53 protein-coding genes (1 of these 53 cut by a window edge) are annotated in these 55,654 nt (G+C 66.3%); 20 read left to right on the top strand and 33 right to left on the bottom strand.

Annotation, left to right across the window (positions count from 1 at the left end; translation table 11 throughout):
- Window positions 1-1,996 carry the 3' portion of an ATP-binding cassette domain-containing protein gene (locus ACIQF4_RS17730; RefSeq protein WP_400516922.1) on the top strand. Its footprint begins 395 nt before the window's first position, so 1,996 of the gene's 2,391 nt are visible here — the last part of the coding sequence; the start codon falls outside the window, past its left edge; its stop codon occupies window positions 1,994-1,996.
- A 21-nt stretch (window positions 1,997-2,017) separates the two neighbouring features.
- The gene (locus ACIQF4_RS17725; protein ID WP_400516921.1) at window positions 2,018-2,590 is read left to right on the top strand and encodes an MOSC domain-containing protein; all 573 of its coding nucleotides are present in this window, start codon (window positions 2,018-2,020) and stop codon (window positions 2,588-2,590) included.
- Here ACIQF4_RS17725 and ACIQF4_RS17720 read toward each other — a convergent pair whose 3' ends face one another.
- Entirely contained in the window at window positions 2,591-3,769 is a 1,179-nt protein-coding gene (locus ACIQF4_RS17720) for an MFS transporter (RefSeq protein ID WP_400516920.1), read from the bottom strand.
- Window positions 3,766-4,422, bottom strand: a complete 657-nt coding sequence (locus tag ACIQF4_RS17715) for a GntR family transcriptional regulator (RefSeq protein WP_400516919.1) — start codon at window positions 4,420-4,422, stop codon at window positions 3,766-3,768. The genes ACIQF4_RS17720 and ACIQF4_RS17715 overlap by 4 nt, the downstream gene beginning before the upstream one ends.
- 63 nt (window positions 4,423-4,485) lie before the next feature.
- On the opposite strand from ACIQF4_RS17715, the gene ACIQF4_RS17710 reads away from it, so the two are divergent.
- A complete protein-coding gene (locus ACIQF4_RS17710) occupies window positions 4,486-5,199 on the top strand; it encodes an SDR family NAD(P)-dependent oxidoreductase (protein ID WP_400516918.1) in 714 nt (237 codons plus the stop codon).
- A gap of 23 nt (window positions 5,200-5,222) precedes the next feature.
- Here ACIQF4_RS17710 and ACIQF4_RS17705 read toward each other — a convergent pair whose 3' ends face one another.
- From ACIQF4_RS17705 to ACIQF4_RS17670, 8 genes are all read right to left on the bottom strand, one after another.
- On the bottom strand, window positions 5,223-6,212 hold the full coding sequence (locus ACIQF4_RS17705) for a cyclase family protein (protein WP_400516917.1): 990 nt from the start codon (window positions 6,210-6,212) through the stop codon (window positions 5,223-5,225).
- A complete protein-coding gene (locus tag ACIQF4_RS17700) occupies window positions 6,209-6,463 on the bottom strand; it encodes a hypothetical protein (protein ID WP_400516916.1) in 255 nt (84 codons plus the stop codon). Before ACIQF4_RS17700 ends, ACIQF4_RS17705 begins: the two co-directional genes overlap by 4 nt.
- Before the next feature lie 11 nt (window positions 6,464-6,474).
- Window positions 6,475-7,812 (bottom strand): TRAP transporter large permease subunit, encoded by a 1,338-nt coding sequence (locus ACIQF4_RS17695; protein ID WP_400516915.1) that lies wholly within the window; start codon window positions 7,810-7,812, stop codon window positions 6,475-6,477.
- 79 nt (window positions 7,813-7,891) lie between these two features.
- The gene (locus tag ACIQF4_RS17690) at window positions 7,892-8,671 is read right to left on the bottom strand and encodes a DUF1932 domain-containing protein (RefSeq protein ID WP_400516914.1); all 780 of its coding nucleotides are present in this window, start codon (window positions 8,669-8,671) and stop codon (window positions 7,892-7,894) included.
- Between the two features lie 22 nt (window positions 8,672-8,693).
- Entirely contained in the window at window positions 8,694-9,323 is a 630-nt protein-coding gene (locus ACIQF4_RS17685; protein WP_400516913.1) for a methyltransferase, read from the bottom strand.
- Between the two features lie 28 nt (window positions 9,324-9,351).
- Window positions 9,352-10,356 carry a tripartite tricarboxylate transporter substrate binding protein gene (locus ACIQF4_RS17680; protein ID WP_400516912.1) on the bottom strand — a complete coding sequence of 335 codons (1,005 nt, stop codon included), beginning with the start codon at window positions 10,354-10,356 and terminating at the stop codon, window positions 9,352-9,354.
- A 56-nt stretch (window positions 10,357-10,412) separates the two neighbouring features.
- Entirely contained in the window at window positions 10,413-11,915 is a 1,503-nt protein-coding gene (locus tag ACIQF4_RS17675) for a tripartite tricarboxylate transporter permease (protein ID WP_400516911.1), read from the bottom strand.
- Window positions 11,916-11,917: 2 nt separating this feature from the next.
- The gene (locus ACIQF4_RS17670; protein WP_400516910.1) at window positions 11,918-12,421 is read right to left on the bottom strand and encodes a tripartite tricarboxylate transporter TctB family protein; all 504 of its coding nucleotides are present in this window, start codon (window positions 12,419-12,421) and stop codon (window positions 11,918-11,920) included.
- A gap of 151 nt (window positions 12,422-12,572) precedes the next feature.
- On the opposite strand from ACIQF4_RS17670, the gene ACIQF4_RS17665 reads away from it, so the two are divergent.
- Window positions 12,573-13,379, top strand: coding sequence for an IclR family transcriptional regulator (locus ACIQF4_RS17665; protein ID WP_400516909.1), 807 nt, complete (start codon window positions 12,573-12,575; stop codon window positions 13,377-13,379).
- On the opposite strand, the gene ACIQF4_RS17660 is transcribed toward ACIQF4_RS17665, so the two are convergent.
- Window positions 13,376-13,678, bottom strand: coding sequence for a hypothetical protein (locus ACIQF4_RS17660; RefSeq protein ID WP_400516908.1), 303 nt, complete (start codon window positions 13,676-13,678; stop codon window positions 13,376-13,378). The two genes, ACIQF4_RS17665 and ACIQF4_RS17660, sit on opposite strands and share 4 nt — an antisense overlap.
- Before the next feature lie 154 nt (window positions 13,679-13,832).
- Here ACIQF4_RS17660 and ACIQF4_RS17655 point away from each other — a divergent pair, with 154 nt between their 5' ends.
- Complete coding sequence (locus ACIQF4_RS17655; RefSeq protein WP_400516907.1) at window positions 13,833-14,099, top strand: DUF3072 domain-containing protein; 267 nt, start codon at window positions 13,833-13,835, stop codon at window positions 14,097-14,099.
- A gap of 79 nt (window positions 14,100-14,178) precedes the next feature.
- Here the strand turns inward: ACIQF4_RS17655 and ACIQF4_RS17650 are convergent, their stop codons facing one another.
- Window positions 14,179-14,388, bottom strand: coding sequence for a hypothetical protein (locus tag ACIQF4_RS17650; protein WP_350004197.1), 210 nt, complete (start codon window positions 14,386-14,388; stop codon window positions 14,179-14,181).
- Between the two features lie 305 nt (window positions 14,389-14,693).
- On the opposite strand from ACIQF4_RS17650, the gene ACIQF4_RS17645 reads away from it, so the two are divergent.
- Together ACIQF4_RS17645 and ACIQF4_RS17640 are read left to right on the top strand one after the other, a co-directional pair.
- Window positions 14,694-16,043, top strand: coding sequence for a glycosyltransferase family 87 protein (locus tag ACIQF4_RS17645; RefSeq protein WP_400516906.1), 1,350 nt, complete (start codon window positions 14,694-14,696; stop codon window positions 16,041-16,043).
- Between the two features lie 91 nt (window positions 16,044-16,134).
- A complete protein-coding gene (locus ACIQF4_RS17640; RefSeq protein ID WP_400516905.1) occupies window positions 16,135-17,325 on the top strand; it encodes a glycosyltransferase 87 family protein in 1,191 nt (396 codons plus the stop codon).
- Between the two features lie 8 nt (window positions 17,326-17,333).
- Here ACIQF4_RS17640 and ACIQF4_RS17635 read toward each other — a convergent pair whose 3' ends face one another.
- From ACIQF4_RS17635 to ACIQF4_RS17620, 4 genes are all read right to left on the bottom strand, one after another.
- Window positions 17,334-18,668 (bottom strand): phosphoribosyltransferase family protein, encoded by a 1,335-nt coding sequence (locus ACIQF4_RS17635; protein WP_400516904.1) that lies wholly within the window; start codon window positions 18,666-18,668, stop codon window positions 17,334-17,336.
- A 74-nt stretch (window positions 18,669-18,742) separates the two neighbouring features.
- Window positions 18,743-19,075: a CU044_2847 family protein gene (locus ACIQF4_RS17630; protein ID WP_350004194.1), complete on the bottom strand. Its 333-nt coding sequence runs from the start codon at window positions 19,073-19,075 to the stop codon at window positions 18,743-18,745.
- A 121-nt stretch (window positions 19,076-19,196) separates the two neighbouring features.
- The gene (mptB, locus tag ACIQF4_RS17625; protein ID WP_400516903.1) at window positions 19,197-20,816 is read right to left on the bottom strand and encodes a polyprenol phosphomannose-dependent alpha 1,6 mannosyltransferase MptB; all 1,620 of its coding nucleotides are present in this window, start codon (window positions 20,814-20,816) and stop codon (window positions 19,197-19,199) included.
- 182 nt (window positions 20,817-20,998) lie between these two features.
- The gene (locus tag ACIQF4_RS17620; RefSeq protein WP_350004249.1) at window positions 20,999-22,150 is read right to left on the bottom strand and encodes a diguanylate cyclase; all 1,152 of its coding nucleotides are present in this window, start codon (window positions 22,148-22,150) and stop codon (window positions 20,999-21,001) included.
- A 145-nt stretch (window positions 22,151-22,295) separates the two neighbouring features.
- On the opposite strand from ACIQF4_RS17620, the gene ACIQF4_RS17615 reads away from it, so the two are divergent.
- Window positions 22,296-22,532 carry a zinc-ribbon domain-containing protein gene (locus ACIQF4_RS17615; RefSeq protein WP_350004192.1) on the top strand — a complete coding sequence of 79 codons (237 nt, stop codon included), beginning with the start codon at window positions 22,296-22,298 and terminating at the stop codon, window positions 22,530-22,532.
- A 30-nt stretch (window positions 22,533-22,562) separates the two neighbouring features.
- Here the strand turns inward: ACIQF4_RS17615 and ACIQF4_RS17610 are convergent, their stop codons facing one another.
- Complete coding sequence (locus tag ACIQF4_RS17610) at window positions 22,563-23,921, bottom strand: Nramp family divalent metal transporter (protein ID WP_350004191.1); 1,359 nt, start codon at window positions 23,919-23,921, stop codon at window positions 22,563-22,565.
- 395 nt (window positions 23,922-24,316) lie between these two features.
- Between ACIQF4_RS17610 and rsgA the strand changes: the two genes are divergently transcribed.
- Both rsgA and ACIQF4_RS17600 read left to right on the top strand, forming a co-directional pair.
- Window positions 24,317-25,513 (top strand): ribosome small subunit-dependent GTPase A, encoded by a 1,197-nt coding sequence (gene rsgA, locus ACIQF4_RS17605; RefSeq protein ID WP_400516902.1) that lies wholly within the window; start codon window positions 24,317-24,319, stop codon window positions 25,511-25,513.
- A gap of 151 nt (window positions 25,514-25,664) precedes the next feature.
- Complete coding sequence (locus ACIQF4_RS17600; RefSeq protein ID WP_400516901.1) at window positions 25,665-26,699, top strand: LacI family DNA-binding transcriptional regulator; 1,035 nt, start codon at window positions 25,665-25,667, stop codon at window positions 26,697-26,699.
- Window positions 26,700-26,736: 37 nt separating this feature from the next.
- On the opposite strand, the gene ACIQF4_RS17595 is transcribed toward ACIQF4_RS17600, so the two are convergent.
- Genes ACIQF4_RS17595 through ACIQF4_RS17575 form a run of 5 tightly spaced genes read right to left on the bottom strand, consistent with a single transcriptional unit; the run spans window position 26,737 to window position 32,477 of the window.
- Entirely contained in the window at window positions 26,737-27,798 is a 1,062-nt protein-coding gene (locus tag ACIQF4_RS17595) for a LacI family DNA-binding transcriptional regulator (RefSeq protein WP_400516900.1), read from the bottom strand.
- The gene (locus ACIQF4_RS17590; protein ID WP_400516899.1) at window positions 27,798-29,282 is read right to left on the bottom strand and encodes a glycoside hydrolase family 1 protein; all 1,485 of its coding nucleotides are present in this window, start codon (window positions 29,280-29,282) and stop codon (window positions 27,798-27,800) included. The genes ACIQF4_RS17595 and ACIQF4_RS17590 overlap by 1 nt, the downstream gene beginning before the upstream one ends.
- Entirely contained in the window at window positions 29,279-30,196 is a 918-nt protein-coding gene (locus ACIQF4_RS17585; protein WP_400516898.1) for a carbohydrate ABC transporter permease, read from the bottom strand. Before ACIQF4_RS17585 ends, ACIQF4_RS17590 begins: the two co-directional genes overlap by 4 nt.
- Complete coding sequence (locus ACIQF4_RS17580; protein WP_400516897.1) at window positions 30,193-31,182, bottom strand: carbohydrate ABC transporter permease; 990 nt, start codon at window positions 31,180-31,182, stop codon at window positions 30,193-30,195. The genes ACIQF4_RS17585 and ACIQF4_RS17580 overlap by 4 nt, the downstream gene beginning before the upstream one ends.
- Window positions 31,183-31,184: 2 nt before the next feature.
- Window positions 31,185-32,477 carry an ABC transporter substrate-binding protein gene (locus ACIQF4_RS17575; protein ID WP_400516896.1) on the bottom strand — a complete coding sequence of 431 codons (1,293 nt, stop codon included), beginning with the start codon at window positions 32,475-32,477 and terminating at the stop codon, window positions 31,185-31,187.
- 289 nt (window positions 32,478-32,766) lie between these two features.
- Here ACIQF4_RS17575 and ACIQF4_RS17570 point away from each other — a divergent pair, with 289 nt between their 5' ends.
- On the top strand, window positions 32,767-34,728 hold the full coding sequence (locus ACIQF4_RS17570) for an adenylyl cyclase (RefSeq protein ID WP_400516895.1): 1,962 nt from the start codon (window positions 32,767-32,769) through the stop codon (window positions 34,726-34,728).
- A gap of 82 nt (window positions 34,729-34,810) precedes the next feature.
- On the opposite strand, the gene ACIQF4_RS17565 is transcribed toward ACIQF4_RS17570, so the two are convergent.
- The 7 genes from ACIQF4_RS17565 to ACIQF4_RS17535 all read right to left on the bottom strand — a co-directional run bounded on the left by ACIQF4_RS17565 (window position 34,811) and on the right by ACIQF4_RS17535 (window position 42,843).
- On the bottom strand, window positions 34,811-35,860 hold the full coding sequence (locus ACIQF4_RS17565; protein WP_400516954.1) for an arabinan endo-1,5-alpha-L-arabinosidase: 1,050 nt from the start codon (window positions 35,858-35,860) through the stop codon (window positions 34,811-34,813).
- Between the two features lies 1 nt (window position 35,861).
- Window positions 35,862-37,412 (bottom strand): alpha-N-arabinofuranosidase, encoded by a 1,551-nt coding sequence (locus tag ACIQF4_RS17560; protein WP_400516894.1) that lies wholly within the window; start codon window positions 37,410-37,412, stop codon window positions 35,862-35,864.
- 70 nt (window positions 37,413-37,482) lie between these two features.
- A complete protein-coding gene (locus tag ACIQF4_RS17555) occupies window positions 37,483-38,133 on the bottom strand; it encodes a YesL family protein (RefSeq protein WP_400516893.1) in 651 nt (216 codons plus the stop codon).
- Window positions 38,130-39,491 carry a family 43 glycosylhydrolase gene (locus ACIQF4_RS17550; protein ID WP_400516892.1) on the bottom strand — a complete coding sequence of 454 codons (1,362 nt, stop codon included), beginning with the start codon at window positions 39,489-39,491 and terminating at the stop codon, window positions 38,130-38,132. Before ACIQF4_RS17550 ends, ACIQF4_RS17555 begins: the two co-directional genes overlap by 4 nt.
- Window positions 39,492-39,494: 3 nt before the next feature.
- Window positions 39,495-40,448: a carbohydrate ABC transporter permease gene (locus ACIQF4_RS17545; RefSeq protein ID WP_400516891.1), complete on the bottom strand. Its 954-nt coding sequence runs from the start codon at window positions 40,446-40,448 to the stop codon at window positions 39,495-39,497.
- A gap of 11 nt (window positions 40,449-40,459) precedes the next feature.
- The gene (locus ACIQF4_RS17540) at window positions 40,460-41,365 is read right to left on the bottom strand and encodes a carbohydrate ABC transporter permease (protein ID WP_400516890.1); all 906 of its coding nucleotides are present in this window, start codon (window positions 41,363-41,365) and stop codon (window positions 40,460-40,462) included.
- Window positions 41,366-41,508: 143 nt separating this feature from the next.
- Entirely contained in the window at window positions 41,509-42,843 is a 1,335-nt protein-coding gene (locus ACIQF4_RS17535; RefSeq protein WP_400516889.1) for an ABC transporter substrate-binding protein, read from the bottom strand.
- Window positions 42,844-43,138: 295 nt separating this feature from the next.
- Here ACIQF4_RS17535 and ACIQF4_RS17530 point away from each other — a divergent pair, with 295 nt between their 5' ends.
- On the top strand, window positions 43,139-44,632 hold the full coding sequence (locus ACIQF4_RS17530; RefSeq protein ID WP_400516888.1) for an arabinan endo-1,5-alpha-L-arabinosidase: 1,494 nt from the start codon (window positions 43,139-43,141) through the stop codon (window positions 44,630-44,632).
- A 34-nt stretch (window positions 44,633-44,666) separates the two neighbouring features.
- Here ACIQF4_RS17530 and ACIQF4_RS17525 read toward each other — a convergent pair whose 3' ends face one another.
- Together ACIQF4_RS17525 and ACIQF4_RS17520 are read right to left on the bottom strand one after the other, a co-directional pair.
- Window positions 44,667-44,804, bottom strand: coding sequence for a methionine/alanine import family NSS transporter small subunit (locus ACIQF4_RS17525; protein WP_013599219.1), 138 nt, complete (start codon window positions 44,802-44,804; stop codon window positions 44,667-44,669).
- Complete coding sequence (locus tag ACIQF4_RS17520) at window positions 44,801-46,375, bottom strand: sodium-dependent transporter (protein WP_400516886.1); 1,575 nt, start codon at window positions 46,373-46,375, stop codon at window positions 44,801-44,803. The genes ACIQF4_RS17525 and ACIQF4_RS17520 overlap by 4 nt, the downstream gene beginning before the upstream one ends.
- A 226-nt stretch (window positions 46,376-46,601) precedes the next feature.
- On the opposite strand from ACIQF4_RS17520, the gene ACIQF4_RS17515 reads away from it, so the two are divergent.
- From ACIQF4_RS17515 to ACIQF4_RS17505, 3 genes are all read left to right on the top strand, one after another.
- On the top strand, window positions 46,602-47,318 hold the full coding sequence (locus tag ACIQF4_RS17515) for an alpha/beta fold hydrolase (protein ID WP_400516884.1): 717 nt from the start codon (window positions 46,602-46,604) through the stop codon (window positions 47,316-47,318).
- A gap of 62 nt (window positions 47,319-47,380) precedes the next feature.
- Window positions 47,381-48,475: an agmatine/peptidylarginine deiminase gene (locus ACIQF4_RS17510; RefSeq protein ID WP_400516882.1), complete on the top strand. Its 1,095-nt coding sequence runs from the start codon at window positions 47,381-47,383 to the stop codon at window positions 48,473-48,475.
- Window positions 48,472-50,238 (top strand): amidase, encoded by a 1,767-nt coding sequence (locus ACIQF4_RS17505; protein WP_400516880.1) that lies wholly within the window; start codon window positions 48,472-48,474, stop codon window positions 50,236-50,238. Before ACIQF4_RS17510 ends, ACIQF4_RS17505 begins: the two co-directional genes overlap by 4 nt.
- Here ACIQF4_RS17505 and ACIQF4_RS17500 read toward each other — a convergent pair.
- Window positions 50,235-51,524 carry a glycoside hydrolase family 27 protein gene (locus ACIQF4_RS17500; protein WP_400516878.1) on the bottom strand — a complete coding sequence of 430 codons (1,290 nt, stop codon included), beginning with the start codon at window positions 51,522-51,524 and terminating at the stop codon, window positions 50,235-50,237. The genes ACIQF4_RS17505 and ACIQF4_RS17500 overlap by 4 nt on opposite strands.
- Window positions 51,525-51,679: 155 nt before the next feature.
- Here ACIQF4_RS17500 and ACIQF4_RS17495 point away from each other — a divergent pair, with 155 nt between their 5' ends.
- Window positions 51,680-52,936, top strand: coding sequence for a D-arabinono-1,4-lactone oxidase (locus ACIQF4_RS17495; protein ID WP_400516877.1), 1,257 nt, complete (start codon window positions 51,680-51,682; stop codon window positions 52,934-52,936).
- A gap of 29 nt (window positions 52,937-52,965) precedes the next feature.
- Window positions 52,966-53,301: a hypothetical protein gene (locus tag ACIQF4_RS17490; RefSeq protein ID WP_350004170.1), complete on the top strand. Its 336-nt coding sequence runs from the start codon at window positions 52,966-52,968 to the stop codon at window positions 53,299-53,301.
- A gap of 72 nt (window positions 53,302-53,373) precedes the next feature.
- Here ACIQF4_RS17490 and ACIQF4_RS17485 read toward each other — a convergent pair whose 3' ends face one another.
- Window positions 53,374-53,904 (bottom strand): MarR family winged helix-turn-helix transcriptional regulator, encoded by a 531-nt coding sequence (locus ACIQF4_RS17485; protein WP_400516875.1) that lies wholly within the window; start codon window positions 53,902-53,904, stop codon window positions 53,374-53,376.
- Window positions 53,905-54,211: 307 nt separating this feature from the next.
- Between ACIQF4_RS17485 and ACIQF4_RS17480 the strand changes: the two genes are divergently transcribed.
- From ACIQF4_RS17480 to ACIQF4_RS17470, 3 genes are all read left to right on the top strand, one after another.
- Window positions 54,212-55,066, top strand: coding sequence for a hypothetical protein (locus ACIQF4_RS17480; protein ID WP_400516873.1), 855 nt, complete (start codon window positions 54,212-54,214; stop codon window positions 55,064-55,066).
- Entirely contained in the window at window positions 55,063-55,494 is a 432-nt protein-coding gene (locus ACIQF4_RS17475) for a phage holin family protein (protein WP_350004167.1), read from the top strand. The genes ACIQF4_RS17480 and ACIQF4_RS17475 overlap by 4 nt, the downstream gene beginning before the upstream one ends.
- On the top strand, window positions 55,491-55,654 hold a 164-nt coding region (locus tag ACIQF4_RS17470), incomplete at its 3' end, for a DUF3618 domain-containing protein (protein WP_400516953.1). The genes ACIQF4_RS17475 and ACIQF4_RS17470, both read left to right, overlap by 4 nt.

The following is a 55,654-nucleotide window of genomic DNA, read 5'->3' as shown; positions in this document are numbered from 1 at the left end:
CCGGCTGGGCACCCCGTACGCCGGCCCGCCCACGGCGTTCTCCTTCAACGTCCCCACCCGGAAAGCCAGCGGCGTCATGTCCACGGACAAGGGCGGGCGGGTGGAGAAGTCGGTGGTTAACCACGCCGTGTACCTCGGCGGCATGTGCCCGCGCTGCGAGGGCATGGGCAACGTCAGCGACATAGACCGCACGGCACTGTACGACGACGCCAAGTCCCTGACCGAGGGAGCGCTGACGGTTCCGGGGTACTCCATGGACGGGTGGTACGGGCGATTGTTCGAGGGCATGGGCCTGCCGATGGACAAGCCCATCGCCAAGTTCACCGCGAAGCAGCTGGACACCATGCTGTACGCGGAGCCCACCAAGATCAAGGTGGAGGGCGTCAACCTGACCTTCGAGGGGATCATCCCCAAGATCCAGAAGTCCATGCTGTCCAAGGACCCCGAGGCCATGCAGCCGCACGTGCGCCGGTTCGTGGAGCGGGCCGTCACGTTCCAGACCTGCCCCGAGTGCAAGGGGACCCGGCTGACCCAGCAGGCCCTCTCCTCCAAAATCAACGGCAAGAACATCGCGGAGCTGTGCCAGATGCAGATCAGCGACCTCGCCGGGTGGGTCCGGAACCTCAAGGACCCTTCCGTGGCTCCCCTGCTCAAGGGCCTCCAGCACCTGCTCGACTCGTTTTCGGATATCGGCCTGGGCTACCTCAGCCTGGACCGGCCGGCCGGCACCCTGTCCGGCGGCGAGGCCCAGCGCACCAAGATGATCCGGCACCTCGGCTCCTCGCTCACGGACGTCACGTACGTCTTCGACGAGCCCTCCATCGGCCTCCATCCGCACGACATCGAACGGATGAACCAGCTCCTGCTCCAGCTGCGGGACAAAGGCAACACCGTCCTGGTGGTGGAGCACAAACCGGAGATGATCACCATCGCCGACCACGTCGTCGACCTCGGTCCGGGGGCAGGCACCAACGGCGGCGAGGTCTGCTACGAGGGCACCGTGGAGGGCCTGCGGAGCAGCGACACCACCACCGGGCACCACCTGGAGGACCGCGCGGCCCTGAAGGAGGCCGTCCGGAAAGCCTCCGGTGCACTGGAGGTCCGCGGCGCGTCCACGCACAATCTCCAGGACGTCGACGTCGATATTCCCCTGGGTGTCCTGACCGTCGTCACCGGGGTGGCCGGCTCGGGGAAGAGCTCCCTTATCCACGGGTCGGTGGCCAAGCGCGAGGGTGTGGTGGTGATCGACCAGGGCGCCATCCGGGGTTCGCGCCGCAGCAATCCGGCCACCTACACCGGGCTGCTGGAGCCCATCCGCAAGACCTTCGCCAAGGTCAACGGCGTGAAGCCGGCGCTGTTCAGCTCCAACTCGGAAGGTGCCTGCCCCACCTGCAACGGCGCGGGCGTCATTTTCACCGAGCTCGGAGTCATGGCAACGGTGGAGTCACCGTGCGAGGACTGCGAGGGCCGCCGCTTCCAGGCCGCCGTGCTGGAATACACCGTGGGCGGGCAGAACATCGCCGAGGTCCTGGCCATGTCCGTGACCGAGGCTGCCGCGTTCTTTGCCGAGGGCGAGGCCAAGACACCGGCCGCGCGGACCATCCTGGCCCGGCTCGAGGATGTTGGCCTGGGCTACCTCAGCCTCGGCCAGCCGCTCACCACGCTGTCCGGCGGCGAGCGCCAGCGGCTCAAGCTCGCCACCCAGATGGCCGAAAAGGGCGATGTGTACGTCCTGGACGAGCCCACTACCGGCCTGCACCTGGCCGACGTGGAGAACCTGCTGGGCCTGCTGGACCGGCTGGTTGAGTCCGGCAAGTCCGTGATCGTGATCGAGCACCACCAGGCCGTGATGGCGCACGCGGACTGGATCATCGACCTCGGCCCGGGGGCAGGGCACGACGGCGGCCGGATCGTTTTCGAGGGCACGCCCGTTGAGCTTGTGGCCGGCTCCCCGACGCTCACCGGCAAGCACCTGGCCGCGTACGTGGGTGCCTGAATCCGTGCGTATGGTGGGGGCATGACGGAGGAGTACAGGTACGGCGTCGAAATCCTGCACCTGCTGGTGTCCCCCTCCCACGCCTATTTCGGCCGGGCGCGGGACGGGGCAGCAGATGTGCCCACCACGGATGCCGATGTTGCCGAGGTGGTGGCGGGCAAGGGCATCGTGGGCGACCGCTTCTTCGGCAAGGCGGCGCACATGGACGCCGCGGTGACCCTGTTCGCCGTCGAATCCCTGGAAGTGATGGCCGGGGAACTGGGCGCGGAGCCGTTCGATCCGTTGGCCACCCGCCGGAACGTTATCCTCCGCGGAGCCCACCTGGCCCCGCTGCTCAGCCAGGACTTTGTGCTGGAGTCGGGCGGGGACGCGGTGGCTTTTCACGGCGGCCGGCCCGCACACCCCTGCGCCTGGATGAACGAGGTGCTGGCCCCCGGCGCACACCCGGCCATGAGGGGCCGCGGCGGTATCCGGTGCCGTGCCCTCTCAAGCGGGCTGCTGCGCCGGGGCCCTGCTGTGCTGGTCAGCCCGGTGCCGTTGGACCCCTCCAAGGCGGGCGTGCCGAGCCTGCTCCGCCCGTCGCGGCTGCCGTAATCAGTCGTCCAGCCGGACACCCCGGAGGAGCAGGAGCGTCCCGCCCACTGCAGCCGCGGACGCCAGGAAAACCCCCAGCGCGCCAACACCTGCCGCTGCCACGCCGATAACACTCGGAAGCACCACCTGGCCCACCCGGTTCCCGGCGAGCCGGAGGGCAAGGGCACGGCCGCGCTGCCCGGCAGGTGCCTGCGCCGAGAGCCAGGACATGGTGAGGGGCTGGCCAATGCCAAGGCCCAGTCCGAGCACGGCCATGACCACAAAGAGCAGCAGCACCGGCATGGGAACCGCCATGGCGGCCAAAGCGATGGTCGACAACACCAGGCTGGCCACGAGCAGCCGCTTGCGCCCCAGCTTCCGGGATACCTGCCCCAGCAGGATCCGGGACACCATGGAAAACACGGCACGGACGGCGAGCAGGGCGCCCACCGTTGCCGCCGTGAGCCCCCGTTCGGAGCCAAGCACCGGGAGGTAGACCATGGTCAGGTCCACCACGGCAAGGACGGTGGCGCTGGTGGCCAGGGCCCGCGCCACGCCGGGAGTCTTCAGCAGCGAGGCCACGTTGCCTTTGCCGCTGATCGCCGGGGCTGCCGTTCCCTTCCTGGCGCCGACCGTTGCGGAGATGCCGAAGGTGGTCACCAGGAGCACCAGCCCCATGCAGGCCGAGAGGAGGAAGATCGCCTGGGTGTCGGGGCGGATGGCCGTGCCTCCCACCAGGGAGATGGCCAGTGGCCCCACGGCCTGCCCAAGGGAGGCAGCGAAGGTGAGGTAGCCGAAGGCGGAATCCATCCGGGAGGCAGCCGCGTTGTTGGCCACCACCGCCTGTTGCCCAACCACGCAGGTCAGCTGGCCGACGCCCAGGAGGGCGGTTCCGATGATCAGTGCAGCAATTGACGAACCCCACAGCAGCAGGAACAAGGCGCTGGCCAGTACGACGGCGGCTCCGGCCGCCATGAGGCGGCGTTCACCCAGGCGGTCCACCAGGGCGCCCGTGGGGACGGCGAGCAGCAGCGGGAAGACGGCGTAGCTCGCCGCCAGCAGCCCCAGGGCAAAACCGGGAACGTCCAGTTCCAGCGCGCGGTAGGTGGCAGCGGGCCGCAGCAGGAAAGTCAGGGCCTGGATCAGTGTGGAATGGACCAGGAGGGCTGCAGTGGACCGGCGGCCCAGTTCGCCGATCATGCAGGGTTGCCGGACATGGCCCGCACCGCCGCGTCGCGGGCACCCATGACGTGGTCGAACGCGATCCTTGCGGCCCGGTCCGGGTCGCCGGCAGCCACGGCCGCCACCAGGGTCCGGTGCTGGGCAAGGGCCTGGTCCCGCCGCTCCTGGGTGCTGTTGGTGAAGTGCCGGTACCGCTCCATCTGGTTTGATATCTGGTCATGGAACCGCCGCGCCCACGCATTGCCAGCGATCGCGGCGATTTTCCCGTGCAGCGACATCCCCTGCTTCATCGCCTCATCCGCGAAGCCCACCATGGCAGCGTTGCGCTCAAGGATGCCCTCGAGTGCGTCGATGTCAGCCAGCGTGGCTTTTAGGCAGGCATTGCGCGCCATCAGCGATTCCATGGCCGCGCGGACTTCATACAGCTCGGATATTTCCGCCTCGTCCAGGGCGGGCACCAGCACGCCGCCGGTCCGTTGCTGTTCCAGGAGGCTCTCCGAGATCAGCCGCCTGATGGCTTCCCTCAGCGGCGTGCGGCTCACCTGCAGCGCAGAGGCCATGGCGGGTTCGTAGACGCGTTCCCCCGGCTTCAGCTCCAGGCTGATGATCTGCCGCTTCAGCTCGGCATAGACGAAATCCGCCCCTGTATTGCGGGTGGTTGCACCAGACATGTCGTTACCTCCTCGGCTACTCTAGCCTTTGATGCATACTTGTATACAACTCGAGGAGGACCAGTGGCGCGCATCCTTATCACCGGCTCCGCGGACGGGCTGGGACGGTACACAGCCGAAACGCTTCTGCAGGAGGGTCACCGCGTCGTCGTGCATGCCCGCAGTGCGAAACGCCTGGCTTCCGCCCAGGAACTGCTGGACCGCGGTGCGGACGGCGTTGTTGGCGACCTGGCGGACATGGACCAGGTCCGCGATATCGCCGCCCAGGTGAACCGGCTGGGCCAGATGGACGCCGTCATCCACAACGCCGGGGTGCTCCACGGCCCGGACATTTTCCAGGTCAACGTCGCCGCCCCCTACCTCCTCACCGCAATCATGCAACGGCCGCGGCGGCAAATATATGTCAGCAGCGGCATGCATCGCGGCGGCCACGCACACATCCAAAACCACGCCCAGGTGACCTATTCGGACAGCAAGCTCTACCTCACGGCCCTGGCAGCCGCCGTCGCCCGTTTATGGCCGGACGTCCCCAGCAATGCCGTGGATCCCGGCTGGGTGCCCACCAGGATGGGCGGCGCCGGCGCGCCGGACGACCTCCGGCTGGGCCACCGCACGCAGGAATGGCTGGCCGCCAGCGATGACCCGGAGGCCCTGACCAGCGGCGGCTACTGGTACCACCAGCACCGGGAAAAGCCACACCCCGCCGTCCGCGATGAGCGGTTCCAGAACGAACTCCTGAACCACCTGGCCGGCGTGACCGGCGAGAGCCTGGGCTGACCCGACAGGCCCGCCGGCAGGCCTCACACCAAGGCAATGGCGTTCGCCGGCGATCCGGTAGCGCCGGTGATGTTCAGCGGCTTGATGGTGATGAAGGCGTCCCACTGGCCTGTGCTCCGCATGTGCCGGGCCAGGGGACCCAGCCGCCACAGTTCGCCCAGGGGCATGCCAAGCTTGGCCAGGAGCTGCTGGTGCATCATGCCGTGGTCGTTCGGTGCTGACTTCCGGTAAGGGCTTGCGGGCACGGCGGGAAGGCATTCGACGGCGAAGTTGTCCGCCGCGAGGAGCGCCAGCCGATGGTCCCAGGCCCAGGCGACGAATTCCTCCGACTGCGCAACACCGGTGGCGCGCCTGCTGTCCCGCATGCGTTGCTTCTCTTCCGGCGCCAGGCCAAGGAACCATTCGCACCAGCCCGTGTGCAGCATCAGGATGTCGCCCTGCCGGAGCTTCACGGACTGGGCGGACAGCGCCTCCTCGATCAGGTCAAGGCCCAGCGGTTCACCGGCAGCATGGTCAATCGGAGCGCCCTGCCCGGCCCGGTACCCGGCCAAGTCCACCAGGACTCCCCTGCCCACGATGGGATGGTCTGCCCATTCCTGGATCCCCAGGTCCGGCGTGCCCTCGGTGATGCGGTCATCCTGCGTGCCGTTGTAGAAGCCGGCGTCGTCCGCCCGGCGGTGCCGCAGCCCGTCAATCTGGCTTGATCCCTGCAGGTAGTACCCGTCCAGGAAATCATCGCGGTGGGCCGGGTGCGAGGAGTAGATGGTGTGCCGGGGCGCGCCGCGCTTGAGGGACATGCCGGGATCAAAGGCATCGGCCGGATAGTCCAGGCCAAAGGCGGTGCCCGTGCGGATGCAGGTGCGTGCCGCCAGCACCGCCTGGGGAGTAATGAACGACGGCGTCCCGCGGGTTGGGTCCGGAAAGAGTCCCCAGGAGGTCCCCGCCAGGGCACCCTCCCGCTCCAGCAGTCGGGCGAACGTTGGGTAGTGCCCGTCTCCGGCGGAAGGACTCACCGCGCCCCTGCTTCCTGCCGCTGTTCCTGGTTCTGGTGGCGCTTGTAGCTGAGCAGGAACCCGGCGACGGCGCAGATGGACGCCGCAATGCACATCGGCGCCTTGATGGTGTCGTTAAGCAGTGCGAGCCAGTCGCCCTGGCCCGCCGCCAGGGCGATGGCCTGCCCGGCCACGAACAGAATGCCGCCAATCAGGAGCGCTGCGAGGGTGAGGACGAAGAGGACTTCGATGGCCCTTCGGATGGTGTGCATGGTGGTGGTCCTTAGATGGGCAGGATGCCGAGGATGATCAGCACGCCGATGCCAAGCAGCGGCAGGGCGTAGTGGGTGAGCAGCCGGAGGAAGGTTTTGATGGGGTCCACGTCTGCGATGCCGCACGCCACGTACAGCGGGGCACCGCCCGGCGGGACCGCCGCCTCGCAGGAGGAGAAGACCAGGACGGCCACGGCTGCCGTGGTTGCCGGCACTCCGGCCGCCACCAGGGCGGCCACGCCGACCGTTCCGACGGCGGCCATGGTGGCCGTCGCGGACAGCGGTGCAGCCACCGCGATGACAATCAGCCCGATCAGGATGGCCAGGAGCCACAGCGGCAGGTTCATCCCGTTCAGCAGTTCCGTCATCTGTTTGGGCAGCCCGGTGGCGGCCAGGGCGTTGGCGCCGGCGAAAGCGAACACCACGGTGACGCCCACGATCCCGAAGCGCGGCGCGGAGTCCTGCAGCAGCGCCCACCACGCCCGGCCATCCCTGGGCAGCTTCTTCCGGCCCAGCAGGAGGCCGGTGATGATCAGGACCACGGGGATCCACACAATGACGCTGACAGCCTTGGTGACATCGCCCCCGGTCCAGCCGGAAAGACCCTGGGCGATGGCACCGGAGGTGATGACCAGCGGAATGGCCACCACAACGAAGAGCAGCAGAGTGGCCCAGCCGCGGCCAAACGCCGCCCGGACGGGCAGCCGGTGTGCTGCATCGAGGGGGGCCATGCCGCTCTTGCGGACCAGCAGCCAGGTGACGATCAGCCGGTGCAGGAAGCACCACAGGCCGCCGAACAGCAGCGGCAGGACCAGCGCGTTGATGTCCAGGAGGGGCCCAACTGTGGCCGACCCGACTAGCACGAACATCGAGGCGCTGAACGGAAACGTGATGCCCATTCCCGCGTTCCCGGCCACCAGGGTGGCCGCCGCGGGCTTGTCCAGCCTGGCTTTCTCCATCCAGGGGATGGTGACCGAGCCAACCGTGGCGGCGATGGCGGCCTGGTTGTGCACCACGCTGCCCAGCCCCGCTGACGCCACGGTGGACACCCAGGCCGGACCGCCCCTGACTCCGCCGATCAGAGAATTCAGCAGGTCAATCAGCCGGTCCAGCACCCCGGTCCTGTCCAGCAGGTACCCCATGAAAACGAACGCCATGGTGGCGTAGACGATCTCGTCCGTGGCGGCTGAGTACAAGGCCTCCCAGCCGGTCTGGGCCGCAGCCGCCCCGGTGAACGGAAGCACCGCCAGGAAGCCGAGGATCATCGCCTCGCCCACGCTGCGTTTAAGCACCGTGGTCCACAGCAGGATCACGGCAAGGTAGGCGCCGAGTGCCCAGATGCCGATCATGCTGCTGCTCCTGACGGCGGGACGCCGGTTAGGTGGTGGATCACGTATTCCCCGTTCCTGATTCTGCCCGACTCTGCCATCAGCGCAAGGCGGGCGCCGGTTCCTGTGCCATCCGGCCCAGGGCGGCCGCGGACGCGGTGGTCATCTCTGCGGGCACCCCAAGATCACCCAGGTAGTTGGCAGTGTCCTGCATTTCCTTGGAGCGGCGCACTGCGTGCTTGGCAGTGCCGGTGAGGAACCGATCGATGACGGCCTGGCCGTCGCCGGCCAGCTGGCTGGCGATCTGGGCGCGGATCCACTCTTCGAGTCCGGCTGCGCGGCCGGCAGTGACGGCCTCGACCACCACCGAGGCCAGGCCCTTCATCAGGACGCTGCGGAGGAGCTTGTGGGCCATTGCCGCTCCGGGTTCACCCCCGGCAATTTCGACGTCGGCGCCCAGCGGGGTGAGGAGGTCCGCCACAGCCTTGGCTCCAGGCCCGCTGGTCATCAGGGGCGTTTTCTCCCCCAGCGCGGAGACCGGGCCAAGGATGGCGACATCGGCGAAGTCGGCCCTGCTTGGCAGCTGTCCGAGTTCCTGCATGACTCCGGGAGAGGACGAGGTGAAGTCCGCGTAGCAACTGCCGGCCCCCAAGACCGGAAGGCACTCCGCGGCGACGCCGCGCGCAGCGGCAGCCCCTGTCATCACCAGGACGATGTCCGCTCCGGCGCAGGCTTCTGCCGCGGTGGCGGCCCGGGTGACGCCGGCAGGAGTGGTGGGGGCCACGGGGTCGAACCCCGTGACCTTGTGGCCGGCGGCGTGGAGCGCCGCGGCGTAGGTGGCTCCGGCTTCGCCGAGGCCAATGACGGTTACCGCTGTCATGGTACTCACTGTCTTTCTTGCTTTAGGACCGGGCTGCGACGATGGCTTGCCGGCGGTTTGTTTCGTCGGCGAAGACTGCTTCGGCAGCCTCGGCGACGGCGGCTGCCTGGTCACGGGGAACCACCACCACGCCGTCCGAATCGCCGATGATCACATCGCCGGGAAGGACGGGGACACCGCCGAAGGCGAGCGGCGTCCCCACGCGGTAGGGACCGTTCTTGTAGGGGCCGGCAGGGGAAGTACCCCGGGCGAAGACGGGCATGCCGATCTCACCCAGCGCTTCGGCGTCGCGCGCTGCCCCGTCCAGCGCGAAGCCTGCAATGCCAAGATTGATGGCACGCTCGCCGATGAGCTCGCCAAGCAGCGCGCGGGAGGCATCGGCGCCCCCGGCGACGACGATGACGTCTCCGGGCCGGGCCAGCTGCAGGGCCTTGTGGATGCCCTGGTTGTCCCCCGGCCTGGTCCACACCGTAAAGGCAGGGCCGGACAGGAGGGCACCCGGCCAGATGGCCTGGATGGCAGAATCTGCAACGCCGAGCCGGTCCATGGCGTCGCCGATGTTGGCGGCGGGGAGCTTGGCAAGGCGTTCCACCACGTCCCTCCCGGGACGGGGGAAATCGGCGTCGATGGTGTCGGTTGCGGGCGTTGTCATGGGTTTCTTCCGTCCGGTGATAGCGGGGTCAGTCGGTCTTCTGGACCAGCGGGAGGACCTTCTTGAAGTCCTCTTCCTGCCCTGCCCAGTACTGCTTGTAGTCCTCGCCGGAGAGGTAGCTGGTCTGCAGGCCAAGATCCTGCATCTTCTGCACCACGGCGGGGTCCTCGATGGCCTTCTGGAGTGCAGCCTCAAGCTTCTTGGCCACCTCTTCCGGCAGCCCGGCGGGGGCCGAGTACCCGCGTGTGGTGCCCGCCTCGAGGTCATAGCCGGATTCCTTGAAGGTGGGAACGTCCGGCAGTGCCGGCGCGCGTTCCGAGGTCATGACACCCAGAACGCGGGCCTTGCCCTGCTTTGTCAGGTCAACAACGTCGCTGACATTGGCCACGAGAATGTCCACGTGCTTGCCCAGGAAGGCGGTGGTGGCCTGCGAAGCCCCCTCCGAGAAGTGCACGGGGGCGAATTCGGAGCCGGTGCTTTCCTGGATCTGGGCCATGGCGAAGTGTTCACCGGTCTGGAGCCCGGTGGTGCTGGCGGTCATGGACTTCGGGTTCGCTTTTGCGGCGTCCAGGAGGTCCTTCAGCGTCTGGTAGGGGCTGTCCGGCTGCACTGCGATGACGGTGGGGTCGATGACCTGGCGGCCCAGGGGCTGGAAGCTGTCCCGCGTGTACTTGGCACCGCGTGCGGGGTCCAGCGGCGAGACGACGACGGAGGGGGAGCCTGTTGCGCCGATGGTGTAGCCGTCGGGGGCGGAGCTGGTCAGCTGGGTGTAGCCGATCTGCCCGCCTGCGCCGGGCTTGTTGATGACCTCAACGTTGGTGCCGAGTTCCTCTTCCAGGATGGGCTGGATGAGCCGGGCAGCCGTGTCCACGGCGCCGCCGGAGGAGAACGCCACAACCAGGTCGATCGTCTTGCCCTTCTTCGGGAAGTCGCCGCCGGCGGCGTTCGTGGCTCCGGCGTTGGCGCCGCAGCCGGTGAGTGCGATCAGGGATGCCGCGGCGAGTGCGGCGGCGATGCGGGAACGGGTTTTCATGGGTGTTCTTCTCCTTTGAAGGGGGTATTCGGGTGTTGGGGTGAATAGGGTGTTGTTTACGTTTCGGGGTCTTCGTTGAGCGCTTTGGGCTTCCGGATCTTCAGCAGCGGGCTGAAGATGATCAGCAGCCCCAGGCCGATCAGGACTGCCGAGATGGGGCGGCTGGTGAAGATCCCGAAGTCGCCCTGCGAGATTTCGAGGGACTCCCGGAGCGAGCGTTCCATCAGCGGACCCAGCACCAGGGTCAGCACCATAGGTGCCAGCGGGATGTCCAGGTGCCGGAGCGCGAGGCCCAAGAGGCCGAAGCCGATCATGACAAAGACGTCAAAGACGCTGAAGTTGATGGTGTACGCGCCGATGACCATAAAGAGCAGGATCAGGGCGGTGAGGATGGTGGTGGGAACACGCAGGATGGAGGTCCACAATCCAACCAGCGGAACATTCAGGACCAGCAGGAGCAGGTTCCCGATGAAGAGGCTGGCGATGATGGCCCAGGCAATCTCGGAGTGCTCAGTGAAGAGGGTGGGCCCCGGGGTGAGGCCCTGCTGGAGGAAGGCGCCCATCAGCACGGCGATGGTGGGTGATGCCGGGATACCAAGGGTGAACAGCGGGATCAGGGCGGCGTTGGCGTGGGAGTTATTGGCCGTTTCAGGCCCGGCCACGCCTTCAATGGCGCCTTTGCCCAGTTCGGAGCGGTGGCGGGAGAACTTCTTTTCCGCGCCGTAGGCCAGCAGGGATGAGACGGAGCCGGTCATTCCCGGGATGAGGCCCAGGCCGAAACCGATTCCGGTTCCGCGGGCCATGGCGGGCGCGCTCCGGCGCCATTCCTTGCCTGTGGGAAGCAGCGAACGCAGGTTGGGTGCGTGCACGTTGGGGGTGGTGCTGCCCTTGCGGTAGGAGAGCAGTTCAGAGAGGCCAAAGACACCCACGATCACGGCAACAAAACTGACGCCGTCCAGGAGCCGGTCCATTCCGAAGGTGAAGCGCGGAGCCCCGGCCACGGGGTCGATACCAACCATCGCGATCAGCAGGCCAAGGGCTCCGGAGATGACGGCTTTGACCATGGACTTGCCGGCGAGCGCCACAAGCAGGGAGATGCCCACCACCATCAGCGCAAAGAACTCCGGCGGGCCCACCAGCAGCCCCAGTTCCCCCAGCGGCTTGGCGGCCAGCACCAGGCCCAGGGTGGCAACAGTGCCGCCCACGAAGGATCCGACGGCGGCGATGGTCAGGGCTGCCCCGGCCTTGCCGAGCTTTGTCATGGCATAGCCGTCGATGGTGGTGATGGCGGAGGCCGCCTCACCGGGGGTGTTCAGCAGGACGCTGGTGATGGTTCCGCCGTAGGCCGTGCCGTAGAAGATGGCGCAGAGCATGATGATCGCCCCGGTGGCATCCAGGTTCAGTGTGAGCGGAATGAGCAGTGCAACGCCGGCCACGGGGCCGATGCCGGGCAGCACGCCGATGATGGTGCCCAGCAGGCAGCCCAGGAAGGCAAACAGCAGGTTTTGCCAGGTCATGGCGGCCGCAAAGCCGCCCATAAGTTCGTTGAGGGTATCCACGTTCAGAGTCCGATCGTGTTCAGCAGGGGAAAGGCCGAGACGGGCAGCGCCACGTTCAGGCCGTAGTTGAAGGCGTAGAACGCGCCCACGCTGCCGGCGAGGGCGGTGACCAGGGAGGAGGGCCAGGCCCTGCGGCCACGCAGCTTCAGGTGGTACATGAGGAAGAGGAACATGCTCAGCTGGAAGCCGAGCAGGTCCATGACGGCGGCGAGGACCACCAGGCTGGCGACGACGGCGACCACCAGTCGGCGGTCAACCCCCTCTGCCGTTTCGCTGGGGCGGCGGAGTTCCTGGAGGAGCCAGACCGCGGACATCGCGGCAAGGACTGCGCCCATGGCAAAGGGGAACAACCCGGGGCCAGGCCCAAGGGAGGTCCACAGGCCCAGACCGATTGAACTGACCAGGACATACACGCCGACGGCGGCGAACGCACCAATACCTGCCAGCACGGAAGGTGCCACCTTGGCGGCGCTCTTTGATGTGGCTGTGACTGACTCCGTTGTCATGCTTCCTTCTCACTGGACTTCTATTTCACGCTGGGCCGGATTTCACTCCGTGTCGCTGCATTTCACAGAATGAAACTATATTGCGTACTGAGAAATAGTGACACCAGACACAGAGGCTGTCAAGCGCAAGGAAGTTACATAGAATGAAAGAATGGCGACGACGACTTCCTCCTCCCCCCACACCCCGGCAGAGGAGGGACCCAAGGCGTCCAACATGCGCTCCCTGTCCCGGGCGCTGGAGGTCTTTGCGGAACTGCAGCGGGCCGAACGGCCCCAGCGGCTCAGTGATCTGGCAAGGAACTGCGGCATGAGCCTGCCCACCACCCTGCGGATCCTGCGCGTACTGCAGGATTTCGGCATGGTGAGCCAGACGGACAAGTCCTATCGGATCGGGCCGGCAGTCCTGCCCGCCGCGCGGAGTTTCCTGGAGAACGATCCCCTTGTCGTGGCGGCCCGGCCCATCCTGCAGCAGGTCGCCTCGCAGACCGGGCTGACGGCGTCGCTCTACACGCGGCTGGGGTTCGAGCGCATCCTCGTGGCACGCGTGGACGGCGAGGTGCCCCTCCGTTATGACCTCCCGCTGGGCAAGCGCCTCCCCCTCACGGCCGGCGCCGCCGGCAAGATCCTGCTTGCGTCATCGTCCGACGACGAGCTTCAGCAGGTGGTTGCTGCGGCTGTTGCCGGCGGCCATGAGGATTCGGGGCTGACCGCAGCCGCTCTGCGCTCCCGGCTGCCGGAACCCGGGGCCGAGTATGCCTACTCCGCCGATGAACGGGCTACCGGGGTGCTCTCCGTGGCCGTGGCCGTGCCGAGCAGGCCGGGACGCCGCCCCAGCGAATCCATCTCGCTGACCAGCCCGGTGGAGGCTGCCAGCGAGGAAACACTCAGGGCCGGAGTCCCGGAACTGCGCCGCGCCGCCGGCAGGCTGGCGGAGCTCCTTGAGGGGTCCGTCTACTAGGACGGACTGATATTGCTTCCCCGGCCCGAGGCGCCGCCGGCAGCCAGGAGTGCATCCAGCTGAGCGGACTGATGAGCCTGGAAGGCCTTGTCGGCGCTTGCGTTCGTGCTGGCGAGAAGCGGTATGTCGATACTCGCGTTACAGCCACGGCAGCGGATCTCGTCCGTCCACACCCAGCTGTACGCCGCGTGCCGTTCCCGCACCCTCTGCATCGCTGAGGTGATTGCTTCCGTCTTGGCCGCAAAGTGCGCTGCGTCCTCATTGCTGAGGCTTGTACCAATCTCGATGTCGATGCTCATCGTGCCTCTTCCGTCGTCCCCGATGGTGCTGTCGACAGTAGCGGGCGCCGCACCGGGAAGGAACGACCTGAAGGTCACGGTTACCTAACCCTTCACACCGCCCTGCCGGCTCAAGGAACTGCGGAATGTCAGCGCCGGACCCTAGACTCTCTGCATGGACAACAACAAAGAACAGGAAACACTCGGCAGCCCCACACCGGAACCGGACGCAGGCCTGGACCGGGACCCGGAAGACTGGGTGACCGGTGATGAACCCATGACGGCAGCGCAGCGGAGCTACCTGGATACGCTGGCCCGTGAAGCAGGGGAAGAACTGCCGGCTGACCTCAGCAAGGCGGAGGCGTCCAAGCACATTGACCGGCTCCAGCAGCGCAGCGGAAGGGTCTCCGGAAACAGTTCCGGCACAACCGCCGACAGCTAAAGCTCCGGTTCCCGAACGGGCACGCTCGAACGGGGCGCCGTCGAGCTAGAGGCGCCGTCGAGCTGGAAGCGCCGTGGAACTACCAGGCCTGCTGTTCGCGGGTCAGGCCGAAGGGGACAGCCTCGCTGAGTGCCACGGTGAACTTGTCCACGCCGTGCCGTGTCACCAGGATGCCGTGGCGCTTCTCGGCGAGCGCGTGGGCCTTGGCGGCGGTGACAGCGGCGTCGAGCTCGCTGTCCATGCTCGCGCGGTCGGCAACGGTCAGGGTCAAGGGGAAGTCAGCGGTCATGGATGGGGCCTTAGTGTTCTAGGGGTGGGAGACGCGTCTTTCGCTCCCCCAAGCTGCCGACGCGGCAGGGCATCATACTGCCCACCTCATGATGCCCCAGCATCGGGCCACCAGCAACTTGAAAAATCAAGTAACAAAGAACCGCACGTCAGCGCTGCGTGCTCCGCCGTGCAACCGCAGCAATTACGGCCCGCTCGGGCTGGTCAATTACAGTTGATGGGGAGTGGAAGCTGTTTTTGGACGCCTCCAATGCCACCGGAGAAGCCTCCCGGCAAGACCCGTGCACCACTGCGCAACACACGGCTGTGCAACGACCTGATAAGGATCCCGCCATCTCTACGGACGCTTTCTTCGGCAGACTCACCCGGATCCGCAACGCCGTCCTTCCCACGCCCGCCCGGGCCCGGCTCAACACCGGCCGCGGACTGCTGGGCGGTTTCATCGTGGTGCACCTGGTCTTCCTGGTCTTCGCGGCCTCGCTCTCGCTTCGCGGTGAGGCCTTCAGCGATACCTTTATCTACCGCGACTGGGCCATGGCCGGGTTCGACGACGCAAACCTCACCGGCGGGCCCAGCCCCTGGGTCTACCCGATCCTGGCGCTCATCCCGATGGCCATCGCAGGCATCGCCGGCCCAGGACCCTTCTTTTTCCTGTGGGTCCTCATGACCACAGTCCTGAACGGCTGGGCACTGCTGAAACTTACCAACCGCGGCCGGGACCGCCAGGCCATCCCCGCCGGCTGGTGGTGGCTGGTGTTCACCTTCCTCATGGGCTGGCTGGGATTCGCCCGCGTGGATGGCCTCACCGCCCCGCTGGTCCTGGTGGCCCTTGCGTATGGCGTCGGCCGGCCGTTCATCGCATCCGTCCTGCTGGCCATCGGCACCTGGGTGAAGGTCTGGCCCGCGGCCGTCATGCTGGCCCTGTTCGCCGTCGTCAAAAACCGTGTCCTGGTGGTGCTCGCCGGCCTTGCGACGACGGCCGGGGTGGTTGCGCTGGCCGCTGCGGTGGGCAGCGTCCCCAGGCTTCTGAACTTCCTCACCCAGCAGGGTGACCGCGGCATGCAGCTGGAGGCCACCTTCACCACGCCGTGGCTCTGGCTGTCCGTCCTGAACATCGGCGACTCCCGCATGTACATGAACACGGACATCAACTCCATGCAGGTGGACGGCCCCGGAACGGCAGTGATGTCAGTACTGATGCAGCCCCTCCTGATCCTGGCCGCACTGCTGGTGGCCGGCCTGACCTTCTGGGCACTGCACAACGGGAAGCAGCACAAGGGCCAGCTCAACGGCGGCGTGGACCGCACCGAGCTGCTCCTCGCCGGGGCCCTGACCCTGGCCACCGCGTTCGTGGTGTTCAACAAGGTGGGATCGCCGCAGTTCATGGTGTGGCTCGCGCCGGCCGTCGCCGTCGGCCTCGCCCACAGCTGGCGCGACTGGCGGGTACCGGCCGCCATGCTGATCGTCATCGCCGTGGCAACGTACTTCATCTACCCCCTGTTCTACGACGCCCTCAGCCACAACAACCCGTGGATGGCCCTGGTGCTCACCATCCGCAACGTCCTCCTGGTGGTCCTGTTCATCTGGAGCGTCCGGCGCCTGTACCTGTTGGGCAAGAAGGCTCCCGCAGCCGCCCCCGCGCTCAAGGAGTCCTAAGATTTCCACGAGGTTCTTTGACCGCCTGGTCTCCGTCCGCAGCAACCTCCTGCCGGCAAAGGCGGTTGACTGGTTCGCCCGCCCTTCCAGCGTGTGGTGGGGATTCGCCGTCGTCCATCTCTACTTCCTTGGCTGGATGGCGTCCTTCTTCCTGCACGGCGACACGTTCAGCGACACGGAGCAGTACCGCCAGTGGGCCACGGACGGCTACAACCCCGAGGACCTCGACGGGAAAATCAGCCCGTGGGTGTACCCCGTGTTGGCGCAGATCCCCATCTTCCTGGCCAACATCGCCGGGCCAAGCCTGTACCTGCTGGCCTGGTTCCTGATCATCACAGCCCTCAACGCCGTCGGACTCGCCTTCCTCACCCGCGGGCCGCGGAAGGTGGCCGGCATCGCCCCGGCCTGGTGGTGGCTGTTCTTCACCGTCTTCATGGGCTACCTCAGCTTCGCCCGCGTTGAAGGCATCACCGCGCCCATCGTGCTCATCGCCCTGCTCTATGCGGCGCAGCGGCCGGTGGTGGCCGGCGTCCTGCTCAGCATCGCCACCTGGATCAAGGTGTGGCCGGCGGCCGTGCTCGTGCCCATCGTGATTGCCAGCCGGAAGCGGGTCCAGGTGGTCCTTTCCGGCGTGGCGGTAACAGCGGTTGTCACCCTGGGCACCTGGCTCTCCGGCGGGCTGCCCCACATCATGGACTTCCTCCTGAACCAGGGCGAGCGCGGGATGCAGCTCGAAGCCACGTTCTCCACGCCGTGGGTATGGCTGAGCGTCTTCAACATTGCCGGTTCCAGAATGGCGGACAATACCGCCATCAACTCCACAGAGGTCTACGGCCCCGGAGCGGACACCGCAGCCTTCCTGATGCAGCCCCTGCTGATCCTCGCTGCCATCACCGCTGCAGTGCTGCTGGTCCGCGCCCTGAACCGCGGCGCCGAACGGGAGGAACTGTTCCTTGAGGGCTCCCTGATGATGGTCACCGCGTTCATCGTGTTCAACAAGGTGGGTTCCCCGCAGTTCATCATCTGGCTGGCGCCGGTGATCATCGCCGGGCTCACGCATGACTGGGAGCGGTGGAAGGTTCCTGCGGCGCTGCTGATGGGCATCGCAATAACCACCTTCGTCATCTACCCCCTGTTTTACACGCCCCTGATCCACGCCCATCCGGTGATGGCAGCCATCCTCACCACCCGGAACGTCCTCCTGGTGGTGCTGCTCTGGTGGTCCGTGAAACGCACTGCCGAACTGGGCCGGAAACCTGCGGCGGTGCCCGCGGGCGCGTAGCTGGCAGCTCAGGAAACCCCTGGTGCATCTTCCGCCGCGCCCTCCGGCACCAGGTGGCGCGAGAACCATTCGGTGGCCAGGGCCGCGACCCGGGCGAGCGTGCCCGGCTCCTCGAAGAGGTGGGTGGCTCCAGGGATGACCTCCAGGTGTACCGGCGCCCGCATCAGGTCCATGGCCTGCCGGTTCAGTGCCAGGACCTGGGTGTCCGCACCCCCCACAAGCAGCAGGGTCGGTGCGCACACCGCCGCAAGTCGCGGCCCGGCAAGGTCCGGCCTGCCGCCGCGGGAAACCACGGCGTCCACCTGCGCGCCCGGTTCGGCCGCCGCCCACAGCGCGGCGCCCGCCCCGGTACTGGCCCCGAAGTAGCCAACCCGGCATGCTGCAGTCTCATCCCTGCCCTTGAGCCAGCGGGTTGCTGCGCTGAGCCGCTGTGCCAGCAGGGGAATGTCAAAGACGTTTCCGCGGTCCACTTCCTCTTCGGGGGTGAGCAGATCCAAGAGCAGGGTGCCCAACCCCGCTTCCTCCAGGACGGAAGCAACGTAGCGGTTGCGCGGGCTGTGCCGGCTGCTGCCGCTGCCATGGGCGAAGACCACCACCGCCCGGCACTGGTCCGGAAGATGCAGGTCCCCGTTGATTGACGCCCCGTCCAGTGCGATGCGGACGTCCTGGCCAGCGGCGGCAACCTGCCCCGGGCGTCCCCGGAGCTCCCGCCGCGCCGCGGCGTCGAGCAGGTGGACCACTTCCTCATCGGTTGTCGGTGAAAAGTCGCGGTAGTAGTAGCCCACCGCCTCGAAGTCGCGCGGGGAGACCAGGGAGAGGACCTGGTCCGCCTCGGGCAGGGAGTCCATGGCCCGTTCCGGCGCCACCGGGACGGCCAGGACCACCCGTGCTGCCCCCAGCTGGCGGGCCACCTTGCATGCCACCCGGGCCGTTGACCCGGTGGCGATGCCATCGTCCACAATGACGGCCGTACGACCCTTGAGGTCCATGGGGGCCTTTCCCTGCCGGTACCGTTCCAGCCTGGAATCCAGCAGCGCACGCTCGCGCGCCTCAACCGTCCGGAGATCAGCGTCCGTGACGCGGGCAAGGGACACCACCCGCCGGTCCAGTACCCGGGCTCCGCCTTCCCCGATGGCACCCATGGCCACCTCCGGCTGGAACGGAACCCCCAGTTTCCGCACCACAATGATGTCCAAGGGAGCATCCAGGGCGTCCGCAACCTCAGCCGCCACGGGAACACCGCCGCGGGGCAGCCCCAGGACCACCACGTCCTCCCCGCGCAGCCCGGCCAGGGCGAGCCCCAGCTTCCGGCCCGCTTCAACCCGGTCCCGGAACTTATACATCCGGCCACCTCCTCGTGGGAAGATCAGTCATGCTCCGCTGCAGCGTGGAAGGCCTCCAGTTCCTGCAGGCGGGCTTACTCTTCCTCGGCCACGACATCCGGGGACGCCGACCAGGACATTCTCAGGACGAAGTGCCCGTCCGCCGTGTTCCGGGCGATCACCGCCCCCGCGGTTCCCGCGAGTTTCACGCCGAATTCCACTTCCATGTGTTCGGGTGCGATTTCCCGCATGGCGTCGACGACGGCCGCTGCTGCGGGGCGGACGGCGGCCAGGGCATCCTCCAGGCGCCGGCCCGCATCCAGGATGCCCTGCTCGTTCCTCGCAGGGTGTTCCACGCCGTAGCTGTTGGCCGCCACTTCAACCAGGACAGTCCCGGAGCCCACCTCGTACCGGACTACCTCAGTCATGCCAAGCACCCTTCTCCTCTGCTCCGGCCGGGGCGGGCAAGAGCCACGGGCGCGGGGGCCAATACCCCTTCACTAGACACCTGCCCCTGCCGGCGCAACAGGGTCAAAAGGCCCGGACGGCTCAGCGGCTTCCCAGCTTCTCCCGGCCTGGCTCCTCCGCCCGGCCACGCCTGGCATCCCGCATAGCCAGCAGCCACCTCCAGCCCCGCCTGGCGAGGTCCAGGGGCCTGCCTTCGATCAGCAGCTTGCGTGTATGCACGTCAAGGAATAGAAGGTAGAACGTAAATGCCAGCGCCGTGATGAACGCCAGCGACGACGCATCGATGGGCAGCTCCACGAAGGACCAGACGGAGAGCTGGTCCTGCGCCCCGAACACCACAAAGAACGTCACGCCGACGTACAGCGACCTGATCTGCCAGTCGTCGCGGATACCCGTAACGGCCAGGAACGGCAGGAACCACAGGATGTACCACGGCTGGATGATGGGCGAAAGCATCACGACGGCGGTGAACGCCAGGGCCATCCGGCGCACCGCCAGCGAATAGTCGCCCCGGAACATCAGCAGCAGGACAAGGCCGATCGCGGCCCATTTCATGCCCGTCCGCAACAGGGTGGCGAAGGTCCCGCCGGGGAGTCCCAGGACGTTGGCGAGGAACTCCACCTGCTGGCCCAGGAAGCCGGACGGCGAGTAGCCGGTGTACCCCGGCGTGGGGTCCATGATGGCCCAGGTCCAGCCGATGCCGAGGTTGTAGGGGATGCCGCTCAGGACCAGCACGCCGAAGCTGATGCCCGCCGTCGCAGCCCAGATCAGGAACTTGCGCGGCCAGGACGCGGACGGGCCCGCCCACATCACGCCGATGAACGGCAGCAGGAGCACGGTAATGGGTTTGATGCCGATGGACGCGGTGACCAGGAGGATGCCTGCCAGATAACGGCGCGTGGCGGCGAAGTAGACCCCGGCAACGGCGAGGCCCACCATGAGGGCGTCGTTATGGGCACTGGCAATGAAGCTGATCAGGAACAGCGGGTTGGCCACCGAGATCCAGAGCGCCCGGGCGCCGTTGATGCCATGGAGTTCCGCCAGTTTGGGGACGTAGATGACGCACAGCAGGACGCCGACGCCGGCCAGGAGGCGGAAGAGCAGCACGGACACGTCAGGCTGGGCACCGGTCAGCCCCACCACCCCGCGTGCCAGCCAGAGGAAGTAGGGCCCGTAGGGTGTCCGGTTTTCCGCCCATGCCGGGTCCGCTCCCAGCGAGAACCAGTTGCTCAGGCTGGAGATACCCACTTCGTAGGGATTCTGGCCCTCCATCACCAGCCTGCCCTGGCCTGTGTAGGCGTACACGTCCCGCGAGAACACCGGGACGCAGAAGAGCAGCGGCAGTGACCAGGCGGAGATGGCGACCACCACGGACCGCAGCGAGGACTGGCCCCAGTCCGCCAGCCGCTGGCCCAGCCGAAGCCAGGAACGCATCAACACCATCGCACCCACGGTGAGCAGCACGGTGGACACCGTGACTCCCCAGCCCTCGGTGCGGAGGGCGATGACCACCGGCTGGCGGATCATGGGTGAGCCGTTGGCGATCCAGCCCGTGCCGATGGAGCCGATAAACATCATGAGGGCTCCGATGAAGCCCTCAATGGTGGCAAGGTAGGCGCGGCCTGTAGCCGGGCCGGAGGCTTTGGCCGGCGCGCCCGGCTGAGTCTCCGAAGTCCCGGGGTGTGACCCGCCTGCCGTCATGAGTGTCTGGTCCCTTACTTGGTTACGGCGCTGGTTGGACCAGCAAAAAGGCCGCCCTGCAACCCCGCCATTTTATCAGCAGGGGTTCCCGCTCCCCTTGGGTTACGGACCGCCCGGAAGCCACAGTTTGGCAACAGGCCCGGGAGCATGGCCTGCACAGCCCCCGCTTCCGCTGGCCCCTGCTAGCGCATCCGGTCGCTGCGGGCGGTCTGGTTCCGGCCCAGCGACTTGGCCATGTACAGTGCGGCATCGGCTGAGGCGATCAGGCGCTCCACGTCCGTCGCGGCGCCGTCGTACGTTGAAATGCCGTAGCTGACGGTGGGCATTTCCATCCCGTCCGCGGTGGTTGCGGCGGCAAGGCGGTTGCTGATCGACGAGGCGATGAGTTCCGCCCGCTCGGCGCTGGCGCCGGGAACGAGGAGGACGAATTCCTCCCCGCCGTAGCGGCCCACCAGGTCGGTGGGACGGACAGTGGCCGTGCACGCATCGGCGAAGGTCTGGAGGGCGAGGTCCCCGGCGGCATGCCCGTAGGTGTCGTTGACGGACTTGAAGTGGTCCAGGTCCGCCAGGACCAGGGCGCCCGATCCCCTGGTGATGGACAGGTCCGCCAGCTGTTCCGCCGCCATTTCCAGGAAGGCCTTGCGGTTCAGCAGCCCCGTGAGGTCGTCGCGTGAGGCCACCATCCGCAGGGCCCGGGTCTGCTGCTCGCTGCTGAGGGCTGCCATGCTGAAGGAAACCACCACCAGCAGGACCATGGTCACCAGGGTGGTGACCGCAGAGCCGAACACGCTCTGGAAGATCGGCCCGTTTTGGCCCTCCAGCATGAAGGCAAACCAGCGCAGGAGGTAGAACACGGAGAGCCCGCCGGCGGCAACGGCCATGGGAATCCGGACCCGGGTATATCCCGGTTCCAGGCGCCAGAGCTCGCGGGACGCAAGTCCGATGGTGAGGCTCATCGCCGCCAGGAACACCGGCCCGCCGGACCAGGTGTTGGTGGCCGGATTATCGAGGGCGGAGGCCACCAGCGTGACCAGGGGGATGCCGGTGAAGGCCCACTTTGGCGGCGCCACGGTCCGCAGCGACCGGGCACCCGCCCACACTGCCACCCCGCCGTGCACCAGCAGCACGTTCCCCAGCGGATTGGCCCAGACCTGGTGGGCCGTGCCGTCCAGCAGGAAGCAGGCCGATCCTGCAAGGAAAAACAGCAATGCCAGGCACCACCAGCCGCTGTATGGCGAGCGCGTCACCCGGTAGGCGGAGAAGTAGAAAAGGAACACCAGCACCAGCGCCATCAGGCCGAACGCAATGCGAAGGGTCGCCGTATCCAGGACCATGTTTGCCGAAATCCCCCTGATAACGAACATTGCGCGGACCCCCAGTATCGCACCGCTCCGGGAGGCTGTCAGGATGGGCTATCGGCTGGTCCAGGGCCTAATGTTGTCAGGACAGCCAGCAGGACTGCCCCGAAAGGCCAGACCCATGTTCCTCCTCTTTGGTTTCAAGACGGTACTGACGGCGCTGCCCGGCAAACCGGCCACCTGCCAGTACTGCCGCTCCTTCGCCCACCACCGCCTTGAAGAGCGTGCCACCAAGTTCACGCTCTTCTTCATTCCGGTGTTCACCACGTCCCGGAAATACAACATCACGTGCACCAACTGCGGGTACGTTTCGAGCATCTCGGCGCGGCAGAAGCGGGCGCTGGAACTGCAGCGGTAGCCAATTAGCCTTGGCTAGAGGCAACAGCCGTCAGCCGCCGAAGAGCGGCGAAAGGGAAGTCCAGAACTGCCGGATGCCCAGGACGATGAACAGCAGGGCGCAGAGCCCCAGCGCGATGTTGGAGTGGAGCTTGTTGGCCCAGGCCTTGGGGATCCGCCTGCCGTTTAGCAGCCCCAGCAGGGTCAGCGCCAGGAACGGCATGAACAGCGAACCCAGGGCCCCGTACAGCAGGATCAGGCCGATCGGCTGGCCCAGCGCGAAGAGGACCATGGGCGGGAAAGTAAGCCACAGGATGTAGAACCTGAAGTATTTTCCGCCCACGCGGGTATCCGGGTGGCCGGACTCCTTGCCGCGCATGTTGCCCCAGAAGTCGGCGAACATCAGGGAGACGCCGTTCCAGACGCCGATGATGGAGGAGAAGGACGCGGCCCAGAAACCCACCAGGAACCCGGTGCCCACAATGTCTCCGTATTCCGCCTTCAGCACACCGTAGAGATCCAGCAGCCCTTCGTCGCTGGCGCTGAGGGATACCCCTGCCGAGCGCACAACCTCCGCACCCACAATGAGCATGGCGATGACGAAGATGCCGGTCATTACGTAAGCCATGGAGTTGTCGATCCGCATGACCTTCATCCACTTGGGCGTGTACCAGCCCTTCTCGCGAAGCCAGTAGCCGTAGGCGGCGAGCGTAATGGTGCCGCCCACCCCGCCGGCCAGCGCCAGCGTGTAGAAGATGCCGCCGTCCGTGGAGGGAATCATCGGGATCAGACCGGCAAGCATTTCCGGAATGTTCGGGGCGGCAATCACGGCCAGCCCCACCACGGTCACGAACATCAGGCCCACCAGCACGGCGGTGATCTTCTCGAAGGTAGCGTATTTTCCCCACCAGACCATCGCAAAACCGGCGAGTCCCATCAGGATGGCCCACGCCCACAGCGGCAGGAACGGGAACACTGCAGCCAGGGGCAGCGCCGCAGAGGACATGGCTGTGGCCCCGTACACGAACCCCCAGATCATGATGTAGGGACCGAAGTACCAGGTGGTCCACTTGCCCAGGGAGCGCCAGCCCTCAAAGATGGTCTTTCCGGTTGCCAGCGTGTACCGGCCGGCCCCCTCGACGAGGATGATCTTCAGGACCACACCCACAATGACTGCCCAGAACAGGCCGTAGCCGTAGCGGGAGCCCGCCACCAGGGTGGCCACCATGTCAGCGGCACCCACGCCGGTGGCAGCCACCACCAGGCCGGGACCGACGATGCGCCACTTCGCCGGACGGCCGCCGTCGTCATCGATCCTGTCCGCGTGGCTGCTTCCGGGCCCGCTCTCCTTGCCCGCGTTCAACACGGCATCGTTCCTTGCAGCGGCCCGGTCCATGGCGTCATCGCCCATGGTTCCTCCTCAATTCGTGCTGCGTCCCTGGAAAACACAACTGCAGCCAACCTATGCCCGAACCGGCGCCCCATCAAAGAACAACGTGCTGGTCCGGGGCACATTCCGGGATTTACGGGTTGGGTTCAGGGCTCTGGTGGATTCCGGCGGCCGGGGCTAAAGTGGGTTCCGCCGGATGCTGCCGGCGGAACCCACGGGACCTGACGCCGGTCCCCACGGCTCGAGAGGGAGGTGGTTTTGATGACTGTTGCAGCCCTGCGCCTTGAGCGCTCCGCACCCATCATCCAGACTCTTCCCCTGTACCGCACCGGCCCCGCCTGACCTCACCGCGGAGCGCCAACACCCCCCAGGCCAATGACGGCCGGAGCGCAGGGGCCCTTCCCTGAGGTATCACAGTGAAATCATCATCAGGCCACGGCCTGGACAGCATCACCACGTCAAGCAGCACCACTCCGCACACCAGCCCTGCCAGCAGCAATGGCCCAGGCAACAACGGGCCGGTTGCCTACGGCTACACCGCGGCGGTTGCCCGGCATTTCAGCAGCCACCCCCTGCCGGGGGCAACGGAGCGCGGCCGCGTGGTCCGCGTGGACCGGTCCCGGCTGCTGGTGGCGGCTGGACCAGACCTGCTCCACCTTCCGTATCCGCTGACCGGTGAAGCGGCCGTCACCGGCGACTGGGTGTGGATGGGGCCCAACAGGGCCGGGGAACGCCAGATCCTCGGCGTCCTTCCACGGCTCTCGGAGCTCAGCCGCAAACGCGCCTTCGAGGACTCCTCCGCCGCGCAGGTCCTGGCCGCCAACATGGACACTATTGGCGTGGTGGTGCCGGTGGACCGGCCGTTGACGCACAACCGGCTGGAGCGCACCCTAGTGGCCGCGTGGGACTCCGGCGCCACTCCCCTGGTGATCGTCACCAAGGCGGACCTCGCCGGGGTGGCGGACGACGTCGTCGGGAAAGTCATCCTGCAGGCGGCGGGCGTGGAGGTGGTCACCACCTCGGCCGAAACCGGCGACGGCGTCCCCGAACTGCTGGCGCACATCCCGGCGGGCGGCACCATCGTCCTCCTGGGGCCGTCCGGCGCCGGAAAGTCCACGCTCATCAACGCCCTGGTGGGCCGCGAAGTCCAGCACACCGGGGAGGTGCGGTCCGGCGACTTCAGGGGAAAGCACACCACCACCTCCCGGGAACTCGTGCCCCTACCCAACGGGACTGTCCTCATGGACACCCCCGGCGTGCGGGGTTTCGGGTTGTTCGACGCCGAGGACGGCATGGGCGGGATGTTCGATGACATCGAGGCGCTGGCCGGCCGGTGCAGGTTCTCGGACTGCGCCCACCAGGGCGAGCCCGGCTGCGCAGTGCAGGAGGCCATTGCGGTCGGTGCGCTGGAGGAACGCCGCTGGCACAACTACCTGAAGCTGCAGCGGGAGCTGGCCGCCCTGGCCCGCCGGCACGACGCCGCAGCGCAGCGTGCCTACCAGCGCGAATGGCACCAGAAAGTGGTCATGGCCGGCAAGTCCCAGCGTTCCGCCGAGCGCGGGCTCCATGAGCAGCAGGACCGGCAGGACCGGGCCGGGCGCAAGCGGCGTTGAATGACGGCGGTGCCCTGCAGGGGCGGGCACCACCGTCGCAGGGCACCACCGTCGCAGGGCACCGCCGTCCCCTCCGACCGGTTGAGTCGATTCAACGTTGTAAAGTGGGCGGTACTGGCCTGCGGGCCGCGGTTGAACCTAAGGGACTGGGATGGCGGCAACTCTTCACGATGTGGCGCGCGTGGCGGGCGTATCCTTCAAGACCGTCTCCAACGTGATCAACAACCACCCGCACGTCCGGGACACCACCCGCGCCAAGGTGGAGAAGGCCATCGCGGAGCTGGGCTACCGCCCCAACCTCACCGCCCGCAGCCTCCGCTCCGGGCACACCGGCGCCATCACCCTGGCCCTGCCGCAGCTGAGCCTGCCGTACTTCGCCGAACTTGCGGACGCGGTCATCGAGGCTGCCGCCAAGCACGGGCTGGTGGTGCTGGTCGAGCAGACCGGCGCTGACCGGAAGCGCGAGCTTGAGGTGATGGCCAGTCCGCGGCTCAAGATGTCCGACGGCCTGATTTTCAGCCCGCTGGCGCTCGGCCAGGAGGACGCAGGCCTGATCAAGGCGGACGTTCCGATTGTCCTGCTCGGCGAGCGCATCTTCGGCAGTTCCTCGGACCACGTCACCATGCAGAACGTGACGGCCGCCCGGGCCGCCACCGAACACCTGCTGGACCTCGGGAAGAAGCGCATCGCCGTCGTCGGCGCCCACGAGGGCGAGGTCATCGGCTCGGCCGGCCTCCGCCTTCGCGGGTACCGAGAGGCACTGGAAGGGCGGGGCATTCCGTACGACGACGGGATCGTCGCCTACGTGGTGGACTGGCACCGGTCCAACGGCGCGGCGGCCATGCACGACCTGCTGGACCGCGGCGCCTCCTTCGACGCCGTCTTCGGCCTGAACGACACCCTGGCGCAGGGCGCCGTGCGCGTCCTGCAGGAAGCCGGACACCGGGTCCCGGACGACGTCGCGGTGATCGGCTTCGATGACCTCGACGAAACCCGGTACTCCCTCCCCACCCTGAGCACGGTGGACCCCGGCCGGACCGAGATCGCCGAGACCGCCATCCAGATGCTGATGGAACGGATCAAGGACCCGGACGGAATGCCGCCCCGCGAAGTGGAAACGGCGTTCCGAGTAGTGCCGCGGGAATCCACCGTGGGCGCCGGCCGGGGCGGGGCGCGGACCGGCTGACAGCCCGGTCTGACCACTCCGCTCTGCCGGTGCCGAACTATCCGCCGTGCCCCACGGTGCTGCCGCGGACAACCAGCTCGGCCGGGTAGATGACCGGATCGAGCTGCTCTTCCGGGTTTTCGATCACGCGGATCAGGAGCTTCCCGGCGGTCACGGCCATGTCCACCATGGGCTGGGTCACCGTGGTGAGGCCCATGCCGTTGGCGGCCAGGAGGGAATGGTTGTCGAACCCCACAACGGCAACATCCTCCGGAACCTTCCGGCCGCCGCCCCGCACCACGTCGATGACGCCCAGCGCCATCAGGTCAGAGGCGGCGAAAACACCGTCCAGCTCCGGCGACCCGGAGAAAAGGTCCCGTGCCGCTTCGGTGCCGCCCGCCGTCGTAAAGTCACCGTGGATGACCGGGCCGGGCTGCAGCCCGGCCTCCCGGACACCCTGCATCCAGCCTTCCAGGCGGTCAACTGCCGCCGTCATGTCGGCGGGTCCTGCCACGGTTCCCAACCGGGTGCGCCCGGCGTCCGCCAGGTGGCGGGCGGCAAGCCGGCCGCCCTCGAAGTTGTCCAGGTCCACATAGGGGACCCCGAACCCCATGGCCCAGGGCCTGCCGATGAAAACGGTGGGCAGGCCCGTTGTGCCGAGGGTCTCCGCCCAGTCGTCCGCCTTGTGGAACGAGACCACGATCGCGCCGTCCACGTGCCCGCCCCGCAGGTAGCGCAGGGTCCGGGCGGAGTCATCCCCCGCCCGGGACATCAGCAGCACCAGCTGCATGTCGGTGCCCCGGAGGGCTTCGTTGACGCCGGTGATGACGGCGGCGAAGAAGGGGTCCATCATCACCCGTGCGTCCGGCTCCGGAATGACCAGCGCAATGGACCCGGTGCGCCTGGTCACCAGGGACCGGGCCGCACGGTTCGGCGTGTAGCCGAGTGCCACGATGGCGGCGTCGACGGCGGCCTGGGCTTCCGGGCTGACCTTCAGCCCCCCGTTGATCGCACGGGACGCGGTGGAGCGGGACACTCCGGCGGCCGTGGCAAGATCTTCAAGCGTCGGGCTGGGCCTCCCGGCTTGCAGGAGGCCGGGCCGGCGGGACTTTTCGTTCATTACACAGACAATACGACACCCGGCTCCGCAGGCGACACGGGGCTGCTGCCGGCCGGAATCGCGTTCGAGGCCGCCACCGCCGAGTACCACAACGCGCTGGCTTTCGGGATGCGCTCCTGGGTTGAATAATCCACCCGGACCAGGCCGAAGCGCTGGTGGTAGCCGAAGGACCACTCGAAGTTGTCCAGCAGGGACCAGGCCAGGTAACCGCGAACATCCACACCGTCCGCGATGGCCTCGTGCACTGCCCGGAGGTGCGCCGCGAAGAACCCCAGCCGGTCCTGGTCGTCCACAAAGCCCGCCTCGTCAGGGACGTCATCGTAGGCTGCACCGTTCTCGGTGATGTACACGGGGATCCCGGCAGGGCCGGTGTACTCCGCCTGCAGCCGGTTGAGCAGGCGCCGCAGCCCCTCCGGCTGGACCTCCCAGCCCATTCCCGTCACCGGCAGGCCGTGGGGCACCGAACGGACGCCGTCGGCTGCCACGAACGGGGAGGACACCGGCCGGTCCGCCTGGCCCGGAGCCGACGTCGTCTCCTGCCCCGCCCGCTCCCCGGGATCCACCGGGTCCTTCGTGAGGGATTCCCCGTGGTAGTAGTTGACGCCGAGGAGGTCCAGCGGCGTGGAGATGATGTCCAGGTCGCCGTCCTGCACGAGGTCGGCCAGGCCAAGGTGCGCAACGTCTGCCAGAAGGTCGGCCGGGTACTCGCCCCTGAACAGCGGGTCCAGGAAGATCCTGTTGAACTGGCCGTCGATCCGCCTGGCGGCGTCCCGGTCGCCCTCGCTGCCGGGATCCCGCGGATCCGGGACCGTCAGGTTCAGGGTGATGCCCACAGAGGCTTCCGGATCCTCGCGGCGGAGGGCGCGGGCTGCCAGGCCGTGGCCGAGCAGCAGGTGGTGTGCGGCAGCCAAAGCTGCCCGCGGGTCCTGCCGTCCCGGCGCATGGACACCCGCCGCGTACCCCAGGAAGGCCGAGCACCATGGTTCGTTGAGGGTGGTCCAGATCCGGACCCGGTCGCCCAGGACGCCGTGCATGAGTGCCGCGTACTCGGCGAAACGGTAGGCGGTGTCCCGGTTGGCCCAGCCGCCCTTGTCCTCAAGCGCCTGGGGCAGGTCCCAGTGATACAGGGTCAGCCAGGGCATGATTCCGGCAGCCAGCAGTTCATCCACCAGGCGGGAGTAGAAGGCGATCCCCTCAGGATTGGGCGTCACGCCGTCCGGCATGCAGCGGGCCCAGGACGTGGAGAACCGGTAGGCCTTCATGTGCAGCTGGTCCATCAGCGCCACGTCCTCCTTGTAGCGCCGGTAGTGGTCGCAGGCCACGTTCCCATTGTGGCCGTCCGCTACGGCACCGGGCAGCCGGGCGAACACGTCCCAGATGGAGTCCTGCCGCCCCCCGGTGTGTGCTGCGCCTTCGATCTGGTACGCAGCTGTTGCCGCGCCCCAGAGAAAGCCCTCCGGAAACGGAAGTTGGGTGGAACTCATCCTTTTACTGCTCCTTGCATAATTCCAGATACGAGTTGACGGCCTGCCGCGATAAACAGGAGCAGGAGCGGGACGGTGGCCAGGACGGCTCCGGCCAGGACCACGGAGTAGTCCACGAAGTGGGCGGCCTGCAGCAGCTGCAGCGCCACCGGGAGGGTGGGGTTGGACGGGTCAAGGACGATGAACGGCCAGAAGAAGTTCGTCCAGGTGGCCACGAAAGTGAACAGGGCGAGCATGGCGGCCGCAGGGCGGGCTGCGGGGAATCCGATGTACCAGAAGGCCTGGATCATGGAGGCCCCGTCCATCCGCACGGCCTCGATGAGCTCATCGGGGAGGGCGTCACGGAGGTATTGGGTCATCCAAAAGACGCCGAAGGCGGTGACCACGCCCGGGATGATGACGGCCCACAGCGAGCCGGTCCACCCCAGCCTGGACATCACGATGAACAGCGGGACCACGCCCAGCTGGGTGGGAACCGCCATGGTTGCGATGACGAACACCAACAGCCCCTTGCTGCCGCGGAAGCGCAGCTTGGCAAAGGCGAATCCGGCAAGGGTGGAAAACACGACGACGGACGCCGCGGTCACGCACGAGACGATGAGGCTGTTGCCCATTGCCTTCCAGAACGGGATGCTGTCAAAGACTTTCGCGGCGTTGGCCAGGAAGTTTCCGCCGGGCAGCAGCGGGATGCCGCGGCTCAGGACCGTATTGTCGTGGCTGCCCACCAGGAAGGACCAATAGAGCGGAAAGAGGGACGCCAGCAGGACGGCACCCAGGAAGCCGTAGGTGAGGAAACCCGGCCGGCGGGCACCGCCGTGGCCGCCCCCCGAGCGCCTGGCCCCTGGTCCGCGGCGGGCTGCTGCCCTGGCGGCCCCCTTCCCGGCGGTCTGTTCGATCATGGGGATGGAGCTCACTTGCGGCCTCCCTGGCTTGCAATGCGCTTGGTGATGAGGAAGTTGAGCAGGGCGATCAGCACAATGATCAGGAAGAGCAGCCAGGCCACGGCAGAGGCCCTGCCGAAGTTGCGCTGGCCCCAGCCGAGTTCCCAGATATACATCGTCAGCGTCTGCCACTGCCTGTCCGCACCGCCCAGGCCGGACTGGTCAAAGACCCGCGGCTCGTCGAAGATCTGCAGTCCGCCGATGGTGGAGGTGATCACCACGAAGATCACCGTTGGCCGCAGCATGGGCACTGTTACGGAGAAGAACTGCCGGAGCCTGCCGGCGCCGTCGATGGTTGCCGCTTCGAACACGTCCCGCGGGATCGCCTGCATGGCCGCGAGGAAGATCAGCGCGTTGTAACCGGTCCAGCGGAAGTTCACCATGGTGGCAATAGCCAGATGGCTGGCAACGGAATCGGAATGCCACCGGACCGGGTCCAGCCCTACCGCCGTCAACATCCCGTTAATCAGCCCAAACTGGTCTGCGAAGAGGTTGTTGAAGATCAGGCCCACCGCCACCGGCGCCACGACGAACGGCACCAGGACCCCCATCCGCCAGAACGTCCGGGCCCGCAAGTTCGCGTCCAGCACCGCCGCTATGACCAGGGCGATGACAACCTGGGGCACCGAGGACAGGATGAAGATGCTGAAGGTGTTGCCCACGGCATTCCAGAAGTAGGGCTGGGCCACAACGAAGGCGTAGTTTTCCAGGCCCGTGAACTTCCCCTGCCCGCCGATGAGGTTCCAGTTGTGCAGGGAAACCCAAGCGGTGTACACCAGCGGAAAGAGCCCGGTGACGGCAAACAGGATAAAGAACGGTGAGATGTAGAGGTAGGGGGAGAGCTTGACGTCCCACTTGGAGACCTGCTGCGAGAAGGCCAGGCGCCGGACACCCTTCGTGTCATCAGGCGGGACCTGCCCCGCAGCGCTCCGTGGCCGGACCCGGTCGGTGACAGCCATGCCTAGAGGGACTTCACTGCGGTGACGAACTTCTCCCAGGAGGAGGCGGCGTCGTCCGACTTGTCAACGTCCACGCGGGTGAGGGCCTGCTGCATGGCGTCGTTGATGGCGAAGTACTTGGTGCCCTTGAAGGGCGTGACCTCAACGGCCTTGGCGCGTTCGGCAAAGATCTGGCCGGTGGGCGCACCGTTGAAGAACTCATTCGTCTGGCCCAGCAGTTCGCTGCTTTCCAGCGCCTCCTTCTGGCTGGGGAAGGTGCCCTTGGCGGTGAAGGCCTTGATCTGCTGCTCAGGGGCGGTCAGCCAGCCTGCCAGCTTCTTGGCCTCGGCCTGGTGTTCGCCCTGGGTGGGGACCGTCAGGTAGGACCCGCCCCAGTTTCCGCCGCCGCCGGGGAAGACATTGGCCACATCCCAGCCGGTGACCCCGGCTGCGTTGCCCTCGATGACGCCCAGCATCCAGCCCGGGCAGAGGGTTGTTGCGAAGGCGCCTGTCTGGAAGCCGGAGGCCCAGTCGTCGCTCCACTGGCTGAGGTGGGCGGACAGCCCGTCCTCGGTGGAGGCCTTCAGGACCTGGTTGTAGGTGTCCTTGACCTTCTGGTTCTCCGTGGCGATGACGGTGCCGTCCTCCTCCTCGTAAACCTTCTCAAGCTGGTTGCTCATGCCCTGGTAGATTGCCCCCGCTGAGTCGAACCAGGCGGAATCAGGGTTGGCGGCCTTGTAGGCCTTGCCGGCTTCGAAGTAGCTGTCCCAGGTGGTCCCCAGCATTTTGGCAACTTCCCCGCGTTCGCTGGGCATGCCGGCCTTCTTGAGCAGCTCTGCGTTGTAGCAGACAGCTTCGGGGCCGGAGTCAGTCCCGTAGCCAAGGAGCTTTCCGTCGGCGGTGGTGGCGGCCTCGGCCTTCCAGTCCAGCCAGCGTCCTTCCACGGCGGGGTCGGCAAGGTCGGCAAACCGGTCCGGGTACTGCAGGAGTTCCGGAAGCCAGTCCACCTCAACGGCCTCAATATCGGACAAACCGGAGCCGGCTGCCAGGCGCGTGGTGAGGTTGTCCCGTGCTTCGTTGGTGGTTGCCGCCTTCTTGTGCTCGATGGTCACGTTGGGATTCAGCGTTTCGTACTCTTCAAAAAGCTCCTCGTAGCCGAACTCGTTGAAGGTGCCCACCGTGAGCGTGACGGGATCTGAGCCGGTGGCGTCGTTCACGCCGCCCTTCTCGGGCGCTGCTGATCCGCAGGCCGTCAGCGACAACGCCAGGCAGGCGGCCGCGGCGGACAGCACGGTGAACGTGGTTGGGTTTTTCACGGGGAAGACTCCTTTGTCAGAAAAATGCCTTGCCGATCCGCGTGGACGGCTGAAGGCGGAGAAGTGGTGAGCGGCGTGCCGGGGTGGTGACCTTGGGTGGGAGCGCTCTCACCACATGGTGTCGCACCTCACAGCTTCTTGTCAAGAAGTGGTAGGAGCGCTTCCACGCGACCCTTGCCCACACCACTGGGCGGTGTTACGCTTCCCCGACGAGAGCGCTCCCACGGCCGCCCCGATCAAGCCGCCTGCAGTCAGCCTCGACGAATCCCACCAAAGAACAGGACCAGCAATGCCGCTAGCCCATCTCCCCCATCCGCCGCGCTCCGGCAAGCCGCAAGACCCGCCGCTGCGGCGCACGCAGGGCAGGGGCCGGCATGTCGCCGGCGCCGTTGCCCTCCTGGTCGGCCTGATCGGCAGTGGCGGAGGCATGGCCACCGCTGCCGGGACCGCCACGCCGGCCGCACCGCAAGCGCCGGCACCCCAGGCCCCTGCACCGGCCGCTCCCCCGGCCCTTCCCCAAAGCGTGGAACCGGACTTCGGCCCCAACGTCCGCATCTTCGATCCCAGCATGCCGGTGGCTGAAATCCAGGCCACGGTTGATTCCATCGCCGCCGAACAGGTGGACGACGAGATGGGGTCCAAACGCTACTCACTGCTGTTCAAGCCGGGAACCTATGGCAGTGCCGAGGAGCCGCTCATTGTCCAGGTGGGCTACTCCACCGAGGTGGCGGGCCTGGGCGCTTCCCCCACGGATGTGACCATCAACGGGCACGTGGACGTCTACAACCGCTGCCTCACTGCGGATAACTGCATTGCCTTGAACAACTTCTGGCGGTCCCTGTCCAACCTCACCATCAACGTCACCGGCCTCGAGGGCTGCCGCAGCTCCGCCAATTTCTGGGCGGCCTCACAGGCATCACCCATGCGGCGGATCAACATCACGGGTGGCAACCTCTCCCTCATGGACTACTGCACCGCGGGCCCGCAGTATGCCAGCGGCGGATTTATCTCCGATTCGAAGACGGGCGACGTCATCAATGGCTCGCAGCAGCAGTACTTCGTGCGGGACAGCAGCATTGGCAACTGGTCCAACGGGGTCTGGAACCAGGTCTTCTCCGGAGTGGATGGCGCACCGGCGCAGTCCTTCCCCAACCCGCCGTACACCACCTTGGCGGATACCCCGATCAGCCGCGAAAAGCCTTACCTCACGCTGGATCCTGCCGGCCAGTACAGCGTGTTCGTTCCCGCCGTCCGCATGGGTTCCTCCGGGACCACCTGGGAAAACGGTCCAACGCCGGGCCGCAGCATCCCGCTGTCCGAGTTCTATGTGGCCAGCCCCTCGGACTCCGCCAAGACCATCAACTCCCAGCTGGCACGCGGCAAGAACCTGCTGCTCACCCCCGGCGTTTACGGCATCGATGAGAGCATCGAGGTCAAAAGGGCCAACACGGTAGTCCTGGGGCTGGGCATCGCCACCCTCACCGCCGTCAACGGCGCCGTCCCGCTGACAGTTGCGGACGTGCCCGGCGTGGACATTGCCGCCGTCACCATCGACGCCGGTGAAGTGAATTCACCGGCTTTGATGCGGATCGGAAAGGCCCGGCAGGGCGAGGGCAGCGGGTCCGCCAGTTCGGCCATCCACACCGATCCCGCCAACCCCACCACGCTCCACGACGTGTTCTTCCGGATCGGCGGACCGCACGTGGGCAAAGCCTCCGTCAGCCTGGAGGTCAACAGCGACAACGTCCTCCTGGACCACATCTGGGCCTGGCGCGCCGACCACGGCAACGGGGTGGGCTGGACCACCAATACCGGCAGGAACGGCGTGATCATCAACGGGGACAATGTCACCGCCACGGGCCTGTTCGTGGAGCACTACCAGGAGTACAACGTCATCTGGAACGGTGAGAACGGCAGGACCATCTTCTTCCAGAATGAGTTGCCCTACGACGCGCCAAACCAGGCCGCCTGGCAGCACGACGGGGTCCTGGGCTGGGCCGGTTACAAGATCGCAGACTCCGTCAAGACCCACGAACTCTGGGGCGGCGGCAGCTACGTCTACAACAACGTGGACCCCACCATCCACGCCACCCGGGGCTTTGAAGTGCCAGTAACGCCGGGCGTGAAGCTGCACAGCCTGCTCACGGTCAATCTGGGCGCCGGCACGCTGGACCACGTCATCAATGACACCGGCGCACCCGTGTCAACGGACGCCGTTGGGGTCCCCAGCTATGTCCCCAGCTTCCCCTAACGAAGCTTCTTGACGGGTTTTTGTCCAGATACGGGGAGATAATCGCTCCGAAAGTCCTCGTATCTGGACAAAAACTCTCGGGTCAGCCCCACCGCACGGCAGGCCAGCCGTCCTTCCATTCCAGTCCGGCGAGGCCAAGCCGGAAGGCGCCGTCAAGCTCTTCCGCGTAGTAGTGGAAGGCGAGGACATTACCGGAGACCGACTGTCCGCCCGGTCCCACCCGGCCGCCGTCCGAGGAAAGCAGAGGGGTGCCGCCGCCGTCGAGCAGTTCCTTGCCCTCTGCGTCAATGTAGGGACCGGTGATATTGTCCGCCCTCCCCACGGCGATGTTGTACGTGCTCTCCAGCCCCTGGCAGCAGAAGTCCCGGGAGAAGAACAGGTAGTACTTTCCGCCGTGCGGCAGGATGTACGGCGCCTCTATGGCATTGGGCGGCGCCTTGCGGTCCGCGATGGCCACCGGTTCAGCAGAGTCAGCACGCAGGCCCGCGGGCCAGGCGAGTTCCACGAGCTGCAGGCCGGTCCAGAACGATCCGAAAGACATCCAGGGCGTGCCGTTCTCGTCCTCCGCGATGCCAGGATCAATGGCGTTGAACCGTTCCCCTTTGGAGGAGATGGCCTGCCCCCGGTCCACCCATTCGTACGCGGGGTCCGCCGGGTCCAGCGTGCTGTTGGTAGCCAGCGCAATCACGGAAAGGTTCTTCCCGAACGTGGACGCCGAGTAGTACAGGTACCAGGTCCCGTCATGCTCATACAGCTCGGGAGCCCAGAGGTTGTCCACCCCGGGCACCGCTTCGTTCAGCCACGCCGGCTTTTCCTGCCAGACCTCGCCGGCATATTCCCAGTGCACCCCGTCGCTGGAGCGGCGCACCTGGATGTTGCCGTCCGCCACCTGCCCGTTGCCGGTTGAATAGATGAACCAGGGTTCCCCGGCTTCCCCTTTGACCAGCGCGGGGTCGTGGGTGAAGAAGTCGCCGGTAAGTTCGGCGGCGCTTGCCTCCGGTGCCGCGGCGGGCGGGGCGCCGCAGCCGGCCAGGACAAGGACGACGACGGCGGACAGCACCGCCGCCAGCCGCCGCACCAAGGGTGGAACAGCAGTGCGGCCTGGAGCGTCGCCTTGCGCCTGGGCAGGCACGTCAGCCAAGCGCGACGGCGGACCAGGACACCGGCGGCAGGGTGACGGTGAGCGTGCCCTCCTCCAGGACGGCGCCGTCGAGCTGCTTCAAACCCACCCGGTCCTGGTCCTGGAGGGTGTTCTTGGCGTAGACGTCCTCGTCGTGGAGGGTGACGGCCTCGGTGATCACCTTTGCGTTGAGTTCGGAGACGTTGATGGTGATATCGATCGCCTCGGTCTGGCTGCGGTTCACCAGGAAGAGGGCCGACTCTCCGGTGGCGGCGTCAGTGGTGGCCACCGCGTCCACCAGCGGCGCCTCGCCGTAGACCGCCGTCGTGTAGGTTCCTGCTTCAATGCGGGGACGGAGCACCTCGCCCTTGGCCAGCCGGGACGTGACGGAGAACGGGAAGAAGGTTGTCTGGCGCCAGGTGTCGCCACCGGGCTCGGTCATGATGGGCGCAATCACGTTGACCAGCTGGGCGAGGGAGGCTGCGGCCACCCTGTCGTGGTTTTTCAGGAGCGTCATCAGCAGGTTGCCGAACACCACGGCGTCGGCCACGGAGTAGGTATCCTCCAGCTGGCGCGGCGCATGCGTCCATTCCTCATTGACCTCGTCGGAAGCCTGGTGCTCGTCCAGGTACCAGATGTTCCATTCGTCGAAGGAGAGCTGGATGGTCTTTTTGCTCTTGAGCTTGTGCTTGACGTGGTCAGCGGTGGCCACCACGGTTTCAATGAAGTACTGCATGTCCAGCGAGGACGCCAGGTAGGAGCCGAGGTCGCCGTTGCGCTCCTGGTAGTAGGCATGGCAGGAGATGTAGTCCACGTAGTTGTAGCTGTGCTCCAGGACAACGCGCTCCCACTCGCCGAAGGTAGGCATGGCGGATCCGGAGGAGCCGCAGACCACCAGCTCCAGGTTTTTGTCCGCCGTCTTCATGGCGGACGCGGTGCGGGCGGCCAGCTTGCCGTAGTCCTCGGCGGACATGTGCCCGATCTGCCAGGGACCGTCCATCTCGTTGCCCAGGCACCACATGCGGATGTTGTAGGGGTCCTTGGCGCCGTTGGCGATGCGCTGCTCGCTGAGCGCCGTGCCTGACGGGTGGTTGGTGTACTCCAGCAGGTCCAGGGCAGCCTCGATGCCCCGGGTGCCCAGGTTGACGGCCATCATGAGTTCCGAGCCGGTGAGCTTGCACCAGCGGGCAAACTCGTCCAGGCCCACCTGGTTGGATTCAAGTGAATGCCAGGCGAGGTCCCGCCGGACGGGCCGCTGGTCGCGGGGGCCCACGCCGTCCTCCCAGCGGTAGCCCGAGACAAAGTTGCCGCCGGGGTAGCGGATGGTGCTCGAGCCGAGTTCCTTGACCAGTTCGATAACGTCCAGGCGGAAACCGTCCTCGTTGGCCGTGGGGTGGGCGGGCTCGTAAATTCCGTCGTAGACGCAGCGGCCAAGGTGCTCCACGAAGGAGCCGAAAATCCGGCGGTTAACGGGCGCCACAACGGCGGAGCGGTCCACGGTGATGACGGTGGGCGCCACGGCAGCCAGGTCGGTCTGTTCAGCAGCGGTGGAAGTGATGGTCACGGTGTGTATTCCTGTTCTATCTAACGTTGTACAAAAGGGTGGTAGGTCTCGTGCAGTGGTGGCGGGGGTCTTAGGCGGGGGAAGGTCCCGCGGCTTCCATTCCCGTGAGCCTGCGGCCCACCAGCCACCCGGAGATGAGGAGGGGAACCGAGGCACCCACCAGGGGCACCAGCACCGTCATTCCAGAGAAGACGACGGCGGCCGCCGCCAGGGTGAGCAGCAGGGACAGGCTCATCACCGGAGACACGAGCGGCAGCATAAAGGCTGTCCGCCATGTTTTGGCCACGGAATCCCGGTAGCGACTGCACAGTGCAACCGCCGTGACGGCAGCAGCAGCCGTACCTATGGCAGCGAGCGTTGACAGCGTCAGAAGGACAGCGTGCACGGCGGGCGGCACCGCGGTTCCGGCCGGCCCCAGCAGGGTGGCGAAGTCCAAAACAAGCACGACGCCGGCAATCCAGAAGGCGCTTCCCACCCGGTTCGCGTGCAGGAACTGGAAACGGTAGGCGGTGACGAAGTCCTTCACCAGGCTGTCCCCGGCGGAACCGTTCCGCAGCCTTCCAAGGACAGTGGTGGCCGCGACAGCGGCAGGAAACACGCCAAGGACCACCAGCCCTGCCAGGGATCCGATGACAAAGAGCAGGTTGACCAGGACGAGGCGGCTGGAAAAGCGGAGCCAGTCCATCAGCCGCCCGGCCCATCCCAGCGGAGCGTCGTTCACAGCAGCCCCTCCCGGGTTCCGCTCCAGGCGACGCCATGCTGGTCAATGCCGCTGAAAGACAGTGCCGGGCGGTTGCGGGACCAGTCCCATGAACTGAAGACCACGGCGTCAAGCTCCGTGCCCGCTTCGCAGCCGGTCCCCTCCGGACGCAGCCGGACAGCCGCCGGACGCCCCCGGAACTCCGCGTGACATGGCTCAACGCACTTTAGGTTCATCCGGACAGCAGGGGCAATGTCCGTCGACTCGGGGTCGAAGCGCAGGACCTGCCACGTTCCGGCCACCTCGACAGGAGCGGGAACAGCCTCGCTCCGGAGCCCGGCGAACGGCTGGGGTGAGATAACGGGCCAGCCGGCGGCAGTGAAGAAGAGCCGGCGCACATGGACCACGTGCTGGCTCGGTTCGGCCGCAAACCGGACATGATGGACCACAAAGTATTCGTCGGATCCGTCCGGTCCTTTCTGCGTGAGGACCGAATTGTGGCCCGGCGCCAGCCAGGCCGTGCCGCCGTCGAACTGGTAGCTGCCCAGCACCTTGGTGCCTACGGCAGCGGGCGGCGCCTCGACGTCGGTCATCTCAATCCCCCGGAAATCCCGGTAGGGGCCGGTGATGTGGTCCGCTACAGCCACCCTCACGTTGTAGGTGCTGAACAGCGAATCATAGGAGGTGAACAGGATGTAGCGGCCATCCTGCGGCCTGCGGAGAATGAAGGCTCCTTCCACCGCCCCCTCCACGGACTGCTGACGGCGGGCAATGACGGAGCCCAGGTCACCTGCCACCCTGGGCAGCCCCGAGCCGGCGTCCAGGGGAAGGATGTAGATGCCGGAGAAGAAGGAGCCGTAGGTCAGCCACGGGTTGCCGTCGGCGTCAAAGGCCACCGCTGCATCTATGGCGTTTTGGGAATGTTCGCCGCTGCGGGTTGCCACCACCAGGCCGCGGTCCTCCCACGGACCGTTGGGAGACGGCGCCACGGCAAGGCCAATCGCGGAGGTGTTGGAGCCGAAAGTGGACGCCGAGTAGTACATATGCCATCCACCGCCCGGCCAGCGCACCACGTCCGGCGCCCACAAGCCTTGGGCGCCGGACCACGTGGCAGCCGCTCCGGGGACGCCGTCGAACGCTGTTCCCTGGTATTTCCACTGGACCAGGTCAGTGGAGGTACGGATATGTACTCCTGCGGGTATATGTTTCGAGTTGGCTACGGCGTCGGTGGAGAACATGTAGTAGGTGCCGTCATCGTCCTGCACCACGGTGGGGTCGTGGGCGTGGCGTGCTCCCCAGGAGGAAGGCTCCTGCCCCGCACCTGCGGGGAGCGGAAGCGGCTCCTGCGCAAGGGGCATGGCTGTCTCAGCGGTCTTCACGGCTCAGCCCTTCGATCCGGAAAGCGCGATGGACTCGATGATCTGGCGCTGGAAGACCACGAAGACGATCAGTACCGGCAGGAGTGCCACGAAGGATGCGGCCATGATCAGCGGGTAATCCGTCTGGATGGCGTACTGGGCGTTGAAGTTGGCGATGACCAGCTGCAGGGTCTGGGTGCCCGGGGAGTTCAGGTAGATGATGGGCGCCAGGTAGTCGTTCCACATGGCCATGAACCAGAGGATGAACTGGGCAGCAAGCGCCGGGCGGATGGCGGGCAGGATCAGGGTCCAGAAGATCTGCAGGTAGGAGGCGCCGTCAATCCGTGCGGCTTCCACGATGGAGTCCGGGATGCTGTTCAGGAACTGGCGCAGGAAGAAGATCATGATGATGTTGCCGAAGAGTCCCGGCACGATCAGCGGCAGCAGCGTATCAACCCAGCCGATGCTGGCGAAGATGGTGAACTGCGGAATCATCAGGGTGGGGAACGGGATCATCAGTCCGGACAAAAGCCCCAGGAACAGGACGTTCTTGAAGGGCATCCGCATCTTGGCGAACGCGAAGGCTGCGAGCGCCGACGCCAGCGAGCCCACGATGGTCACCGAGCAGGCCACGATCAGGCTGTTCTGGATGCCGGTCAGCAGCGGGCCTGCAGTCCAGATGCGGGCGTAGTTCTCCCAGACGAAAGGGTCCGGGATCCACTGGGGCGGAAGCTCGAAGACGCCGTCCTTCGTTTTGAGCGAGGTGGAGAAGGTCCAGGCCAGCGGTGCGATCATCACGATCGCACCGATGCTCAGGATCAGTGTGGTGATGATGTTGCCCAGGCGGAGGGTTTCCTTGGTGGACCGGGGCCCCCTGCCTGCCCTCGCCTGGCCGGCAGGTTTGCCGCCCCGCGCGCCGCCGGGAATTTCCTGGCTGGGTTCCAACGGAGGGGTGGTGATGACGTTCTGCGCGGACATGGCTGCCTGCCTCAATCGATCGAAAACTGGTTGCGGCGGTTGAGCCGGAACTGGATGAAGGTAATGACGAAGACCAGCAGCCCCAGAACCACGGACATCGCGGACGCATACCCCATCTGGAGGTTGTCGAACGCTTTTTGCCAGATGTACCAAACGATGGAGGCGGACTCGAATTCAGGGCCGCCGGTGGGCGTCATGATGTTGATTTCGACGAAGATCTGGGATCCGGCGATGACGCTGGTGACAATCAGGAAGAACGTGACTGGCGCGACCATCGGAACAGTGATGTGCCGGAACTGCTGCCAGGCGGTGGCGCCGTCCAGCGCCGCGGCCTCGTACAGGTAGCGGGGCACCGACTGCAGGGCAGCCAGGTAGAGCAGCATGGAATAGCCCAGGCCTTTCCAGACAGCCATGATGATCAGGGCCGGCTTCACCGTAGCGGTGTCCTGCAGCCAGTTGGGGCCATCGATTCCCACCAGTGCCAGGCCCTGGTTGATCAGGCCGAAGTCGCCGTTGAAGGCCCACTGCCAAAGGATGGCCACGGCGGCAATGGACGAGATGACGGGCAGGTAGTACACGGTGCGGAAGAACGTTGTGCCGCGCATCTTCCGGTTCATCGCGAGCGCCAGCGCCAGCGAGATGACCAGCCCGATCGGGATGCCGATCATCATGTACAGCGTGTTCCACAGCGACTTCAGGAAGTAGCGGTCACCGAACATCTTGGTGTAGTTGTCCAGGCCCTTGAAGACCGGGGCGGAGATGCCGTTCCAGTTGGTGAATGACGCGTAAACCGAGAAAAGCAGTGGAAAGAGCGTAAAGAGGAGGAACCCAATCACCGGTATGGCAACAAATGCGAGGGCTGCCCGGTGTTCCTTCCGGTGGAGCCGCGAGCGGCGGGGGCGCGTGATGGTGGACATCGCTGGATCCTCTTTGATTCGTGATGGTGGCGCTCAGGAAGTGCACCGGCAAGGTGCGTGGGACAGGTGCCGCGGCCGCGCTGGCCGGAGCCGCGGCACCTGGTTCTTGAAGGGCTGGTGGCAGCCCTGCTCATGGACCGGAGCTAGTTGCCGGCCTGCTGGTTGGCGGCGTCCAGGAATTCCTGCATCCTGGGCTGGGCTTCCTTCAGGTAGTCGGCAGCGCTCTGCTTGCCGTCCAGGACCGGCTGGATGTTGGTGAAAAGCTCGTCGTACCACTCGGCGTTGAAGGTGTTGCCGCCCGGAAGCGCCCGGCCGTAGTCCTTGACGATCTGCAGGAACTCGGCCTTGTTGGCCGGCTTCGTCGTGGTGTCGGCAGCCCAGTTCTCGGCCATGTCCTTCAGGTTTGGAATTTGGATGCCTGCATCCACCAGGCTCTGCTGGGCTTCCTTGTTGGCCGTGAGGTACTCCACCAGTTTGACGGCCTCCTCGGGGTACTTGGTGCTTTCGGATACCGCGACGCCGAGTGTTCCGATCCAGCTGGCCGTCTCGCCCGTGTCTCCTGCCGGGTACGGGATAACGTCCCATTCGAAGCCAAGTTTCTGGTACGTGGAGAGGTCCCAGGGAGCGATGGGGAAGAAGCCGATTTCGCCCTTCATCCATCGCTGGTAGGTGTCCAGGGTCTGGGCTTCGGCGACCGAAGGGGTTACGCCGTGGACGTTTTGCAGGTCGGCGAACCACTGCAGGGACTCGGCGAATTCGGGGGTGTCCACTGTGACTTTGGTCCGGTCTTCGTTGAGCCAGTCCCCGCCGTTGGACCAGACGAACGGCTGCAGGTTCCACTGGACGTTCAGGCCCGTGCCCCACTGGTCCAGGCTTCCATCGCCGTTGGTGTCCGCCGTCAGTTTCTTGGCTGCGGCCACGAACTCGTCGAAGGTGTAGGGCTTGTCCTTGTCCGGGAGCGGAATTCCGGCTTTCTCCAGTATGGTCTTGTTGTAGCCGAAGGAGAAAGGGCCCACGTCCTTGGGCAGGGCGTAGATGGAACCTTCGCCCACCCGCTTGCCGTCGTAGCGGTAGCTGTCCACTCCGTATTCCCAGATGTTCTCCAGGTCGATCGTGTCCGAGCCTTCCACGTATTCGGTGATGTCCTTGACGATGCCGTTCTGGACGTACGCCTGGACGTCGCCGGGGCCGATGTAGAAGACGTCAGGGACCTGCTTGCCGGCAATGGCAGCCTTCAGCTTGGTGGCGTACTGGTCTGCGGTGGTAACAACGATGTCAACGTCCACGCCGTTCGCGGCTTCAAACTGCTCCACGGCCTTTTCGTAAGCCTTCTTCTCGTCCTCACCTCCGCGGAACATGAAGGTGAGCTTCTTTTCACCGCCGGCGTCCCCGCCAGAGGGGGCGGAGCATCCGCCGAGCATGAGGCCGGCGGCAGTAAAAAATGCCAGGGTTGCGGCCATGGGACGTGACTTCATCATCACGCAGTCCTTCCGGGTTGGGGGAGCAAACAGTTCAGGTGGCGGTACCGGGCTCCGGGTCCTGCGGTGGCGGAACCTCTGTGAGCGCTTTGCAACGTTGTAAGAAACCTTCACACAGCAGGAGAAGAATCGTCAAGGGGCCGTGGGCAATTAGTTTTTGCATCCACGAGGCACCATTGACGTGATCCACATCGCATGCCATATTCTTTCTTTACAACGTTGCAAGTTTCAGCCCTTCGGACCCCCCTCGCGCGCCGCCCCGGCGCCGCCCCACCCCTTGGAAGGACCCTGTGTGATGACGACGTCACGTTCATGGGCGATCCGTGCTGCAGGATTGGCTGCAGCGCTGGGCATCGCCTTCTCAACTGCAGCGCTCCCGACGGCGGCCAGTCCCCAGCCCGGCGCAGTTGCCCCGGTTTCAGCGGTACTGGATGCGAAAGCACCGCTCAGCAGGGACGCTGAGCCCCGGCTCGCCGATTTCCCCGGAGGCAAGACCGTTGTGGGGCAGACGTCCCCTGTCCACGATCCCGCCCTGATCATTGCCGACGACGGGACGTGGTACGTCTATTCAACGGGCCTGGTGAACCGTGAGAACGGCGGCACCATCCAAATGTGGTCCTCCCACGACCAGGGAACCACCTGGGAATACAGCGGTACTGTCTGGGACCGGATTCCTGCCTGGATTGATGAGCACTTCTCGGACGGGGAGCTGCCGGGCAACCTCTGGGCGCCGGAAATCACCGAACATGACGGCACCTACTACCTGTACTACTCGGCGTCGCGCTTTGGCGGCAACAAGTCCCTGACAGCCCTCGCCACCAACACCACCCTGGATCCCGCCGACCCGGACTACCAGTGGGTGGACCAGGGCATGGTGGTCTCCTCCCCCGCCACGGGCCTCGACCCGAACAACCCCGGCAAGACGTTCAACGCGATCGACGCCGGCATCATCGAGGACGCGGACGGCACCCCTTACATGGCCATCGGATCGTTCTGGTACGGCATCTTCCTGGTGCCCATCGAATGGCCAAGCGGCAAGCCGGTGGCGGACTGGCAGTCGAAAACCGTGAACATCGCGGACCGGTTCATGCCCGGCAACCCGGTCGAGGCGCCCTACATCACCAGGCACGATGGCTACTACTACCTGTTTGTCTCGTTCGATTCGTGTTGCCGCGGCGCCGACTCCACCTACAAGGTGGCCGTTGGCCGCTCCACCTCAGTGAAGGGGCCATACCTGGACAAGAACGGCCGCGACATGTTCGGCGGCGGCGGATCAGTTGTCCTGGATTCGCACGGCGCCGTCACGGGTCCGGGCGGGCAGTCCGTCTTCGGCGATTACCTGGCGTTCCACTACTACGACGGCTCCAACCAGGACATCCCCTACTTCCCCACCCTCGGCATCCAGAAAGTCCAGTGGGTGGACGGCTGGCCAGCCTTCGACCAGACAGTAGAACTGCCTTCAGTCACAAAGCAGCCCAAGGCAAGGACAGCCGGCAGCACGGCCAGCATCACAGCCACCGCCGTGGGCACGCCGGGCCCGGTAGCCGTCTGGGAAACGTCCTCCGACGGCGGTGCAAGCTGGCAGAAGGCCATCCGCCAACCGGTCACCAAACGGACGGATGAGCGTACCTACACCTCAGCCCTCGAACTGCCTGCCTCCACACCCGGACAGCCGAACCTCCTGGTGCGCGCCGTGTTCCACAACGCCCACGGCAAGGCAGCCACCGACGCCGTCGTCCTGCCCGCCCCCGAAACCGGCAGCAGCGGCAAGGGACAACCCGGCCCGTGAGCGCGGCAGGGGTGCAGCCGCGCTCACGGACGGGTCAGAGCTCGGGTGCGTGCTCTTCGGGCAGGGCGCCTTCGTCCTCCGGGTGCCTCTTGAGGTTGACCAGCGCGAGCGCCAGTCCACCCCAGACGGTGAGGATCGCGATGATCATCATGGTGATGGCGATAGGTGTCATGGTGCCGTCTCCCGTGCATCCTCTTTGACCACGTCGTCGTATTCGGGGTCATGGTGGGCTTTGGAACTGCGGCTCCAGGGGATGGCCGTCAGTATGAGGGCCAGGACCACAAGCGCGCCGGCCATACCCCAGCCAAACAGCCCCACGAACCACTCTGGGTACCCCTCGTACGTGGTGCTGATCTTGCTGATGAATTCGTTGGCCACCATGTAGATCAGGGCGAGGGGCACCACGCCGGCCACCAGCACTATCCATGACCGCCCCATCCTGATGGTTGAGACGCGGTTCAGGTGGGCCGAGAGCAGCGGCAGCTTGCGGAGGAACCACGCCAGCACCACCACGGTAACCAGCGCGCCCAGGGTGATCCCGAAACTGTTCACGAAGGCATCCGAAGTGTCCAGCAGGTACAGGCCTGTTGCGGTGGGGAACAAGCCCAAGGAGACGGCTGCCACCAGCACGCTGACTACCACCGACGCCTTGACCCGGCCCCAGCCGAGCTTGTCCTGGACGGCGGCCACGATCACCTCCAGCACGGAAATCAGGGAAGTGATCCCGGCGAATACCAGTGATCCGAAGAACAGCACGCCCATCAGCCCGCCGAACGGGGCCTGGGACACGATGGTGGGAAACGCGACGAACGCAAGCCCGATGCCCTGGGTCACGACCTCGTTCACGCCGGTACCTGCCGCCTGGGCCATGAATCCAAGCGCCGCGAAAACACCGATGCCGGCGAGGATCTCGAATCCCGAGTTGGAAAAGGCAACCACCATGCCCGAACCCGTGAGGTCCGTCCGGCGCTTGAGGTAGGACGAATACGTGACCATGATGCCGTAGCCCACGGAGAGCGAGAAGAAGATGTGTCCGTAGGCCGCAGCCCAGACCGACGGGTCCGCAAGCGCGGCCCAGTCCGGCGTGAAGAAGGCGTTCAGGCCTTCTGCTGCGCCGGGCAGGAAGAGCGACTGGACCACCAGGAGCAGGAACATCACCATCAGGAGGGGCAGGAGGATGGAGTTGGCGCGGGAGATGCCTTTGCGGATTCCGGCCACCATGATGGCGATGACCGTGACCCAGACCAGCAGGAGCGGAAAGAAAACGGACGGCACGTAGGTGAAGCCGATACCCGGCGCCTCAGCGACGGCCAGGAAGTTGCCGAAGAAGTAGCCCTCGGCGTCGTCACCCCACGCCTCCGTAAAGGAAAAGACGGTGTACATCAGCGACCAGGCGATGATCACTGCGTAATAGGCGGCAATGACGAAGCACACCAGCACCTGCCACCACCCCAGCGGCTCGGCGGCCCGATGGAGCCGGCGGTAAGCCAGCGGCGCCGACCCGCGGAACTTATGGCCCACGGCGTAGTCGAGGAACAGCAGCGGAATACCGGCCGTCAGCAACGCCACAAGGTACGGAATCAGGAAGGCCCCGCCGCCGTTGTCGTAGGCAATGTAGGGGAAGCGCCAGATATTGCCCAGGCCCACCGCCGAGCCGATGGCCGAGAGGATAAAGAGCCGGCGGGAGGAGAAGGTCTCACGTTTCGCCGGTGCTGCCTGGCCCGGCGACGTTGCGCCGCTCATCCCGCCGCACCTCCCGCGCTGGCCGGGCCCGGCACGGGGCCGGCGGGTCCGCAAAAGTATTCTGGCCGTTTCATGAGGGCTACCTCTCAGGTCACGTCGGAGAAACGCAGGCTACTCCGGGGACTTTACTGCCCGCCAAGGCTCCGCGAAAGCCCTGGTGCTCCGCCTGCCCCGCACCCTGCCCGGGATCAGGCGCCACCTCCTTCTCCGGGAGTAGGGTTCCATCATGGACATCATCCTGGTTCCCGGTTTCTGGTTGGATGCCTCCTCGTGGGAGGAGGTAACGCCTGCGCTGGAGGCGGCCGGTCACCGCCCACATCCGCTCACCCTTCCCGGAATGCAATCCGTTGACGCAGATCGCTCCGGTATTGGCCTGCGGCACCACATCGACGCCGTGGTTGCCGCCATTGACGCCCTGGACACCAAGGTGGTCCTGGTAGGCCATTCCGGTGGCGGCGCCATCATCCATGGCGCCTTGGACGCCCGCCCGGACCGGGTGGAGCGGGCGGTCTATGTGGACAGCGGACCGCTGGGTGAGGGCGGCGTCATCAACGATGAACTGCCGTCCGACGGCGACGACGTTCCGCTGCCGCCGTGGGAAGCGTTCGAGGACGCCGACCTGGTGGACCTCCACGACGGCCTTCGCAAGGCTTTCCGGGCACGTGCCATTCCGGAACCCAAGGGCGTTGCCCACGGCCGGCAGCATCTGCATGACGAGCGGCGGTACGATGTGCCCGCCACCGTCATTGCGTGCGAGTTCCCTGCCTCGCTGCTGCAGGAGTGGATCCAGGCCGGCCATCCCTTTGTGGCGGAGCTGTCCAAGATGCGGGACGTGGAGTACGTGGACCTGCCTACGGGCCACTGGCCCCAGTTCACCAAGCCGGCGGAGCTTGCCCAGGCCATCCTTGCTGCGGTTGAGAGGACAGTCGCCGGCGTCCACTAGCCGGCGGGTAAATTTTTCCCGGATCCCTTGCCTCGGGGCACCGTCGTCTCCATAATAAATGAATGTCATTCATTTATTCCTCCCCTACGCCTTCTCCGGGCATCGTTGCCACCGCCGAAGCTGCCAGCCGCATGCCTGCCGAATGGGACACCCACCAGGGCACCTGGATGGCCTTTCCCCCGCCCAACGACACCTTCGGCGAAGCGGGAAGTTCAACCCTGGACCACGCCCGCGCCGCCTGGACCAAGGTGGCTCAGACCATCGCCCGCTACGAACCCGTCACGGTGGTGGCCGACCCACGCGACGCCTCCACCGCACGGCAATGGCTCGGTGACGGCATCTCGGTCCTCGAAGTCCCCCTCGACGACGCCTGGATCAGGGACAGCGGCCCCACCTTCGTGCACCAACCGGACGGCTCGCTGGCCGCCGTGGACTGGATCTTCAACGGGTGGGGTGCCCAGGAGTGGGCCGCGTGGGACAAGGACCGGGACGTGGCCCGCGCAGTTGCCGGACAGGCCGGAGTTCCGGCAATGTCCAGCGCCCTGATTAACGAGGGCGGCGGGTTCCATGTGGACGGCGAGGGAACGGTGCTGTTGACAGAGACGGTCCAACTCGATCCTGGCCGCAACCCGGGCGCCACAAAGGAATCTGTCGAAGCCGAAATCCACGCTGCCCTGGGCACCACCAAGGCGATCTGGCTGCCGCAGGGCCTTACCCGCGACTACGGTGAATTCGGCACCCGCGGGCATGTGGACATTGTGGCGGCCTTTGCCGGGCCCGGCACCATCCTCCTCCACCGGCAGGACGACCCCGCGCACCCCGACCATAAGGTCTACCAAGAGCTCCGGGCAGCCCTCGCGGGACAGACCGACTCGCAGGGCCGGCCGCTGCGCATTATCGACGTCCCAGCCCCCACCGCGTTGAAGGACGACGAGGGATTCGTGGACTGGTCCTACATCAACCACTACGTGGCTAACAATGTGGTGGTGCTGTGCGCCTTCGACGATCCCAATGACGCCATCGCCGCCGGCATCCTGGAGCGCGCCTACCCCGGCCGCACCGTGGAACTGGTGGACGCACGCAACATCTTCGCCTTCGGCGGCGGCATCCACTGCATCACCCAGCAGCAGCCGGCAGCGAAGGGAGATGCGGCATGAGGCTCGCCGAGACAGCCGGCAGGCGGGTCCCGAAGGGCAATTTCGACGTCGTCGAGGCCTCCATCAGCGAACTCCGAACGGCGCTGGAGGCGGGCGAGGTCACCAGCGAGGAACTGGTCCACTTGTACTTGGCGCGGATCGAGAAGTATGACTTAACCGGAATACATCTAAATTCGCTGGTGGTGATGAACCCGGACGCCCTGGCCGAAGCGAGGGCTTCGGACCAACGCCGGGCCCTGCGCGCGACGCTCGGTCCCCTCGACGGCATTCCGTACACCGCCAAGGACAGCTACCAGGTCCGGGGCCTTACCGTGGCAGCGGGATCACCGGCCTTCAAGGACCTCGTGGCACAGAAGGATGCCTTCACCATAGAACGGCTGCGCGCGGGCGGAGCAGTCCTGATTGGACTGACCAACATGCCTCCTATGGCTAATGGAGGTATGCAGCGCGGCGTATATGGCCGCGCCGAAAGCCCCTACAACGCCGGCTACCTCACCGCGGCCTTCGCCTCGGGATCCTCGAATGGTTCCGGAACTGCCACCGCAGCCAGCTTCGCCGCGTTCGGGCTCGCGGAGGAGACCTGGTCATCCGGCCGGGCGCCGGCGTCGAACAACGCGCTCTGTGCATACACCCCGTCCCGGGGCGTGATCTCGGTCCGCGGCAACTGGCCTCTGGTGCCCACCATGGACGTGGTGGTGCCGCACGCCCGCATCATGGCGGACCTCCTCGAGGTCCTGGATGTTGTGGTGGCCGATGACGCCGAAACCCGGGGCGACTTCTGGCGGGTGCAGCCTTGGGTCGAGCTGCCCAAGGCATCCGAGGTGCGTCCTGGTTCCTACGTGGAGCTGGCCGCACCGGACCGGGCTGCCGCTGTTCGCGTCCTGGCCGGCAAACGCTTTGGGGTGCCGCGGATGTACATCAACGCGGATCCGGATGCCGGAACGGCCCCTGCCCCGGGGATTGGCGGACCCACCGGGCAGCGCATATATACCAGGGACTCGATCATCAGGCTCTGGGAGGCAGCACGGCGCGACCTCGAGGCCGCGGGAGCCCATGTCATCGAGGTGGACTTCCCCGTGGTGTCCAACTACGAAGGCGACCGCCCCGGAACCCCCAGCATTTCAACCAGGGGCCTGGTGTCCCCCGGCTACCTTCGCAGGGAAATTGTGGACCTCTCGGCCTGGGCCTGGAATGACTTCCTTGACGCCAACGGGGACCCGCACCTCAACCGGCTGGCCGACGTCGACGGTGCCACCATCTTCCCCGCTCCGGACGGTTCCCTGCCGGACCGGTACCACGGGTTCGACGACGACATCAGCGACTACCCCGCATGGATCCGGAAGAACGGCGTGCCTGAACTGGACGCTATACCCTACCTGGCTGAGGGGCTGCGCGGGCTGGAGGAAACACGCCGGGTTGACCTTGAACAGTGGATGGACGGCCTGGGCCTCGACGCAGTGGTCTTCCCCGCCGCTGCCGACATTGGTCCCGCCGATGCGGACCGCAACGAGCGCTCGGCAGACCTGGCGTGGCGCAACGGCGTCTGGGTGTCCAACGGCAACCTGGTTCCCAGGCATCTTGGCATCCCCACCGTGACGGTACCCATGGGACTTGCCGCGGACATCGCCATGCCCGTAGGCCTGACGTTCGCCGGCAGGGCCTACAGCGATGCAGTACTGCTGCGGCTCGCTGCCGCGTTTGAAGCCACCGGCAGCCGCCGGGTCCCGCCGCCCCGCACCACATCCACCGTCGCGGGGAGCTAAGCCGGGGTGCGGGAGAAGCGGAAGAACTGCACGCCGTGGGCGGGCGGATCCACCGCCAGGGCGGGGGCTCCGTGTAGACCGGTGAGCCGGGCGCCGGCGCCGCTCCACGCCTCCCGGGCTGTCCAGCTGCCCGGACCCGGAAGGCCAAGGTCCGCGAGCGGCAGTGTCCGTGCCAGGCCAACCGTCCCGGTGTTGAACACCGCCGCGAACCTGTCCTCCGTCGTCGTACTTTCCGCAGCCCACAGCACCAGATGCCCGTCCCGCAGCAGTTCGCGGTTGTTGCGGCTCGCAGTGAGAACAGCCAGGACGTCGCGGTTGGTCAGCAGCTCAAGGGTCTCCGGCGGTGACGAGGGCAGGTCACAGCCGAGCATGAGCGGGGAACGGGTGATGCACCAGAGGGAGAGCATGGTCCTTTGCTCGTCGGGCGTCAGGCGCGTGAGCCGTGCAGGGCCCCGCTCTGCCCGCAGCGCGCTCCGCCCCACCGGCAGCATGTCCGCGTCCGCCCAACTCCCGGGCCGCTGGTGGGGAGCCCAGCGCGCCATCCGGGCAAACTGCGCCTCCACATCCTCCCAGCTGTCCCAGAGGTCGTCCGAAACCCGCCACATGTCAGCATTGGTGCGCAAATGCTCAAGGTGTGCCAGGGATAGGGCCCTGCCGGGCGACAGGCTGAGGACCATGTCCCTGCCGCTGCGATCGATCGCGTGCCGGTAGGCCGCGATCTCCTCCGCGAAGTAGGGGCCCAGCATGTCATCTGCCTTGATGAAATCCACGCCCCAGGACGCGAAGAGCCGCAGCTGGGAGTCGTAGTAGGCCTGGGCGCCGGGGTGGCCGTGGTCCAGGCCGAAATTGTCCGTATTCCACTCGCAGACGGAGGACGTGTCAGCAACCTGGTCCGCGGTGGCATTCGTCCCTTCAATTGGGAGGGCATCCCGCACCGCCTGGCGGGGGATGCCGCGCATGATGTGCAGGCCGAATTTGAGGCCCAGGCCGTGGATGCGGTCTGCGAGCGGTTTGAAGCCGAGGCCACTGGCGGCCGACGGGAACCTGTTAGGCGCCGGGAGCTGCCGGCCGTACGGGTCCAGTTCCAGTTCTGCGCCGTCGTTATACCCTCCGGCCCGGGCGCCTGGCTCGTACCACTGGATGTCCACCACCACGGTGTCCCAGCCAAAGGGCAGCAGGTGCCTGGCCATGAACGCGGCGTTTGCCAGAACCTCCTCCTCGGTTACGGACGTGCCGTAGCAGTCCCAGCTGTTCCAGCCCATCGGAGGGGTGCCCGCACGCGTCATCCCGCAAATCTACAACGATAGAAAGAGATGTGCCAGCGCACCGCGGCATGCGTTCGACCAGTCCGTCCGGCACCGTGACCGCGCCTTGACAGCCCGATTGTTAGCGCTGACAGTTGAGGGAGCCAATTTGCACCTCCAACCGGAAAGCCGACTCAATGAAGAACTGGGCAGGGAACCTTGACTACGCCTCCGCGGAGGTCCGGCGGCCAACTTCCGTGGAAGAACTTGCCGGCATCGTTGCCGCCGCCAGCCGGGTCAAGGCCCTTGGGTCACGGCACTCGTTCAACCGCGTGGGGGACACGGAGGGCGTACACGTGCTCCTGGACGCGCTGCCCCAGCGAATCGAACTGGCCCCGGACCGGGCAACGGTGCGGGTCAGCGGCGGCGTCAGCTACGGTGAACTGTGCCGCGCCCTGGAGCAGTCCGGCGTTGCCATCCACAATCTGGCCTCGCTTCCGCATATATCGGTGGCGGGGGCGGTCCAGACCGGAACGCACGGCTCGGGCGTGGACAACCAGTCCCTGGCCGGAGCCGTCCAGTCCATCGATCTGGTGCGTCCCTCGGGCGAATGCGTCTCCCTCTCCCGCACTGATGGCGACGAATTCCTGGCCAGCGTGGTGGGACTCGGTGCCTTGGGGGTCGTGACCGGCCTGGAACTCGCCGTCCAGCCTAGCTTCAAAATGCGCCAGCGAGTCCTGGAGAACCTGCCGTGGAACCGGGCACTCACGGGCTTCCGGGAACTGGCATCCAGCGCCTACAGCGTCAGCCTTTTTACGGACTATGCCGGTGATTCCATCAGCCAGGTCTGGCTCAAGGCCTTGGACTCCGAGCCTCCCCTGGAGGATCTGTTCGGCGCCACCGCCGCCGCGAGCCCGCTGCACCCGCTGCCGGACATGTCCGCGGAAAACTGCACCCTCCAATTGGACGAACCCGGCCAGTGGCTGGACCGCCTTCCCCACTTCCGCCACGAGTTCACGCCAAGCAAGGGCGAGGAGCTGCAGAGCGAATTCATCCTGCCGCTGGAGCACGCCCCGGCCGCAATTGAGGCAGTCCGCGGACTCGCGGACAAGCTCGCGCCCCTGCTGTTTGTGTCGGAGATCCGGACCGGCGCCGCGGACGAGTTCTGGCTCAGCCCTTTCTACCGGCAGCAGAGCGTTGCCCTGCACTTCACGTGGCGGCCCCTGCAGCCCGAAGTGGAGGCGGTCCTGCCGGAACTCGAGGGCCTGCTGCGGCCCTTCGGTGCGCGTCCGCACTGGGGCAAGCTGTTCTCCGCTGCGGAATACGACTGGGAGGCGCTGTATCCCCGGTTCGCCGCCTTCCGCTCGCTGGCCTCAGCCCACGATCCGGAGGGAAAGTTCCGGAACGGAATGCTGGACAGCATCCTGGGCGTTCCGGCGGCAAGCGCCAGGTAACACTTGGGCGCACCCGATAGGCTGGACTGATGAACCGCCGCCTCGCAGCACTGTCCGCCGCTCCCCTGCTCCTGCTCCTCGCCGGCTGTGGTGCCGTTGAGGAGGCTGCGGGCAACGCCGTCAGTGACGCCGCCTCGAAGGTGGCATCTGCGGGCGCCGCCGAGGTGAACCGCCAGATCTGCGCGGTGGTCCAGGACGGGCTGGTCAGCGTTGAGGACAAGCAGCTGCTGGCGGGCCTCGTCTCGGCAGCGTCCACTGCTGGCGTCCCGGCGGAAATTACGACGCCGTTGGGCCAGATTGCAGAGGCCGGAGACGAAGTGCCGGCAGAGTCCGTCCAAGCACTCAAGGATGCCTGCGCGGCTTAGCAGGCCAGCATAGGCTGACTATGCCGGCTGGCGACTTTAGCGCCAGCCCAAGCGCCCGGAGCGGCCCAAGCCTCAGTGGCCGGACTCGTCCATGCCGCGAAAGGCGGATCCCCGGGTGTCCTGGGGGCGCCTCGCACTGCGGTGCTCAGGCGGAGCGAACGGGACCACCTCATGGCTTCGGCCTGCAGGGAGGGCGCTCACGAATTTTGCCAGCTCCTCGCTCAGGACTTTCCAGCCGATGCTCGGATCATCAGGGTAGGCGTTGATTTCCTCCCGGCGGGCAGCCTCCAAAATGGCTGCCCCGGATTCCGTAAGCTCCACCTTGAACTGCCTGCGGTCGGCGGACTGGCGCGTCCTGGTGATGTAGCCCGCGCCCTCCAACCGAAGCAGCACACGTCCCAGAGTCTGGCTCTGGACCCGTATGGCTTCGGCGAGCTGCTCCTGGTTCAGGGGCCCGCCGGCGAGGCCTTCAAGGGCTATCACTGCCGCGCGGGTAAGGCCCAAGTGCGCCAGGGCGTCGTCCTGGCGCCGTTGCACCAGCCTGGCCGCCACGGAAATCAGGCGGTAGCTGGTGCGGGCATCTGGATCGAGGTTGCTGGTCATCGGGCCGTGGCCTTCCTGTGGGTGGCGAAGTGCAGGGTGTTGATCACCTCTTGTTGCGTCGCTACGTTCTCTACAATAAGCATGCTTAGCATCCGGTTCGCAAGTAGGCTTACTATCCGCCGGGCCGCCAGGGCCGCCCGGACCGTTTCGCCGGAGGCCTCCCACCCTTTTCCGCACGGCTTATTGAACGGCGCCCTTGCGCATCAAAAGGGAAGTGTGCTTAGTATCTAATTAGTAACCATGCTTACTACTAGCCAGCGTTGCTGGTTCTTGATCGCCAGCTGACCCTTACAGGAAAGAGAGCCCGATGACAGAGAACCAATGGCCCCAGACCCCCGGCACTGCAACCACCGATCCCTATGGTGCGAACACCGCAGGCGCCGGGACTTTCGGCACGGCACCCGCTGCGGGTTCTGCCGGCACCTCCAAGAGCCAGGCGGCAAAGGAGGAGGCTTCGAACGTCGCCGGCCACGCCGCATCGTCAGCCCAGAACGTGGCGCAGACCGCCAAGGAAGAAGCCGCCCACGTGGCGTCCGAGGCGAAGTCCAGCGCGCAGGATCTCCTGCACCAGGCGAAGTCCGGCCTCACCAGCCAGGCCGGAACCCAGCAGCAGAAGGCCGCTGAAGGCATCCGCACTATCTCCAGCCAGCTGCACAGCATGGCGGACGCACCGGACCAGCAGGGCATGGCCAGCGACCTGATCCGCCAGGCCGCCGGCACCACCGACTCCGTGGCCTCCTGGCTGGAAAACAAGCAGCCCGGAGACATTCTCGGTGAAGTCCAGAGGTTCGCGCGCAACAACCCCGGCACCTTCCTGCTGCTGGCAGCAGGCGCCGGAGTCCTGGCCGGCCGCCTCACCCGTGGCCTGACGGCAGGCGCACCGGATTCGCACGGCGCGGTCCAGGGCTCGCCGGCACAGCGGTCCGTGCAGCCCCAGCCGGTTGCGCCGCTCCGCCAGGAGACCGTGTACGCAGCCGGGAACGACGACCTCTACAGCGAGCCCGTTGTAGGCGGCGGCGCTCCGGTATCCACAACCTCCCTGCCTTCAGGCACTGCTGAGGACACCCCGCTCCGGTACGAGGATGACCCCTACCGCGACGAGGACGGCTCCTACCGGAGCACCGACGGCGGTTACCGCTCATCGGAAGGACGCCAGCTGTGAGTAGTTCTATTCCGGAACCCGCTCCGAGTGAGGCGCACCAGAGGGCTGATAGTGCCTCGCTGGGTGAGCTGCTTGGGGATGTGACCCGTGACCTGTCCACGCTCATGCGCCAGGAAGTCGAGCTGGCCAAGGCTGAGCTGAAACAGTCGGCCACGAAGGCCGGCAAGGGCTCGGGCATGCTCGCCGGGGCAGGCGTGGCAGGACACTTCGTCCTTCTCTTCCTGTCCCTGGGCCTGATGTTCGCCCTGGGCGCCCTGATGCCCCTGGGCTGGGCCGCCGTGATCGTCGCCGTGATCTGGGGCATCATCGCCGCGGTCCTGGCCTCGATCGGCCGCAAGGAACTCAAACAGATCAAGGGCCTGCCCCAGACCGGCGAAACCCTGTCCGAAATACCCCCAACCCTAAAACCAGGTGAGGTAAACCGATGAGCGATAACCCGGACGCAATCCGTTCAGACATAGAAGCCACCCGCGCACGCCTGGGGACCAACGTTGACGCCGTGGCGGACAAAGTCACCCCCTCAAACATCGTCCACCGCCAGACCGACAAGCTCAAAGACACTGTCAGCGGGGTCAAGGAGAAAATCAT

It is taken from the genome of Pseudarthrobacter sp. NPDC092202 (genome assembly GCF_044755505.1).
Lineage (GTDB): Bacteria > Actinomycetota > Actinomycetes > Actinomycetales > Micrococcaceae > Arthrobacter.
Note: the sequence above shows the minus strand (reverse complement) of the source record. Positions and strands in the feature narration are given on the sequence as shown.

Bases quoted from the DNA above. Each gene is read 5' to 3' on its own strand.
- ACIQF4_RS17725 (WP_400516921.1), top strand. From the start codon at position 2,018: ATGACGGAGGAGTACAGGTACGGCGTCGAAATCCTGCACCTGCTGGTG.
- ACIQF4_RS17720 (WP_400516920.1), bottom strand. From the start codon at position 3,769: ATGATCGGCGAACTGGGCCGCCGGTCCACTGCAGCCCTCCTGGTCCAT.
- ACIQF4_RS17715 (WP_400516919.1), bottom strand. From the start codon at position 4,422: ATGTCTGGTGCAACCACCCGCAATACAGGGGCGGATTTCGTCTATGCC.
- ACIQF4_RS17700 (WP_400516916.1), bottom strand. From the start codon at position 6,463: ATGCACACCATCCGAAGGGCCATCGAAGTCCTCTTCGTCCTCACCCTC.
- ACIQF4_RS17695 (WP_400516915.1), bottom strand. From the start codon at position 7,812: ATGATCGGCATCTGGGCACTCGGCGCCTACCTTGCCGTGATCCTGCTG.
- ACIQF4_RS17690 (WP_400516914.1), bottom strand. From the start codon at position 8,671: ATGACAGCGGTAACCGTCATTGGCCTCGGCGAAGCCGGAGCCACCTAC.
- ACIQF4_RS17685 (WP_400516913.1), bottom strand. From the start codon at position 9,323: ATGACAACGCCCGCAACCGACACCATCGACGCCGATTTCCCCCGTCCC.
- ACIQF4_RS17680 (WP_400516912.1), bottom strand. From the start codon at position 10,356: ATGAAAACCCGTTCCCGCATCGCCGCCGCACTCGCCGCGGCATCCCTG.
- ACIQF4_RS17670 (WP_400516910.1), bottom strand. From the start codon at position 12,421: ATGACAACGGAGTCAGTCACAGCCACATCAAAGAGCGCCGCCAAGGTG.
- ACIQF4_RS17665 (WP_400516909.1), top strand. From the start codon at position 12,573: ATGGCGACGACGACTTCCTCCTCCCCCCACACCCCGGCAGAGGAGGGA.
- ACIQF4_RS17660 (WP_400516908.1), bottom strand. From the start codon at position 13,678: ATGAGCATCGACATCGAGATTGGTACAAGCCTCAGCAATGAGGACGCA.
- ACIQF4_RS17655 (WP_400516907.1), top strand. From the start codon at position 13,833: ATGGACAACAACAAAGAACAGGAAACACTCGGCAGCCCCACACCGGAA.
- ACIQF4_RS17650 (WP_350004197.1), bottom strand. From the start codon at position 14,388: ATGACCGCTGACTTCCCCTTGACCCTGACCGTTGCCGACCGCGCGAGC.
- ACIQF4_RS17635 (WP_400516904.1), bottom strand. From the start codon at position 18,668: ATGTATAAGTTCCGGGACCGGGTTGAAGCGGGCCGGAAGCTGGGGCTC.
- ACIQF4_RS17630 (WP_350004194.1), bottom strand. From the start codon at position 19,075: ATGACTGAGGTAGTCCGGTACGAGGTGGGCTCCGGGACTGTCCTGGTT.
- mptB (WP_400516903.1), bottom strand. From the start codon at position 20,816: ATGACGGCAGGCGGGTCACACCCCGGGACTTCGGAGACTCAGCCGGGC.
- ACIQF4_RS17620 (WP_350004249.1), bottom strand. From the start codon at position 22,150: ATGGTCCTGGATACGGCGACCCTTCGCATTGCGTTCGGCCTGATGGCG.
- ACIQF4_RS17615 (WP_350004192.1), top strand. From the start codon at position 22,296: ATGTTCCTCCTCTTTGGTTTCAAGACGGTACTGACGGCGCTGCCCGGC.
- ACIQF4_RS17610 (WP_350004191.1), bottom strand. From the start codon at position 23,921: ATGGGCGATGACGCCATGGACCGGGCCGCTGCAAGGAACGATGCCGTG.
- ACIQF4_RS17600 (WP_400516901.1), top strand. From the start codon at position 25,665: ATGGCGGCAACTCTTCACGATGTGGCGCGCGTGGCGGGCGTATCCTTC.
- ACIQF4_RS17595 (WP_400516900.1), bottom strand. From the start codon at position 27,798: ATGAACGAAAAGTCCCGCCGGCCCGGCCTCCTGCAAGCCGGGAGGCCC.
- ACIQF4_RS17590 (WP_400516899.1), bottom strand. From the start codon at position 29,282: ATGAGTTCCACCCAACTTCCGTTTCCGGAGGGCTTTCTCTGGGGCGCG.
- ACIQF4_RS17580 (WP_400516897.1), bottom strand. From the start codon at position 31,182: ATGGCTGTCACCGACCGGGTCCGGCCACGGAGCGCTGCGGGGCAGGTC.
- ACIQF4_RS17570 (WP_400516895.1), top strand. From the start codon at position 32,767: ATGCCGCTAGCCCATCTCCCCCATCCGCCGCGCTCCGGCAAGCCGCAA.
- ACIQF4_RS17545 (WP_400516891.1), bottom strand. From the start codon at position 40,448: ATGTCCGCGCAGAACGTCATCACCACCCCTCCGTTGGAACCCAGCCAG.
- ACIQF4_RS17540 (WP_400516890.1), bottom strand. From the start codon at position 41,365: ATGTCCACCATCACGCGCCCCCGCCGCTCGCGGCTCCACCGGAAGGAA.
- ACIQF4_RS17535 (WP_400516889.1), bottom strand. From the start codon at position 42,843: ATGATGAAGTCACGTCCCATGGCCGCAACCCTGGCATTTTTTACTGCC.
- ACIQF4_RS17530 (WP_400516888.1), top strand. From the start codon at position 43,139: ATGACGACGTCACGTTCATGGGCGATCCGTGCTGCAGGATTGGCTGCA.
- ACIQF4_RS17525 (WP_013599219.1), bottom strand. From the start codon at position 44,804: ATGACACCTATCGCCATCACCATGATGATCATCGCGATCCTCACCGTC.
- ACIQF4_RS17520 (WP_400516886.1), bottom strand. From the start codon at position 46,375: ATGAGCGGCGCAACGTCGCCGGGCCAGGCAGCACCGGCGAAACGTGAG.
- ACIQF4_RS17515 (WP_400516884.1), top strand. From the start codon at position 46,602: ATGGACATCATCCTGGTTCCCGGTTTCTGGTTGGATGCCTCCTCGTGG.
- ACIQF4_RS17510 (WP_400516882.1), top strand. From the start codon at position 47,381: ATGTCATTCATTTATTCCTCCCCTACGCCTTCTCCGGGCATCGTTGCC.
- ACIQF4_RS17505 (WP_400516880.1), top strand. From the start codon at position 48,472: ATGAGGCTCGCCGAGACAGCCGGCAGGCGGGTCCCGAAGGGCAATTTC.
- ACIQF4_RS17500 (WP_400516878.1), bottom strand. From the start codon at position 51,524: ATGACGCGTGCGGGCACCCCTCCGATGGGCTGGAACAGCTGGGACTGC.
- ACIQF4_RS17495 (WP_400516877.1), top strand. From the start codon at position 51,680: ATGAAGAACTGGGCAGGGAACCTTGACTACGCCTCCGCGGAGGTCCGG.
- ACIQF4_RS17490 (WP_350004170.1), top strand. From the start codon at position 52,966: ATGAACCGCCGCCTCGCAGCACTGTCCGCCGCTCCCCTGCTCCTGCTC.
- ACIQF4_RS17485 (WP_400516875.1), bottom strand. From the start codon at position 53,904: ATGACCAGCAACCTCGATCCAGATGCCCGCACCAGCTACCGCCTGATT.
- ACIQF4_RS17480 (WP_400516873.1), top strand. From the start codon at position 54,212: ATGACAGAGAACCAATGGCCCCAGACCCCCGGCACTGCAACCACCGAT.